This is a genomic window from Planomonospora antibiotica, assembly GCF_014647955.1.
Taxonomy (GTDB): domain Bacteria; phylum Actinomycetota; class Actinomycetes; order Streptosporangiales; family Streptosporangiaceae; genus Planomonospora; species Planomonospora parontospora.
The window spans coordinates 114,043-171,347 of the sequence record NZ_BMQE01000003.1 but is presented as its reverse complement, the minus strand read 5'-3'; the positions used below and the strand labels follow the sequence as shown (position 1 = coordinate 171,347).

The window sequence follows — 57,305 nt, the reverse complement described above, 5'->3', positions numbered from 1 at the left end:
CTGCGTCTTCCAGGACTTCCGGCTCCTGCCGAACAAGAACGTGTACGAGAACGTCGCGTTCGCGCTGGAGGTCATCGGCAAGCCGCGGCGGTTCATCCGCAAGGTCGTGCCCGAGGTCGTCGAGCTCGTCGGCCTGGAGGGCAAGGCCCACCGGATGCCCGACGAGCTGTCCGGCGGCGAGCAGCAGCGGGTCGCGATGGCCCGCGCGTTCGTCAACCGGCCGATGATCCTCCTGGCCGACGAGCCGACCGGGAACATCGACCCGGCGACGAGCATCGGCATCATGAAGGTCCTCGACCGGATCAACCGGACGGGCACCACGGTCGTCATGGCCACGCACGACGCGGCCATCGTCGACTCCATGCGCAAACGCGTGGTGGAACTGGAGGACGGCAAGATCGTCCGTGACCAGTCGCGTGGCGTGTACGGCCAGGCGTACTGAGTCCCAGGACGTCCCGGAACCCGGAAAGCGACAGCGACAGGAAGAGCATGCGGGCAAACTTCATCTTCTCCGAGGTCTGGATCGGCCTCCGCCGCAACCTCACGATGACCATCGCGGTCATCGTGACCGTGGCGATCGGCATGGCGCTGCTGGGCGTCGGTCTGATGATCAACTCCCAGATCTCCGGCATGAAGGACTCCTGGTTCGACAAGGTCGAGGTCTCGGTCTTCCTGTGCAAGAAGAACGACCCCTTCCCCCAGTGCAAGGGCAGCGGCGGCGTCGACGCGCAGGAGCAGGCGGCGCTGAAGGCGACGATCGAGGCCATGCCGCAGGTCGAGCGCGTCGAGTTCGAGGACGCCGCCAAGGCCTACGAGAACTTCAAGGCGCAGAACGCCAGCAACAACGTGCTGATCTCGGCGATCCAGGTCGAGGACATGCCCGAGTCCTTCCGGGTCAAGCTCAAGAACCCCGAGGAGTACGGCGCGGTGATCGAGGGGCTGCAGGGCGCCCCCGGGGTCTCCAACGTGATCAACCAGAAGGAGATCCTGGAGAAGTTCTTCGGCCTGCTGGAGAAGCTCCGCTGGGCGGCGCTGACGATCGCGATCACCCTGGTCTTCGCGGCCGCCCTGCTGATCGGCAACACCGTCCGGCTGTCGGCCTACAACCGCCGCCGTGAGACGGGCATCATGCGGCTGGTCGGCGCCTCGAACCTCTACATCCAGCTCCCGTTCGTCATGGAGGGCGTCATCGCCGGCCTGATCGGCGGCGTGATCGCGGCGGTCCTGCTGATCGTCAGCAAGGTGTTCCTCTTCGACAGCGTGCAGCTCTACCTCGGCGGGACCGCCCAGCTCTCCTGGGAGACCGTCGCCTCGGCGATCAGCCTCACGATGATCATCGGCGTGCTCATCTGTGTCTTCGCCTCCTTCGTCACGCTCCGCCGTTACCTCCGTGTGTAAGGCATCCCGGTAGGCTCCAGGCATGCCACGTGAGACCGGGCGGAAGGTCATCGCCCAGAACAAGCGTGCCCGGCACGACTACCACATCGAGGACACCTACGAGGCCGGCCTCGTGCTGCAGGGCACCGAAGTGAAGTCGCTGCGACTGGGCCGCGCCTCCCTCGTCGACGGATACGCCACCGTCAAGGACGGCGAGGCGTGGCTGATCAACATCCACATCCCGGAGTACACCATGGGGACGTGGACCAACCACGCGGCGCGGCGCACCCGCAAGCTGCTGCTGCACCGCAAGGAGATCGACAAGCTGGTCGCCAAGACGAAGGAGGGCGGCCTGACCCTGGTCCCGCTCTCCCTCTACTTCAAGGACGGCCGGGCCAAGGTCGAGCTGGGTCTCGCGCGCGGCAAGAAGGACTGGGACAAGCGGCAGACGCTGGCCGAGAAGCAGGCCAAGCGGGAGATGGCCCGCGCGGTCAGGCACCGGAACCGGTGACCGTGACGGGGAGGGCTCGCAGGGCCGTGACGGCGGCGCTCACGCTGGCGGTGACGGCCCCCATGCTGTCCGGGTGCTTCGAGGAGCCGTCGGCCCACGACGCGGTCCGCGACTTCCTGGTCGGCTGGCAGACCGGCGACTACGCGATGGCCGCCCGCCGTACCGACGGCGACGAGAAGAAGGTGCGCCAGGCGCTGGAGGACGTCCGGATCCAGCTCGACGCGGCCTCCTTCCGCTTCGGGCTCAAGGGGGTCCGCCGGACCGGGGACGAGGCCGAGGCGGCCTTCGAGGCCGAGGTGGACCTGGGGGAGAACAACCCCCTGTGGGAGTACGACGGCAGGCTCCCGCTCCGCCTGGTGGACGGCCGGTGGAAGGTGCGCTGGTCGCCGGCCGTGCTCCACCCCGAGCTGCGCGAGGGCCAGCGTTTCGCGGTGGACACCGATCCGGAGGACCGCCAGCCGATCGTGGACCGCAACAACGACCCGCTGCAGCAGCCCGCCAACCTGCACGTGGCCAGCGTCACCCCGGCCAGGCTGCAGGACGCGGCCGGGCTCTGCGAGCGGCTGGCCGAGGTGACCGGCTTCCCCCAGGACCGGTTGCTCAGCCGGATCCGCTCGGCCCCGCCCAGCGAGGAGCTGCCGCTGGTCACCTTCGGCCGGCTCCGCTTCGCCCAGCTCCGCTCGGAGCTGGAGGCCATCGAGGGCCTGAAGTTCTCCGTGCGCGAGGCGTCCGTCGCGCCGGACGCGCCCACGCAGATCGTCGGCACCGTCACCGCGGTCACGCCGGAGACCGAGCAGCAGCTCGGCGGCCCGCAGCGCGCCGGGGACACCGTCGGCAGGAGCGGGCTGCAGAAGGCCTACCAGGAGCACCTGACCGGCTCGACGGAGACCAGCGTCATCACCGTGGACCTCAAGACGCTGGAGCCCGTCGCCGAGCTCGCCAAGTGGCGGCCCGGCCGTACGGCCTCGCCGGTGCGCACCACGCTCGACCGGAAGACCCAGACCGCCGCCGACACCGCGCTGGCCGCGACCGGCCCGGGCATGCTGGTCGCGGTCCAGGGTTCGACCGGCGAGGTGCTGGCCGTGGGGAGCACCAAGGAGTACCACCAGGAGAAGCACGCCTTCGCCGGGGAGTTCCCCGCGGGGACCGCGTTCTCCGTCATGGCCGTGGAGGGGCTGCTCAAGTCCCGGGTCGACCTGGAGCAGAAACTCGACTGCCCCGCCGAGCGGACCGTGGGCGGGATCCGCTTCCGGCAGGCTGGCGCGCCCGCCGGCGGCACCCCGACGATCCAGGCCAGCTTCGCCGGCGGGTGCGTCACGGCCCTGGCCTCGCTCGCCCGCAGGGTGGACGGCACCGCGCTGACGGCCGCCGCCGCGAAGTTCGGCATCGGCGTGCCGTGGACGCTCCCGCTGAAGTCCTTCAGCGGGAAGGTGCAGCCGCTGAAGAGCGACGCGGCCACGGCCAGGGCCCTGGCCGGGCAGAACGTCTCGGTCAGCCCGCTGTCCATGGCGCTGGTCGCGGGGGCGATGGCCTCCGGCACCTGGCATCCGCCGGTCCTGGTCAAGGAGCCGGCGACGCAGGACCCGTCCGACGAGACCGAGGCGCCCCGGCCGGTCCCCCCGATCGACCTCGACGAGGAGACGGCCGCCACCCTCCGCTCCCTCATGCGCGCCGGCGTGACCTCGGGGTCCGCCCGCGCGGCCGCGGCGCCGGGTGACCCGGTCCACGGCGTCACCGCCGCCGCGTCCGCCGACGGCAAGCAGCTGTCGTGGTTCGTCGGCTGGCAGGGGGACGTGGCCGTGGCGGCGCTCGTGCAGAGCTCGGACTCCACGGCCGGGGCGGTCGCCGCCGGCCGGTTCTTCCGGAACCTGCGCGCCGGGATGTGAGCCCCGACCGGGATGCGGGTCCCGACCGGGATGCGGGCCGAGGGAGAACCGGGAAGAAGATTCGTCACCGCGAGCAACCATCCGGGGCTCCGCGTGCGTCCTCCCCAGTGACTGAGCACCGCTCGGGGGGTTGCGGACTCAGTCGCCGTGATGAGATCAGGGCTTCGTCTCGGGGGAGGCCCTGCCGTCATGACCGGCTCGACCCTGCCGGTCGGCCCCGGGGGCGCGTGCGACACGCCGCGCCTCCGGGGCCTCGCCGTTCCCCCGTCCTGGAGGGACGCGGTGGGAATGCGGCGGGTGCGGGAGGCGTTGTACCCGACGGCTTCCGAAGACGTCCCGGACGAAGGTCCGTCCGGCCGGAGGGAATCCGGTTGGCGCGGACGGTGTTGTAACCGGTATCTTCGGATGGTCCGCCCCTCCTCGTGGGGAGCGGGTTGACAACTCAACAGGGGGGTGACTGGTTTCGACTTTGGCTTTGCAAGTCAGGAGAAGCGGGTCGAGGACTGCGGACATAACCTCGTTAATCCTGTGACCGCGACGAATAAGTGCCAATAAGACGCACTCCGAAGTCAAGAGCCAGGGCAACCTGGCCCTCGCCGCCTAAGCAGCGAGTGGCTTCTGTCGGCCCGGGAGCGCCTCCGGCCCGGAGCCGGCATCGCTAGGAGGCTCAACCGCGAGACCCGGCCACGGGGTCGAGCGGGAAATCTAACAGTGGCTGAGCCCGTCGGCGTCTTGCCTGCGTGATCGCCGGGGCTGAGAAAAGCACAGCAGGCTGCACCCGGAGAAGCCCTGTCTTGGAGTTGAAGGACGCGGGTTCGATTCCCGCCACCTCCACCCCCGCTCCGCATTCGAAACGTGCGGAGCAGATCGCCGAAGGGCGGTCGGCCGGCGACCTCGCCGACCGGCCGCCCTTCGGCTTTCCCGGACGCGGTACGGCTGCGCACCGCCGTCTCTCCGCAGGCCGGGCGATGTGGCATCCCGTCACGCGGGTTCACTTCTCGGGCGGGTCACGGGAACCACGGTGAGGAGATGGTCGAGGCCTTTGAAATCTCCAGGATTGCAGGTGTAGAGCGGCAACCGGTTCGCGATGGCGACGCAGGCGATCATCAGGTCCGCGGTCCGAGGGCGAGGTTTGCGGCCCGAGGCGACGACGGAGATCCAGAGCTGGCCGTACTCGCGGGCGGCGGTGTCGTCGAACGGCAGAGGATCGAACTCGGCTTCGGCACCCTGCAGGATCTTCATCCGCTGGGCGAGTTCCTGTGGTCCGTCGGCCACCAGCACCCCGACGGAGAGCTCCGCCGTCGTTATCGCACTGATCATCATCTCGTCGGGCAGTTCGTCGGGGTCGATGTCCGCCCGCAGGATGAGGATGTTGGTGTCGAGCAGTCCCAGCGGATGGGTCACCGCTGCTCCTCGGAGAACTCGCTCCTGCCGTAGGCGCGATCGTAGGGGTCGTAGAGGTCGTCGTTGACGTGACGGTCCATGTCCGCGCGGAACTTCCGGTCGTCGAGGCGCGGCATGCCCCGTGACATGGCGGCGAACTCGGCGCGGGAGACGGCGCGTCGCCGTCGGCGGATGGGAACCAGGTCGCCGATGTGATGACCGTTCCGGGTCACGGCGAACCGCTCGCCGCGTTCAAGGGCGTCCATGATCTCCGCTGAACGATTACGCAGGTCGCGCTGCGATATCTCAGATGCGCTGCTGGGTTCCGGCATGCTCATGCACCGACTCTACGCCTTATGTGCTACATGGTGCTATCAGGTGGCACTCTTTTTCGGGAGTGGGGGTGGGGCGGAGGAACACTCCATGCGCCGTCGCCGCGTCCGCGTGACCGTGCGCTTCTCGGACCGGAACGCTGAGAGGCGTGGTGGCGCGGCCGGTGGCCTCGTAGAGGGCGGCGGAACGAAACCGGACGCCCGACGGAAGCCGGAGGTGCGGGGGCGGTGATCGGCCGGGGGTGCGCCGGCTCTAGGGTGCGAGGCGGAGGGCCGGGACGCGCCGTTCCCGCCGGATCCGGAAGGGGCCGCAGGATGACCAAGACAGCGACGAACTGGGCGGGCAACATCGCCTTCCGCGCCGGACGGGTCCACCGCCCGTCCTCCGTCCCGGAACTGCGGGCCCTGGTCGCGCGGAGCGCGCGGATCCGCGCCCTGGGCACGGGGCACTCGTTCAACGACATCGCCGACTCGCCCGGCGACCTGGTCTCGCTCGCCGGCCTGCCGCCCGAGGTGGAGACGGACGCCGGGACCGGGACGGTGCGGGTCGCCGCGAGCGTGCGCTACGCCGAGCTGGGCCGCCGCCTGCACGAGGCGGGGTACGCCCTGCCCAACCTCGCCTCCCTGCCGCACATCTCCGTCGCCGGCTCCTGCGCCACGGCGACCCACGGCTCCGGCGACGCCAACGGCAACCTCGCCACGGCGGTCTCCGCGCTCGAGCTGGTCACCGCGGACGGCGATCTCGTGACCCTCTCCCAGGACGTGGACGGCGACCGGTTCCGCGGGGCGGTCGTGGGCCTGGGCGCCCTGGGCGTGGTCGTCGCGATGACGCTGGACGTCGTGCCCGCCTTCGGCGTGCGGCAGTACGTCTACGAGGGACTGCCGTTCGAGGCGCTGGACGACCACTTCGACGCGATCGTCTCCGGCGCGTACAGCGTGAGCCTGTTCACCCGCTGGAGCGGCCCGCTGGTCGACCAGGTGTGGGTCAAGCACCGGATCGCCCCGGAAGACGCGCGAGCCGGGGAAGACCTGCCCGACCTGTACGGCGCGCGGCCCGCGGACGGCCCGCGCCACCCCGTGCCCGGCATGTCCGCCGTCCACTGCACCGAGCAGCTGGGCGTGCCGGGACCGTGGTTCGAGCGCCTGCCGCACTTCCGGCCGGACTTCACCCCGAGCAGCGGGGAGGAGCTGCAGTCGGAGTACCTGCTGCCCCGGCGGCACGCCGTCGCGGCACTGCGCGCGCTGGACCGGGTCCGCGACCGGATCGCCCCGGTCCTGCAGGTCTCGGAGATCCGCACCGTCGCCGCCGACGAGCTGTGGATGAGCCCGTCCTACCGGCGGGACACGGTCGCGGTGCACTTCACCTGGGTCAAGGACACCCCTGCGGTGCTCCCGGTGATCGGGCTGCTGGAGGAGGTCCTGGAGCCCTTCGAGGCCAGGCCCCACTGGGGGAAGCTCTTCGCCACCCCGCCCGCCGTCCTGCGGTCCCGCTACGAGCGGCTGCCGGACTTCCTGAACCTGGTGCGCGGGTACGACCCGGCCGGGAAGTTCTCCGGCGACTTCCTGGAGCGGCACCTCCTGCGGGACCGCTGAGACGGCCTCGCCGGGCCCGGCGGTACGGGAGGCACCGGCGGGCCCGGTGCCGTGGTGCTCCGCGGGGCCGTGGAAGGCACAGGAAGGCCCGTGCCGTGGCGGCCGCCGGGCGTGTCCGGAAGCCGCAGGATCACACTGGTTTACTGATGACCATGATGAATCTTCGCGACAAGGCCGACCTTTTCCACTCGCTGCACACTCGGGACGGCCGCCCGCTGGTCCTCGCCAACGCCTGGGACGTCGCCAGCGCCCTGCTCGTGGAGGAGGCGGGTGCGGAGGCGGTCGCCACCACCAGCGCCGGGGTGGCGTGGAGCCTCGGCGCCCCCGACGGCGACCGGCTCGACCGGGACCGCGCCCTCGACCTCGTCGCGCGGATCGCCGCCGCGGTGCGGGTGCCCGTCACCGCCGACATCGAGAGCGGGTTCGGCGAGACGCCCGAGGCGCTCGCCGAGACCGTCCGAGGCGTGATCGAGGCGGGCGCGGTGGGGGTCAACATCGAGGACACGGTCCGGGACGGGGTCGCCCCGGTGCTGCGGCCGGCCGGGGAGCAGGCCGCCCGGATCGCCGCGGCCCGCGCGGCGGCCGACGCCGCGGGCGTGCCCTTCTACATCAACGCCCGGGTGGACGTCTATCTGCGCGGCGCCGGAGAGCCGGAGGCACGCCTGGCGGAGACGCTGGAGCGCGCCGCCGCCTACCGGGACGCCGGGGCCAGCGGGATCTTCGTCATCGGCGCGCCCGACTCCGGCACGATCGCCGCCCTGGTCAAGGGGGTGGGCCTGCCGCTGAACGTCCCCTGCGGACCGGGCGCGCCGCCCGTCGGAGAGCTGGCCGCCCTCGGCGTCGCGCGGGTCAGCGCGGGCGCGGACCTCGCCGCGGCCGCCTACGGCCTCGCCCGGCGGGCGGCGCGGGAGCTGTACGAGGAGGGCACCTGCACGGCGCTGGCCGGAGGGGTCGAGTTCGGCGAGCTCAACGGCCTCCTGGCCCGCCGGGAGGGCTGAGGCTCCGCTGTCCTCCTGCTCCGCTGTCCTCCTGCTTCGGCGGCGGTGGCTCCGGGACCGGCACCCTCCCGGTCGGCAGGCACGGGTGAGGGGTCATTCCTCGGAGAGCTCGCCCAGGGTGACGGCGACGGTCGGGGTGGAGCCGTCGGGGCGCAGGAGTCCCACCTTCGCCTCGTCACCCGGCTTGAGGGTGGCGAGCACCTCGGAGAGCGCCTGCGTGGTCGGGGTCTCGGTGCCGTTGACCGAGACGATCACGTCGCCCGGCTCGATGCCGGCCCGCTCGGCGCCGCCGCCCTCGGTCACCCGCATGACGCCGACGCCCACCGCGCCGCCCCGGCCGCCGACCACGGTCTGCACCGAGACGCCGAGCGCGGCCCGGCGGGTGTTGACGACCTTGCCGCCCTTGATGATCTGACCGGCGATGTCGGTCACGGTGTTGGACGGGATCGCGAAGCCGATGCCCGGGGCCGCGCCGCCGCCGAGTTCGGGGTTGGTGGCGGCGAGGGTGGGGATGCCGATGACCTCGCCCGCCAGGTTGACCAGGGCGCCGCCGCTGTTGCCCGGGTTGATCGCGGCGGAGGTCTGGACGGCGTTGGTGATCGTGGCGCCGGGCGAGCCCTGCGTCTGGGGTTCGCTGACCGTGCGGCCCAGCGCGGAGACGATGCCGTTGGTCACGCTGCCGGACAGGCCGAGCGGGTTGCCCATCGCCAGCACGATCTGGCCGACCCGGAGTTTCCCGGAGTCGCCGAACTTCGCCGGGGTGAGACCGGTGGGGTCGTCCACCTTGATCACGGCCAGGTCGCCGAGTTCGAAGGCCTCGACCAGCCGGGCGGGCCGGGGGGCGCCGCCGCTGGCCAGGGTGACCTCGAACTGCTCGGCCTCACCGATCACGTGGGCGTTGGTGACGATGTGGCCCGCGGTGTCGTAGACGACACCTGAGCCCAGCCCGGTCCTCGTGTTGATCTGCACGATGGACGGGAGCACGTCGCCGATGACCTTCTCGTAGGCGGCCTCCAGTGCCGCGGGCTCGCCCCCGGGGGCGGCGGGGGAAACGGGGGAGGCGGTGGCGGCTGGGTTTGCGGGGCTTCCGGCGGGCCGGGCGCCGATGTCCGCGCTGCAGCCGCCGAGCGTCACCGCGACGGCGGCGAGCAGTGCGAGATGCGCGAGTCTCTCCATGCGGGCTTACCTTCCCGGACCATGGGAAAAGATTACGATCCCGTCGCCGGTCGGGCCGCGGTCCCGTCGCCGGTCGGGCCGCGGTCCCGTCGCCCGTCGGGCGGGGAGACCCGGAAGGCCCGGAGGGCCGGTCAGGACGACAGGTACGCCTCGCGCACGCCGGTGCGGCTGAGCTTGCCGGTGGGCGTGCGGGGGAGCCGCTCGCGATACTCGATCAGCCGCGGGTGCTTGAGCCTGGCGAGCCGGCCGGCGCAGTGGGCCAGCAGGCCGGCGGTCAGGTCCGGGCCGGGCTCGGCGCCGGGCGCGGGCTGGACGAGGGCGACGACCTTGTGCCCCCACTCCGGGTCCGGCACGCCGATCACCGCGACGTCCGCCACCGCGGGGTGCTCCAGGAGCACCGCCTCCACCTCGGCGGGGTAGATGTTCACCCCGCCCGAGATGATCAGGTCGGTCCGCCGGTCGCAGAGGAACAGGTAACCGTCGGAGTCGAGGTAGCCGATGTCGCCGGCGGTGTAGAGGCGGCCGAGCATCGACGAGGCGGTCTTGGCCGGGTCCCGGTGGTACTCGAACCGGTTGATGCCGCCGATGTAGACGAGGCCGGGTTCTCCGGGGGGCAGCTCCTCGCCGTCCTCGCCGACGATGGAGAACCGCATGCCCTCGACCGCCCGGCCGACCGTGCCCGGCCTGGCCAGCCACTCCGCGGAGGAGACCATGGTGACCGCGGCGGCCTCGGTCGAGCCGTAGTACTCCCAGAGCACCGGGCCGAGCCAGTCGATCATCGCCTGCTTGGTGGCGGGCGGGCAGGGGGCGGCCCCGTGGTAGAGGTGCGTCAGGGACGACAGGTCGTACTTCCCCCGGACCTCGGCGGGCAGGGCCAGGAGCCGGTGGAACATGGTCGGCACCATGAACGTGTTCGTCACCCGGTGCCGCTCGACCAGCTCCAGGACCTCCTCGGCGTCGAACCGCTCCGTCAGCACGAGCGAGTGGCCGTACTGCAGCGCCATCATGGCCTGGCCGTACGGGGCGGAGTGGTAGAGCTGCGACAGGACCAGGTGGACGCCGTCGGGCGGCAGCCGGAAGTGGCGCCAGCTCTTGCGGACCAGGATGGGGAAGAGCTCCTCGGGGGTGACCTCGATCAGCCGCTTGCGCACGCCCTTGGGCCTGCCGGTGGTGCCCGAGGTGTAGAGCATCATCGACCCGGCCCGGCGCTCGGCGGGCGGGGTGGCGGGACGATCGGCGGCGAGCGCGGCGACCTCCTCGTAGCCGCCGGGTACGGCGTCGGCGTGCCGCTCGCAGCCGACCACGACGCGGGCCGCGCAGTCGGTGATGATGTAGCCGATCTCCTCGGCGGTGTAGTGCCAGTTCACCGGGACGAGGTAGGCGCCGATCTGGTAGGTCGCGAGCATCATCGTGATCGCGTCGACGCCGTTGGGCAGGACCGTCACCACGGTGTCGCCGGGGGTGACGCCGCGGGCGAGCAGCCCGTGGGAGACGCGGTTGACCCGGTCGTGCAGGTCGCCGTACGTCACCGGCGCGGCGTCGCGGCCGGGAGCGGTGCTTCCCAGGACGGCGGCGCGGGCGGGGTCGGCGGCGGCGATCTCGTAGAAGCCCCTCATGAGCGCGACCATACAGAACTAGATTCTGGTGTTGGAAGAGGGGGTGGCCGCCTCCGGTGAGGCGTGTGCTCGCGGCACAAGCGTGGCCGGAAACGGTGTGTCGGCCACCCAGCCGACGTAATCTGGCGGCCATGGCGGACGCTGACGGCACCTCCTCCGGACGCCCTCGGGACAGGCGGATTCCGTCCTACGAGGCGCCCACCACGCCCATGCCCGTCGTCCGCCCGGACGGGGACCCGGTCGTCACCCCGCGCGTGCCCCGGCGGCCGCGGGAGAGGGCGGACGTCCAGGTGTCCGGTCCCGGCCGGTCGGGACCGGATCCCGCCGGACCCGCGAAGGCCGCGTCCGGTGGTGGCGAATCCGGTGACGCGAGTGGTTCCGGTGACGGCGCCCGGCGGTTCCGCGTCGGGGCTCCGCCCGGCGGACGGGTCCTCCGGCGCGGGCTGTGGGCGCGGATCGCCGACATCCCGATCAGGCTGGTCTACAGCGCCGGGGCCGCCGTCGTGACGGTCCTGGCGATCCTCTCGGTCTTCGCCCTGTTCTCCGGCGACGAGCCCGCAGACCCGGTGCCGCTGCGCCGGCCCGTCCCGGGCGCGGCGCCGACGGCCGCGTCCGCCCCGCCGAGCGCGTCCCCCGCGACGGTCCCGCCGAGGCTCCCGGTCCCGCCGAGGTCCAAGCCCCTGGCGGCGCTGCCCGGCAGGGCGAGCCCGGTGGTCGGCGCGGTCGTCGACCAGGAGAGCGGGATCACCTACGTCAGGCTGGGGCAGCCGTGGGCGGACGGGCCGGTGCCGCCGTTCACCGCGGGCCGGCGGGTGGGCGGGGCGCGCCTGCCGCGCACGATGGCCGTCTCGCTCCCGCTGCCCGGCAGGACGCCGTGGACCGGGCCGCGGACCGACGCCGGTTTCCGCGCCGCGGCGCTGGGCGCGGTGCGGTGGGCCCTGCGCAACCACTATCCGCCGGGCGCCCGGGTCGAGTGGACCGCCTCGCAGCGGCCCGCCGCGGGCCGGGGCTGGGTGCTCGGCTACCGCGTCGACTACGAGCTCGGCGGCGCCCGGCGCAGCTCGCAGGCGGCGCTCGCGCTGCTGGAGACCCGCCGGGCCGAGCCGGCCGTGCTCCTGGTGACCGTACCCGACGGTCGCAAGCGGCTGTGGGCGGACATCGCGCCTCTGGTGAGGAGCGCCCGCGCGTTGTGATGGAAGCACCTTCTAGAATATGGTTCTGCTACTGAACCGTTTCTGGAGGCTGTCATGGCGATCGGGTTGAGTGAGGAGCACGAGGCGCTCCACGAGTCGGTGCGCGGCTGGGCCGAGCGGAACATCCCGTCCGAGGTCGTACGGGCCGCCATCGCGGCCGAGAGCGAGGCGCGTCCCGCCTTCTGGTCCGGCCTGGCCGACCAGGGCCTGCTGGGACTGCACATCCCCGAGGAGCACGGCGGCAGCGGGTACGGCCTGCTGGAGACGGCCGTGGCGGTCGAGGCCCTGGGCGAGCGGGTCGCCCCCGGCCCCTACGTCCCGACGGTGCTCGCCAGCGCCGCGATCCTCGCCGCCGAGGGCAAGGCCGCCGCCGAGCTGCTGCCCGGCCTCGCCGACGGCACGCTGACCGGCGCGGTCGCGCTGCGGGGCTCGATCTCCGGCGGGCAGGGCGCGGACGGCGCGCTGACCGTCGGCGGCACCGCCGAGTTCGTCCTCGGCGGGGCGCTCGCCGACGTCCTGGTGCTCCCGGTGCACACCGACCGGGGCGAGGTGTGGGTGGCGGTGGACGCCTCCGCGGCGACCGTGACGCCGGTCGGGTCCCTGGACCTCACCCGCGGCGTGGCCACGGTCGAGCTCGACGACGTCGCCGTGCCCGCCGACCGGGTGCTGGACGGGCTGAAGGGCTCGGCCGTCCTGAACCTGGCCGCGATCCTGCTGGGCGCCGAGGCCGCGGGCGTCGCGTCGTGGTGCGTGACCTCCGCCGCCGAGTACGCCAAGGTACGGGTGCAGTTCGGCCGTCCGATCGGCCAGTTCCAGGGCGTGAAGCACAAGGCCTCCCGGATGCTCGTCGCACTGGAGCAGGCCCGCGCCACCGTCTGGGACGCCGCCCGCGCGGCCGCGGGCACGGAACGGCGGGCGGACGCGGCGAGCGGAGCGGGTGCGACCACGGGCGCGGGCGACGAGCCGGCCTACGCCGCCGCGATCGCGGGCGTGACCGCCCCCGACGCCGCCGTGCAGTGCGCCAAGGACGCCGTCCAGATCTTCGGCGGCATCGGCTACACCTACGAGCACGACGTCCACCTCTACTACCGCCGCGCGCTCACCCTGCGCGCCCTGCTCGGCCCGAGCTCGGAGTGGGCCGAGTCGGTCGCCGAGCTCGCGCTGAACGGCGTCTCCCGCGAGATGGAGATCGAGCTCCCCGAGGACGCGGCCGCGCTGCGCGAGTCGATCCGCGCCGAGATCGTCGAGATCGCGCGGCTGGAGGGCAGGGAGCAGAAGCGGGCGCTGGCCGACGGCGGGTTCGTCATGCCGCACCTGCCCCGGCCGTGGGGGCGCGGCGCGAGCCCGCTGGAGCAGGTGCTGATCTTCCAGGAGCTCAGGGCCGCCAGGGTCAAGCTCCCGCAGATGATCATCGGCGCCTGGGTGGTGCCGTCGATCGCCGCGTACGGCACGCGCGAGCAGCAGGAGCGCTTCCTGCCCAAGACGCTCGCCGGAGAGATGATCTGGTGCCAGCTCTTCTCCGAGCCGGGCGCCGGGTCCGACCTGGCCGCGCTGCAGATGAAGGCGGAGAAGGTCGAGGGCGGCTGGAGGCTCAACGGCCAGAAGATCTGGACGTCGGTGGCGCACTTCGCCGAGTGGGGCATCTGCATCGCCCGCAACTCCTCCGAGGGCTCCAAGCACGAGGGCATCACCTACTTCCTGGTCGACATGAAGGCGCCCGGCGTCACCGTCCGGCCGCTCACCGAGATGACCGGTGAGAACCTGTTCAACGAGGTCTTCCTCGACGACGTCTTCGTCCCGGACGACCTGGTCGTCGGTGAGGTCGGCGAGGGCTGGAAGGTCGCCCGCAACACCCTGTCCAACGAGCGGGTCTCGCTCTCGTCGGGTTCGGGCGGCACCGGCGCCTCCGTCCCCGACCTGCTCGGCCTGGCCGGGCGGCTGGGCCGGGAGCTGAACCCGGCCGAGCGGCAGGAGCTGGCCCGGGTGGTCTGCGAGGGGCACTCGATCAACGCCCTCAGCCTGCGGGTGACGATGAAGCAGCTCGCCGGGGCCGAGCCGGGCGCCGACGCCTCGGTCCGCAAGCTGCTGTCGACCTCGCACGCGCAGCACGTCTCGGAGTGCGCGGTGGGGCTGCTGGGCGCCTCGGCGGCGCTGGCGGCCGACGTCAAGCTCGGCGACCCGGGCTTCTGGAACCGGGCCGTGCTCGCGACCCGCGCCATGACGATCTACGGCGGCACCACGGAGGTGCAGCTGAACATCATCGCCGAGCGCATGCTCGGCCTGCCCCGCGATCCGGAGCCGGGCAAGTAGCCCCACCGCCGCGGCCACCGCCACCACCCCGCCGGACACCACCGCCACCGCCGGACACCGCATCGTCGCCGGCCCCGGTACCACCACCGGGGCCGGTGATGCCCGGTGGCGGTGGCCGCGGTCGTGCCTGTGGTGGCGGCACGGAGGTTCCCGGGGCTGCCGTAGGGTCTGGCGATATGCGGACAGATCGGGCTAAAGCGGTGGCGCCCGCACTGCTCGGGCTGCTGCTCGGGCTGCTGGCGCTGGGGCCCGCCCTCGGCCCGGGGTTCGTGCTCCGCTACGACATGGTGTTCGTCCCGGATCCGCCGCTCGTCCTTCCGGGGCAGGGCTTCCCCCGGGCCGTACCCAGCGACCTGGTGGTCGCGCTGCTGTCGGCGGTGCTGCCCGAGCAGGCGGTGCAGAAGGCGCTCCTGCTCGGGATCTTCGTGCTGGCCGCGTCGGGGGCGGCGGCGCTCGTGCCCTCCGGGCGGCTCGGGCCGCGCCTGGCCGCCGCGGCCTTCTACGCCTGGAACGCCTATCTCGCCCAGCGGCTGCTGCTCGGCCAGTGGGCGCTGCTGCTGGGCGTGGCCGGGCTGCCCTGGGCGGTGCGGGCGGTGGTGCTCGGCGGGCGGCTGCGGCTCGCGGCCGCCCTGCTCCCCGCGGCCGTCGGAGGTTTCCAGGCCATGCTGGTCTCGGCTCTGACCGTCCTCGCCACCGCCGTGGCGCTGCCCGGCGGGGTGGCCGCCCCGGGGCGCGGTGGCCGCGCAGCGGGCGGTCCGCCGTCCCCGCGGCCGCTGCCCGGAGCGATGGCGCGGGCCCGCAGGGCGGGGGAGGCGGCGCTCGTCCTGGGCGTGCTGAGCCTGCCGTGGCTGGTGCCCGCACTGCTCAGCGGGGCCACGACCGATCCCGCCGGGGTGGACGCGTTCGCGGCCCGCGCGGACGGCCCGCTCGGCGTGGTGGGCAGCCTGCTCGGGCTGGGCGGGATCTGGAACGCGCACGCGGTGGTGCCCGGCCAGGAGTCCTGGTGGTCGGCGGGCGTGCGGCTGGTGCTGGCCGGGGTCGCCGTCTGGGGCTTCGTACGGCTCCGCGGTGACGGACCGCCGATCTCCGCCGCCGGAGTGCCCGCGTCCGGGCCGGGAGAGCCTCCGGCCGGGAGCCCCCCCTCCGGATCGGCGGGCCGCGGGGCTCCGCCGTACCGGGCGGGGCTGGCCGGGGCGGCGGTGGCCGGGCTGGGCGTCGCCTGCCTGGGGGCCTTCGCGCCCGGGGTGCTGAAGGCGCTGGTCGGCTGGTGGCCGGGGTTCGGGCCGCTCCGCGACGGGCAGCTCCACCTGGCCCCGTTCGCCCTGCTGCAGGCCCTCGGCCTGGCGTCGGCCGTACGGCTGCTCGCCTCCCGGGCCGCCGCCGTCGTCGCGGTGGCGGTGCCGGTGCTGGTGCTGCCCACCTTCGCGCTGGGGGCGTTCGGCCGGCTGGAGGCCGCCGGCTATCCGGAGGAGTGGCGGCGGGTCCAGGCGATCGTGAACGCCGACCCGGCTCCGGGAGCGCTGCTCTCGCTGCCCTGGGGGGCGCACCGGGCCTTCGCCTGGAACGGCGGGCGGGTGGTCCTGGATCCGGCGACCAAGCTGTTCGCGCGGCGGGTGGTCTGGAACGACGAGCTGCTGGTGGGACTGCCCGGCGGCGGCCGGATCCGGGTGGCGGCGGAGGACCCGCTGGCCGTCCGGGTCGCGGCGGTGCTGCGCGGTGACCCGGAGCGACGGGCCTCGGCCCTGGCGGGGCTCGGGGTGCGATATGTTCTCGAACACTCTTCCGAGAACGTGTTCCAGGACGGCGTGACCGTCTTCCGAGGTCGGGAGCTCAATCTCCTCCGCCTCGACTACCCGTCCTGACCTGGGACTATGCGGACCCTCAGGGCATACCGGAGGGTAACTTGCTTTGTCACGGTTTTACTAAGCCTATGGCTTATGAGATGAATCACGTTCTACTCTCGGCACACTGTCCGAATCTGTGAGGGAGAGCCCAGTGATACGCGTGCTCGCAGCACTGGCCGTCGGAGCGGTCCTTGCGGTCGGTGCCTCCGTGGCAGTAGTCAACGTGGCCGCGCCCACGCCGGAGCCGCCCAACAGGCCGTTGTACAACTACGGCGACAAGTGAACTCGGGGGCCGTCCGGCGGCCCCCGAGGGCACCTCTTCACCGGCCAGGCGGGGCCGGACATCGGTGATCAGCATGGGGCCTGACCTCGTCATGCCCTGATCAGCTAGGGGCGTGGCTTCGCCATGCCCTGATCCGGCCGTGCGCGCAGCACGCAGTGGAGGAGAGATCGTGGTCCTATCCCGTGGGAAGGCGGCCGCCGCGCCGCGCACATCGGCCGTGCCGTCCTCACCGCCCGCGCCGACAGCGCCGCTCGCACCGTCCTCACCGCCCGCGCCGACAGCGCCGCTCGCACCGTCCTCACCGCCCGCGCCGTACCCGCCGGCCGCGCCGCGGCCCCGGCTGAGTCTCGAGGCCGGGAGGCGGGAGGCCGGGGACGAGGCGGGGGAGGCCGCCGCGGGCCCGCTGGACGGCGTCAGGGTGGCGGTGCTGAACTTCCGGGAGCCGCGGCAGTCGGTGGCGGGCGGCGCGGAGGAGTACGCCTGGCAGGTCAGCCGCCACCTGGCCGCCCAGGGCGCGACGGTGCACTTCGCCACCAGCCGGGAGCCCGGCCAGGCCGGGAGCGAGCAGCTCGACGGCATCACGCTGCACCGGATGGGCAACCGTTACCTGGTCTACCTGCTCGTCCCGCTCTGGCTGCTGCTGCGCCGCCGCTCCTTCGACGTGGTCATCGACTCGATGAACGGCATCCCGTTCTTCTCCCCGCTCGTCGTGCGCCGCCGCACCTCGGTCATCTGCCTGGTGCACCACGTCCACGACCGGCAGTTCTACGCGTTCTTCCCCGCCTGGCTGGCCAGGATCGGCTGCTTCATCGAGGGGCCGGTGGCCCGCCTGCTCTACCGTCGCCGGATGACGGTGACCGTCTCGGAGTCCTCCCGGGACGACCTGCGCACCCGGCTGCGCTGGACGGCCCCGATCCAGGTCGTGCCCAACGGCGGTCCGGCGGTCCGGCCCGTCACGCGGCTGGCCGTCCCGGGCGATCCGGCCGTGGTCTACCTGGGCCGGCTGGTCGGCCAAAAGCGCGTCGAGCGCGTGGTCGGCCTCGCCGCCGAACTCGGGGAGCGCCGTCCCGGCCTGCACGTGCACGTCGTCGGGCGGGGGCCGGAGTCCGGCGCACTGGCCGCGTTCGCCGCCGAGCGGGGCGTCGCCGACCGCGTCCACCTGCACGGCTTCCTCTCCGAGCCGGACAAGAACGCCGTGCTGAGCTCGGCCCTGCTGAACGTGACGGCCTCGGAGTTCGAGGGCTGGGGCCTGACGGTGATCGAGGCGGCGGCCTTCGGCGTGCCCACGGTCGCCTACGACGTCGCGGGTCTGCGCGACTCGGTCCGCGACGGGGAGACCGGCTGGCTGGTCCGGGACGGGGAGACGCTGGCCGCCGCGGTCGAGCGGGCGATCGGCGAGCTGTCCGACCCGGCGCGGCGGGCGGAGATCCAGCGGGCGTGCCGGGCCTGGGCAGGGGAGTTCACCTGGGGGCGGACTGGCGCTACGATGACCAGACTTATCACCACAGATCTCTGTATATCTGACCGTCGACGCCGGTCCGCGGGCGCGGGCCGCCCGTCGGCCGGAGCCCCGACCTCCGTCTCGCCGTAAGTGAGACCGACCCTGCGTGAGCCCCGCGGTGACCTCCCGATGACCCCTGACAGCACGGCCGCCGCCTCCGTCCGGATGCGGCACCGGCTGCGCCTGCTGGCGGGCTGCCTGCTGCTGGGTGCCGTCGCGTTCAACACCTCGCCCGGCCGGATCATCTCCGAGACCAAGCTCGACATGGCGCTCAACCCGCTGGGCTTCCTGTCGAGGGCGGTGCACCTGTGGGACGGGGCCTTCTTCGGCCACCTGCAGAACCAGGCGCACGGCTACTTCTTCCCGATGGGCCCGTTCTACGCCCTCTTCGAGGCGCTGGACATGCCGCCGTGGAACATCCAGCGCCTGTGGATGACCGCGGTGCTGTGCGCCGCCTTCCTCGGCGTGGAACGGCTGGCCCGGGCGATGGGCATCGGCACGCCCGCGACCCGGATCCTGGCCGGCCTCGCCTACGCGCTGGCCCCGCACGCCGTCACGCTGATCGGGATCAACTCCTCGGAGTTCCAGCCGAGCGCCGTACTGCCGTGGATCATGCTGCCGCTGGTGCGCGCCGCCTCGGGGGACGTGAGCCCGCGCCGGGCGGCGGCCCTGTCGGCGCTGGCGTTCCTGTTCGCCGGCGGGGTCAACGCGGTGGCCGAGCTGGCCGTGCTGGCCGTCCCGCTGCTGTACCTGCTCACCCGCCGCGGGGGGCCGCGCAGGCGCAGGCTGCTGGCCTGGTGGCTCGCGTGCGTCGGCGCGGTGTCGATGTGGTGGCTGGTCCCGCTGCTGGTGATGGGGCAGTACATCTTCTCCTTCCTGCCCTTCATCGAGACGGCCTCCGCGACCACCGGCGTCACCTCGCTGCTCAACATCCTGCGCGGCACCTCGGGCTGGATCTCGTTCCTGGCGGTGGACGGCAACGCCTGGCTGCCCGCAGCCTTCGAGCAGGCCACCGCGCCCTGGCTGATCGCGGCCACCGCGCTCGCCGCCGGGCTCGGCGTCGCGGGGATCACCGCCCGGGGCACTCCGGAGCGGTCGTTCCTCACCGTCACCGCGCTGGCGGGGATCGCGATCCTCTCCTTCGGACACGCGGACGCGCTGGTCCACCCCTGGACCGAGGAGGTGCGGGCGCTGCTGGACGGCCCGCTCGCGCCCTTCCGCAACCTGCACAAGTTCGACGCCCTGGTACGGCTTCCGCTCGCGCTCGGCCTGGCCGCGCTCCCGCTGGCCGTCCCCGCCCGCCTGCGCGACCCCGCCCTCCTCCTCGCCTCGGGAACGCTCGCCCTGACCGTCGCACCCGTCGCCTTCGCGGGCGTCACCCCCGCCGGGGCGTTCAGCGAGATCCCCGCCTACTGGCGGGACGCCGCCGCCTGGCTCAACAAGCACACCGGGGACGGGATGGTGCTCGCCGCTCCCGGCTCGCGCCGGGGCGAGTACGTGTGGGGGCGTCCGATGGACGAGCCCGTGCAGTCGCTGCTGACCGTGCGCTGGGCCACCCACACGAACGTGCCCTGGGGATCGCCCGGCCTGGCCCGGCTGCTCCAGGCGGTCGACGAGCGCTTCGCCACGGGCGAGGGCTCGCCCGGCCTGACCTCCGCGCTGCGCCGGATCGGCGTCACCTACCTGCTCGTCCGCAACGACCTCGCCCGGGAGACGCTCGGTACCGCCTGGCCCGCGCGGGTCCACGAGACCATCGCCGAGTCCGGCGGCCTGGAACGGGTCGCCGCCTTCGGGCCGGAGATCGGGAACGCCTCCGGTTCCACCGCCTCCGGCTGGTTCGACCAGCCGTACCCCGCCCTGGAGGTCTACGCGGTGCCCGACCCGGCGCCACGGGCCGCCACCGTGCCCCGCGAGGGCGCGCTCCGGGCGACCGGAGCGCCGGAGGCCGCGCTCGCCCTGGCGGAGGAGGGACTGCTCACCGACGACCGCCCCCTGCTGCTGGGCGACGACCCGGGGGCGGGCACCGTGCCGCCGGGCGACACGGTGGCGACCGACACGCTGCGCCGCCGAGAGATCGTCTTCGGCGACGTGCGCCGGATCGGCACGGCGACGCTCACCGAGGAGCAGCCCCTGCGGCGGGGGACGGTCTCCGACCTGACGGATCCGGCGTGGCAGGGCGCCACCGCATCGGCCGCCTACTCCGGCATCGAGGACGTGCTCGCCTCCTCCGCGGAGTCGGACGTCACCGCCGTGGGAGAACGGCGCGATCCGGGACGGCAGCCGTACGCGGCGATCGACGGCGACCTCCGGACGAGCTGGCGCTCCGACGGGTGGGACGGCGCGGTCGGGCAGTGGCTGGAGGTGCGCCTCGTCGAGGACATGGAGATACCGCGGATCACGGTGGCGTTCGAGCAGTCGGTCGGACCACCGGTGGCGGAGATCGCCGTGGAGACGGCCGCAGGGACGCGCCGGGTCCCGGTGCGCCAGACGGCCGGCCCCCAGCCCGTCGTGCCGCCGGCCGGCCGGAGCTCCTGGCTGAGGATCCGGGTGACCCGGCTGGCGCACGACCCGAAGACCACCTTCGGCAACCGGGTCGGGATCGCCGAGGTGGCCGTCCCAGGGGTGAGGGCGGGCCGCAGGATCGTGGTCCCGCCGGCGGCCGGGCAGGACCCCGGCGCGGTCCTGCTCACCCGGCAGGGCGACGCGCCGGCCTGCATGCGGGGTTCCAGCACGTGGACCTGCTCGCCGCATCTGGAGATCCTGGGCGAGGACGGCTTCGGGTTCGACCGCGGGTTCACCGTCCGGGCGGGCGGGTCGCGGGTCGTCACCGGGCGGACCGTGCTGACCGATCCCGTCGCGGCCCGGCGGCTCACCGGCCTGCCCGGCGTCTTCCCGAAGGTGACCGCCTCCTCCACGGTCACCGACCACCCGGCGGTGCTCGGCCGCTCGGCCATGGACGGCGACCTGGGCACCCTCTGGTACGCCCACGGCGCCGACCGCGAACCGGCCCTGACCGTCGAACTCGGCAGGGAGACGACGGTCTCGCAGCTCCGGGTGCTCCTGCCGGACTCCTACCTGGGGCGGCCGCCGGTCAAGGTGACCGTGCAGGGAGGAGGGCGGACCGTGCAGGGCTGGATCGACTCCGACGACCTGGTCGCCTTCGCCCCGTTGCGCACCGACCGGCTGGTGATCCGGTTCTCGGCCTCCGCCGCGCGGCCGATCGAGGTGGCGGAGATCGCGATCCCGGGGGTCGCGCCCCTGGGATCACTGGACTCCTTCCCCCTCCGCCTGCCCTGCGGCGCCGGTCCGGCGCTCACCGTGAACGGCAACCCGGTGGCCACCGAGATCGTGGCGGGCACCCTGGGCGACGTGGTGAACGGCCGACCGCTCGGTTACCGCTCCTGCGAGCCGGTCGAGCTGGCGGCCGGGCCGGTACGGGTGGCCGCCGGCTCCGCCGACGCGTTCCGGATCGAGTCGATGCTCCTGCGCCCGTCCGCCGCCGCGCCGGAGAAGGCCGCCGGGACGGACGCGGTCCCGGTCAGCACCGAGGTCTGGGGACCGGGGGAGCGGCGCGTGCGCGTCTCCGCCGCCGAACCGTCCTATCTGGTGATCAACGAGAACTTCAACCGGGGGTGGCAGGCCCACCTGGACGGCGAGCCGCTCACCCCGGTCCGGCTGGACGGCTGGCGGCAGGCGTGGGAGGTGCCCCCCGGAGGGGGGATCGTGACCATGCGGTACGGACCTGACGCGGTCTACCGGGCGACGCTGTTCGGCGGGCTGGCCCTGGTGCTCCTGGTGGCCGCGGCGGCCTGCGTGCCCGCTCGCCGTACCGCGCGGCACCCGGCGGGTACGGGGCCCGCCGCCGTCCGCGCCGCCTGGATCTGGCCGCTCGCTCCGCTCGCGGGACTGTGGACCGGCGGCTTCGCCGGAGCCGCCGTCGTGTGCGCGGCGCTGGTCCTCCACGCCTGGCTGGGGACGGTGGCCGGGGCCCGGCACGCGCGCGGCGGACCGCTGCCCGGCATCGCGGGCGCGGTGACGGAGCCGTGGGCGTCCGCGATCCCGCTCGGCCTGGCCGGGGCGGTGCTGGCCGCCGGCAGGGCATCCGGTGGCGCCGCGGGAGCCGGGACCGCCGAACTCGTCGCGCAGGCGCTCTGCCTCGTCACGGTCGCCCTGCTGATGGCGGCGGCCGCCGTCCGCCGGAGCGCGCGGCCGGAGGCGCCGGACCCGGGACCGCCCGCCGTCGTGCGCCGGCCGGAGAAGCAGGCGGTGGACGCGTGACCTCGCGGCCGATCCCCTGGACGGCGGTGCTGGCCGCCGGCGCCTTCCTCGTCACCCTCGCGGCGCTGATGCGCTTCCACGTCTACGAGAGCGCCCTGCTCCTGCCGCGGGAGCAGGACAGGACCTACCGCCTGGCCACGGCGGACGGCGCCTACTTCGACCCGGGGACGCTCACCTCCCGGACGGGGGTCGTGCTCGTGGCGAAGGTGACGCTGAAGGGCGACACCACCGCGGGGGACGAGCGGACCGGGGTGTGGACGGAGTTCACCTCGATCGAGACCGGCGAGGGCCGGCGGATCGACTACCACGAGCGCCGGTCCGCCTTCGACCGCAGGACGGCGGCGGCGGTCGACTGCTGCGGGGGGTACGTCGACTCCGACGCCGGGGCGCGGCAGTCGGGGCTGGCGTTCCGGCTCCCCTTCCGCGCGGAGCCGCGTTCCTACCCGATGTACGACACGGTGCTGCGCCGGGCGGTCCCCCTGCGCTTCGAGCGGGAGGAGGACGTCCAGGGGGTGCGGACCTACCGCTACAGCTACACCGCGGGACCGGTCGAGGTCGAGGCGAGGGCCGGCGAGTTCCCGGGCCGGGCCATGGGCCTGCCGGGCCGGCGCGCGGTCGGCGTCTCCCGCTACGCCGAGGTGGCGCGGACGCTCTGGGTCGAGCCGGAGAGCGGCCTGACGGTGAAGGCCGAGGAGAGCCACCGGCAGGCCCTGCGCACGGTCGACGGGGCCGAGCGCAGGCTGGGCCTCCAGGCCCGGCTGACCATGGTCCCCGAGGACGTCGCGGCCCGGGCCGCGGAGGCGCGGGCCTTCGCCCGCCGGGTCCTCCTCGTCCGGGACGTGCTGCCGGCCGGGTTCCTCGTCGGAGGAGCCGCGCTGGGACTGCTCGCCGTACGGCTGCGCCGGCCGAGGCCTCCCGCGGAGCGGGAGGCACCCAGAACCGAGATGGAGACCGTGTGAGCGGTGGGACGGGCGCGCCGGTCGCGTTCGAGGTACGGCTGCCCCGGTGGGCCGGGCACCCCGCGGTCAGGCGGCACGCCGTGCCCGCCGCGGGACTGCTGCTGACGGCTCTGGTCACGGCCCTGAAGGCCGTCGCCCTGGGCGGCTCCTACTTCTTCGAGGACGACCTGGTGTTCGTGGCCCTCGCCGCGGAGGCGCCCTTGGACCGGGACTTCCTCACCCGGGTGCACATCGGGCACCTGATGCCCGGCGGGTACGCCCTGGTGTGGGTGATCACGAAGATCCACGCCCACGACTGGGCGCTGGCGTCGGCCATGATCCTGGTGCTCCACGCGGGCGCGGGGCTGGCCTTCCTCCGGTTGCTGCTGCTGCTGTTCGGCCGCCGCTGGATGGTGCTCGTCCCGCTGGTCGTGGCGCTCCTGGCCCCGGCGACGGTCCAGACGGTCACCTGGATGGCGGCGGCGGTCAACATCGTCCCGCTGCAGATCGCCCTCTGCCTGGCCCTGTGCTCCATGGTGCGGCTGGCGCGCGGCGGAGGGGCCCGGCACGGGGCGGCGACCCTCGCCTGGACCCTGGCGGGCCTGGTCTTCTTCGAGAAGGCCGTGGTCATCCCGGCCGTGCTCTTCGCGGTGACGGCCTGGTTCCTGGTCGACGGCGGCTGGGCGGCGGGCATGGGAGAGGCGCTGCGCCGCTTCCGGTGGCTCTGGGCGGGGCATCTCGCCCTGCTCGGCGGCTACAGCGCGTTCTACCTGTCGCTGCTGCAGGCGTCGGGCTCGACCGGGCTCGGGCCGCCCGAGCCGTCGGTGGCGGCCGACTACGCGCTGTGGTTCCTCGTCCAGACCGCTCCTCTGCTGGTCACCGGCGCTCCGGTCGGCTGGGCCGCGGGTGAGCCGATCGGGCCCGTCGTGGCCCCGTCGTTCGTCACGGTGGTCCTCGCCTGGGCGGTCCTCGCCGCGGTGGTCGCGGTGACGGTCCGCCACCGGCGGCGGGCCTGGCGGGCCTGGGTGCTCGCCGCCGGGTTCGTGGTGGCCGCCGACGGGCTGATCACCCTGCTGGCCCGGGCGAGATTCCACCCCGAGCACGCCTTCGAGAGCCGGTACATCGCCGACTCGGTCCCGGTCACGGCCCTGTGCCTGGCGCTGGCCCTCATCCCGCTGCGCGGGGAGGGCAGGCCGTGGCGGCTTCCGCCGTTCGCCGGGCACCAGGCGGTCGCCGCGGCCGCCGCGCTCTGCTACGCGGTCTCCGCCACCGTCTCGGCCGCCGGCTTCGTCGACCTGGTCCGGGAGGAGATCCCCCGCGGCTACTTCGCGAACGCCCGTACGGAGACGGCACGCCTGGAGGCCGGTGTCCAGATCTACCCGACCCTGGTCCCGGAGGAGGTCCTGTTCCCCTGGCACGGTGCGGACAGCCGGCTCAGTTCCTTCCTGGTGCCGCCCGCGCTGGCGGAGCCGGACCGGGAGAGGGTCCGCAGACCCGGCCCGGCCCACCGGGGCGTCACCTTCGACGAGCGGGGGCGGCTGCGCCCGGTCAGGATATTCGGCGGGATCGCCGTGCCGGAGGACCGGGACGGCGGGCGGCGCCGCTGCTTCCCGCTGGGAGCCGACCGCACGCTCACCGTCGGCCTGCGCGCGGAGTACCCCGGGCACGTCGCGAGGATCGACTACGAGACGCGCGGGCCCGTCGGCGTCACGGTGCACGCCGGTGCGGTGGCCACCCGGTTCCTGCTGCTCCCCGAGCACCGGCAGGCGTTCTTCCCCCTGCCCGTGCACCGGGAGGATCTGCGGATCACGGTGGATCGGGAGGGCGCCGCGCCGTGCCTGCGGGCCGTCGCGGTCGGGGCGGCGCTGCCGGAGGAGGTCAGCGGCGGCGCAGGATGAGCAGGAGGTTCCAGCTCACGATCTCGCGCAGCCCCGGCACGCGGACGACCGGCGTGGCCCACCCGGGGTGGTAGCGCGGCAGGGCGTCCAGGACTCGGACGTCCGGCTGCCGCCGCGCCCATCGCAGGGCGGCGCCCACCGAGACGGGGTAGAGGCCGGCGCCGTACACGTTCTTGGGCGGGCGGCCGTACCGGCGGGTGTAGCGGGCGGCGGCGCGGTGGCCGCCGAGGTAGTGCCACGGGGAGGTCTCGTGGCCGCCCCACGGGGAGAGCCAGTTGGTGAAGGACAGGTAGACCACCCCGCCCGGCCTGGTGACGCGGACCATCTCGTCGGCCATCCGCCACGGGTCCGGCACGTGCTCCAGCACGTTGGAGGAGAAGCAGACGTCCACCGAGCCGGTCGCGAGCGGGATGTCCAGGGCGCTGCCGAGCACCGCGCCCTCCGGGGCCGCACCCTGCCGGGCCATCATCTCCCCGGCGTCGCAGTCCACGCACACGGGCCGGGCGCCCGAGGCCCGCAGCACGTCGGTGAAGTAACCGGGGCCGCCGCCGATGTCCGCGACGAGCGCGCCGTCCAGGTCGGTGTAGGACGCCAGCTGGGCGACGGTGTCCCGGGCGAGCATGCCGTAGAAGAAGTCCGGGTCGCTCTGCTCCCTGCGGAAGGCGCGGAGCAGCCGGACCGACCGGCCGAGGGTGGCCCGGAACGGTGCCTGCGGAGTCTGCAATGCTGCTCCTCACCGCGGTGAACGAATCGGGTGCGCCGGAGCATAACAGCATGTATTGCCGGTGTCCTGACAGGACCATAGGGTGCTTGCGCGCCGTGGGACGAAGGAGGACGCAGGTGGGGGTCACGCAGACCGAGCGACCGCAGCCGCCGACGCTGCGGATCACCTTGCCCGGCTGGGCCGCGGGGCTGCGCGAGCCGGTGCTGCTGGGGGCGGTCTCGCTCATCGCGATCTCGCTCGTGCTGCGCGCGCTGATCCTGAAGGACTCCTATTTCGTGGAGGACGACCTGCTCTTCGTGGGCAACGCCTACGAGAGCGGTCTGACCCCCGATTTCGTGACGCGCGTCCACAAGGGCCACTTCATGCCCGGCGCCCTCGCGCTGACCTGGGTGCTCTCGCGGATCGCGCCGTACGACTGGCTGCTGGTGGCCACCGTCACCTTCCTCGCCCAGGGGCTGCTCGGCGTGCTGGCGCTGCGGTTGCTGCGGTCGCTGTTCGGCACCCGCCCGGCGGTGCTGCTGCCGCTGGCGGTGCTGCTGCTCTGCCCGCTGACGGTGCCGCCGCTCGGCTGGTGGGCGTCCGCGCTCAACGCGGTCCCGCTCCAGCTCGCGATGGTGCTCGCGCTGACCGCGCAGGTGCGTTTCGCGCGGGGCGAGGGAGCCCGGTACGGCCGGCACGCGATGGCCTGGACCGTGATGGGCATGGCCTTCAGCACCAAGGGCGTCTTCGTCGCCTTCCTGCTCTTCGCCGTGACCACCGCGTTCCTGCGCGACCGGGAGGCCGGCTGGATCCGGTCCATGCTCGCCGAGCTCGGGCGGCACCGCCGCCTGTGGGGCGCGTACGCGGTGCTGCTGGCCGCCTACACCGCGCTCTACCTCGCCCGCCGGGACACCGCACCGGGGGAGGGCGCGTCGACGCCCAGACTCGACGTCGCGGTGGACCTGGTCGGGCTCATGCTGGGCCGTACCTTCCCCAGCGGGGCGGTCGGCGGCCCGTTCACCTGGAGCCCGGTCACCCCGGCCGGGGGGATGGCGGGTCCGTCGGACGTCGTGGTCGCGGTCTCCTGGCTGGTGCTGGCCGCCCTGGTGGCGGTCACGGTCGCCTACCGGCGGCGGGCGCTGCGGGTGTGGGTGATCCTGGCGGGCTATCTGGTGCTCGCCGACGCGGTCCCCACGGTCATCGCCCGGGGCGGCCACGTGGCGCTGGTCGGAGCGGAGGCCCGCTACGTGGCGGACGCCGTGGTCGTGTTCGCGGTCGGCCTGGGACTGGCGCTGCTGCCGCTGAGGGGGGAGACGGACGCGTACCGCCGTCCGCTGCCCGGCAGGTCCGCGCTGTCCCTGGCGGCCGGGCTGGCCGCCGGGGCCTATCTGGTGGCGTCGGTGGTCTCGACCGAGGCGTACCGGGCGACGCTCAGCGGCGACCGGGTCCGGGCCTATCTGGAGACCGTCGCCGCGGAGCTCGCCCGGGTGCCGGACGACGTCGTGATCTATCCGGCACCGGTGCCCGACGACATCGTGCTGCCGCTGAACGGGGACCGGCGGCTCAGCGACCGCCTGCTCGCCCCGCTGGCCCGTCCCGCGATCCGGACCAGGATGGCCCATCCCGAGCCCAGCCACGAGGCCGTGGTCTTCGGGAAGGACGGGCGGCTGGCGAGGATGAGCATCTTCGGCTTCTTCCGGACCCCGGCACAGGGGGAGGGCTGCCTGCGCTCGGTGGACGGCGCCGTGGTCCTGCCCGAGGCGGTCTCGGAGAACCGGCGGGGCTTCGCGGGCGCGCTGTCCTACGCCGCCGACCGGCCGCTCTCGGCGACCGTCGAGATCGGCGGGGAGCAGATCGTGCTCAACCTCAGGCGGACGCCGGGTGACCGCGTCCACTTCCCGGTGAGCGGGTCCGGCCGGGGGATGCGGGTGGTGATGGACGATCCGGCCGCGCAGGTCTGCGTGACCGGCGTGGCGCTGGGCGTCCCGAAGGCCGAGGGCGAGTAGCCCTCCCTCAACGCCTCACCAGGGCGTTCAGCCGCTGGGAGGGCCGCTCCACGAGCAGGTAGGTCAGCGTGGCCAGGCCCACCGTGAGGGCGGTGACGGGCACCAGGTTGGCGAGCAGGTCGCCGGTGAAGGGCTGCTGCCCGGTGAACCCGTACCACGCGTAGATCGCCACGAACTGCCAGAGGAAGACGCCGTAGGAGATGCGGCCGAGGAAGCGCATCACCGGATTGCCCAGCAGGCGCCTGACGGGGGAGTCGCCCGGAGGCAGCAGCGCGGCCGGGGCGAGCAGGCAGAAGGCGACGACGGTGTAGAGGACCAGTTCGGACAGGCCCGACCAGACGCCCTCGACGCCGAGGAACCGGTCACCGGTCACCGGAGAGGCCGCGACGGCGTAGGCGAGGGCCGCGACCAGCCACCAGGAGCCGGGGGAGGCGGCGACCCCCCGGCTGAAGCGCCCGGCCGGGCCGTCCGGCCGGGCCTGCGCCCAGGCCAGGGCGACGGCCAGCGCCATGCCCGCGGTGAAGTAGACGGCCGAACGGGGCGGCCAGATGGACAGCTGCGGCCGGTACTGCGGGTAGTGGGTCAGCAGCGTCCAGACGAAGGACGTCGCCGCCAGTGCGCCCAGGCAGGCCAGGAGCCGCCGTGCCCGCCGGTCGGCGTCGGCGGACCCGCGCCGGGCGAACGCCGCCGCTCCGGCCGCGATCAGGGGCAGCGCGACGTAGAACGCCGCCTCCACCGACAGGCTCCACATCTGCGCCAGGCCCTTGGGGCCCAGACCGTGCCACCACGGCTCGGCGCTGTAGTTCTGGTTCAAGGTGAGGAGCTTGAACCAGCTCCATGCGTCGGTCAGGTGATCACGTGACCACAGGAGGAGGGCGGCCGCGACCACCAGCCAGTAGGCGGGCAGGATGCGCACGGCCCGCCGCCAGAGATAGGCGCGGGTGCGCGGGGCCGGCCGCCCGCCCAGCGCCGCGGCGGCGAAGGGGCGGTAGAGCAGCAGACCCGAGAGCGCGAAGAAGATCGGCACGGCCACGTCGCCGCGCGACAGCAGCGCCCCGGTGAACCCCTCCCGCAGCGCGGCGCCGGTCTCGTTCGCCACGTGGTAGACGAGCACGGTGAACGAGGCCACCGCGCGCACCCCGTCGAGGGCGTCCAGACGGCCGCCGGCGCCGGCCGCCTCCTGGCGGACGACGGGGCCGACGGCGGGGCGGACGGGGGGCACCGACCTAGAACTTGTTTCGGTCACTTTTCCGCATCCCTGGTGACGTGGGTGATCGGCGTCACTAACATACTGGCCAGTAGCTCGTGATTTAAGTACATTTCACCCCCCATGACCACCTGCCCATCCAGGGACCCCCCAGGAGGATCAATGCGCCGAATAGTCGGGATCGTTCTCTTAGCCCTGGGAGCTTTTCTCATCGTCCTGGCACCGCTGGTGCGGTTCCAGGTGGCCGGCAGCCTGGTCGCCGCGCCCGCCGCGCAGTACGGGATCAGCAAGCTGGAGGCCGAGGGCGCGCAGTACTTCAGCGCCAGGGACCTCAAGGTCATGACCGCCCAGCTGGGCGTCACGGTCACCACCCGCGGCGACGTGAGCCAGGCCAAGGGCGACACGGTCGTCTGGGACGAGTTCACCGCGGTCAACGACGTGACGAACAGCAACCCCAACATCACGATCACCGAGCGGCGCAGCGCCTTCAACAAGTACACCGGCGAGGGCGTCACCTGCTGCTCGGTGAACATCGACGACAGGCCGGTCACGATGGAGGGCCAGATCTACAAGTGGCCCTTCGACGTGGAGCAGAAGACCTACAAGGTCTTCAACTCCGTCGCGGGCAGGGCGTTCGACGCCAGGTTCGTCGGCGAGGAGCAGGTCAACGGCCTGACCGCCTACAAGTTCGAGCAGGACGTGCCGGAGACCAAGACCGAGACGCGCAGCGTGCCCGCCTCCGTCATGGGCGTCACCGACGTCACCGGCGACGTCCAGGTGGACCGGGTCTACAAGGGCAGGAACACGTTCTGGATCGAGCCGGTGACCGGCTCGCCGGTCAAGCAGGAGCAGCGGCGCGACGAGGTGCTGCGCACCCAGGACGGCGCGCACAGCGTCACCGCCCTCGCCGCCACGATCCGGATGACCCCCGAGACGGTCAACGACCTGGTGTCCAACGCCACCGAGAGCAAGAACCAGATCTCCATGATCAAGGTGACGATCCCGCTGATCCTGCTCCTGCTGGGGCTGGTCCTGCTGGTCACCGGGTTCTTCGTGGCGCGCGGCGCAGACGGCAAGGCGTGACCGGCGAGGAGAGAACGGCCGTGCGGCCGCCGGCGGACCCGCCGGCGGCCGTCCGCGCGCACCGGGGGTTCTCCCCGGTCGCGCTGCTGCGGGCCTGCCGCCCGCGCCAGTGGCTGAAGAACGCGCTGGTCTTCGCCGCCCCCGCGGCGGCCGGGGTGCTGGGCACCGCCGCGGGACTGCGGGGCGCGCTGGTCGCCTTCGCAGCCTTCTGCCTGGCCGCCAGCGGCGCCTACCTCCTCAACGACGCCGCCGACGTCGAGGCCGACCGGCGCCACCCCCGCAAGCGCTTCCGCCCGGTCGCCGCGGGCCTGGTCCCGGTCGCGCTCGCCCGGGCCGCCGGGATCCTGCTGGTGCTGCTGGCCCCGGCGGTCGCCGCGCTGCCCGGCGACTGGCGGCTGCCCGCGGTCGTGGCCGGCTATCTGGCGCTGACGTTCTCCTACACCTTCTGGCTCAAGCACCAGCCCGTGGTCGACCTGGTCGCGGTCGCGGGGTGCCACGTCATCCGGGCCTTCGCCGGCGCGATCGCGGTGGACGTGCCGGTGACGAGCTGGTTCCTGGTGGTGGTCTCGCTCGGCTCGCTGCAGCTCGTGGCGGGCAAGCGCGAGGCCGAGGTGCGCGCCGCGGCGGAGAACGCCACCGGGAACGCCACCCGGGCCATCCTCGCCGCCTACACCCCCTCCTACCTCGCGCAGGTCCGCACCATGTCGTCGGGCGCGATGATCGTCACCTACTGCCTGTGGGCGCTGAACGACCACCCCGGCGGGCCGTTCTACGCGATGAGCATCGTGCCCTTCGTGCTCATCGTGCTGCGGCACAATCTCCTGGTGGACCGGGGCATCGGGGAGGAGCCGGAGGAGCTCGCCCTGCGCGACCGGCCCATCCAGCTGTTCATCGCGGCCCTCGTGGCCCTCCTGACGATCGGTATATACCTGACATGAGCTCCGCCGCGCCGCCCGGGACGACCTTCCTGACCGGCTGGGGCCGCACCTCGCCGACGCCCGCGCGGCTGGTCCGGCCCACCACCGCCGAGCAGGTCGCCGAGACCGTGCGCCGGGCGCCGGAGCGGGGCGTCGCCGCCCGGGGGCTCGGCCGCGCGTACGGCGACGCCGCCCAGAACGCCGGCGGGCTGGTCGTCGACTGCACCGCGCTGACCTCCTGGTCCCTGGACGAGGCCACCGGCCTGGTCACCGCCGGTGCCGGGCTGAGCCTGCACGACCTGATGGCGGCCCTGGTGCCCCGCGGCTGGTTCGTCCCGGTGACCCCCGGCACCCGGCACGTGACGGTCGGCGGGGCCGTCGCGGCCGACGTGCACGGCAAGAACCACCACGTGGACTCCTCCTTCGGCGCGCACCTGCGCTCGCTGACCCTGGTCACCGCCGGCGGCGGGATCCGGAGGCTGACCCCGGCCGACGACCTGTTCTGGGCCACGGTCGGCGGGATGGGCCTGACCGGGGTGGTCGTCGAGGCCGTCTTCCGGTGCGTGCCGATCGAGACCTCCCGGGTCCGGGTGGACACCGAGCGGACCCGGGACCTGGACCACACGCTGGAGACGATGGCCGCCACCGACGACCGCTACCGCTACACGGTCGCCTGGATCGACCTGCTCGCCCGGGGCGGCCGGATGGGCCGCAGCGTGCTCACCCGCGGCGACCACGCCGCGCGCGAGGAGCTGCCGCGCGGCGCCGACCCGCTGGAGTTCGCCCCCCGCTCCCTGGTCAAGGCCCCGCCGTGGGCGCCGGACGGCCTGCTGAACCCGCTGACCGTCCGGGCCTTCAACGAGGCCTGGTACCTCAAGTCCCGGCCCGGGACCTCCGTCCAGGGCCTGGCGCCGTTCTTCCACCCGCTGGACTTCGTGGACGGCTGGAACCGCATGTACGGCCCGCGCGGCTTCGTGCAGTACCAGTTCGCGGTGCCGTTCGGCCAGGAGGCGACGCTGCGGCGGATCGTCGCGCGGCTCTCGGCCGAGGGCGTGGTCTCGTTCCTGACGGTGCTCAAGCGCTTCGGCCCCGGCACGCCGGGGATGCTCTCGTTCCCGATGCCCGGCTGGACCCTGGCGCTGGACATCCCCGCCGGGCAGCGCGGCCTGGCCGGGCTGCTGCGCACCTTCGACGCGCAGGTGGCCGAGGCCGGGGGGCGGATCTACCTGGCGAAGGACTCCCGGATGACGGCCGCGACGATGGCCGCGACGTACCCCCGGCTCGCCGAGTGGCGTAAGGTCCGCGACGAGGCGGACCCCGGCGGGGTGTTCCGCACCGATCTGGCCAGGAGGCTCGGACTGTGAGGCCGGGTGCGGATCCCGGTCCCCGGCGGCCGGGCGTGGAGAGGGGAACGGTCTCGTGAGGAACGCGCTGGGTTCGGTGGACACGGTGCTGCTGCTGGGCGGCCGGAGCGAGATCGGGCTGGCGATCGTCGAGCGGCTGGTCCGCGACGGCGCCCGCCGGGTCGTGCTCGCCGCCCGCGGTGCGGCCGGCGGCGAGCCGCCGGTGATCGGGGACGCGGAGGTCCACCTGCTGGACTTCGACGCCTCCCGCCCCGAGACGCACGGCGAGGTGATCGAGGCCGCCGCGAAGCTGGTCGGCGACCTGGACGTGGTGATCCCCGCGTTCGGCGTGCTGGGCCGCCAGGCGGACTACGACGCCGACCCGGTGGCCGCCGCCGAGGCGGTCGCGGTCAACTACGGCGGGCACGTGTCGGCCGGGCTGTACGCCGCCCGGCGGCTGCGCGAGCAGGGCCACGGCACGCTCGTGGTGCTCTCCTCGGTGGCCGGGATCCGGGTGCGCCGGGCCAACTTCGTGTACGGCTCGGCCAAGGCGGGCCTGGACGGGTTCGCGCAGGGGCTCGGCGACGCGCTGCACGGCTCGGGGGCCCGGGTGATGGTGGTCCGGCCGGGCTTCGTGGTGGGGCGGATGACCGAGGGCATGACCCCCGCGCCGCTGTCCTCCACCCCGGGCCAGGTCGCCGACGCGGTGGTGGCGGGCCTGCGGTCGGGGGCCGAGATCGTGTGGGTGCCGGGCGCGCTGCGGCTGATGTTCGCGGTGCTGCGGGTGCTGCCGCGGGCGGTCTGGCGCAGAATGCCACGCTGAAACCTGTTCTGGTCGTTATCGCCATTCAGTACGGCTGAAATTTTTACCGGAAGATTCTGCACTAGAACACGTTGCAGTTACCGGCTCGCCGGTCGTACCGTGGGCGCATGCGGACACGTGTCACGGACATGCTCGGGATCGAGTTCCCGATCTTCGCGTTCAGCCACTGCCGGGACGTCGTCGCCGCGGTCAGCCGCGCCGGCGGGATGGGCGTGCTCGGCGCCCTCTACTTCACCCCGGAAGAGCTCGAGATGGAGCTCAAGTGGATCGACGACCACGTCGACGGCAGGCCGTACGGCGTCGACGTGGTCATGCCCGCCTCCTACGCGGGGGCCGACCTCGGCGTCGACTCCCCCGAGGACCTGGTGGGGCGCCTGGCCGGGATGATCCCCGAAGGCCACCGGAGGTTCGTCGACGACCTGCTGGCCGCGCACGACGTGCCGCCGCTGGCGGAGGGGAGCGACGCGGGCCGGGTCCTGCTCGGCTGGACCGACGCCACCGCCCGGCCGCAGGTCGAGGTCGCGCTCCGGCACCCCATCGCGCTGCTGGCCAACGCGCTCGGCCCGCCCCCCGCCGACATCGTCGAGCTCGCCCACGCCCGCGGGGTCAAGGTCGCGGCGCTCGCCTCCACCCCCCGGCACGCGGTCAAGCAGGTCGAGGTCGGCGTGGACATCGTCGTCGCCCAGGGCACCGAGGCCGGAGGGCACACCGGTGAGATCTCCACGATGGTGCTCGTCCCGCAGGTCGTGGACGCGGTGGACGTGCCCGTGCTGGCCGCCGGGGGCATCGGCGACGGCCGCCAGATGGCGGCGGGCATGGCCCTCGGCGCCGAGGGCGTGTGGACCGGGTCCATCTGGCTGACCGTGGAGGAGGCCGACACCCCCGAACTGGCCCGGCGGCGCATCCTTTCGGCCACCTCCCGCGACACGGTCCGCTCCCGCTCGTGGACCGGCAAGCCCGCCCGGCTGCTGAGGAACGAGTGGACCGAGGCCTGGGAGTCGGCCGAGTCCCCCGGCACGCTCCCGATGCCGCTGCAGTTCATGCTGGTCTCCGACGCGCTGCGCCGGATCGGCCGCTCCGACGCCGCGGAGCTGGCCACCTTCCCGGCCGGCCAGATCATCGGGACCATGAACCAGGTGAGGTCGGCGCGCGACGTGGTCTTCGGCATGGTCGAGCAGTACGTCGAGGCCATGGACCGCCTGGAGGGCCTGACACGGGACTGACCTCCGGTGCCGCGTCCCGGCGGGTCACCCGGGCGGGGGAGGCCGGATCATCCGTACGGCGGGCGCGACCAGGCGGAACGCGCACTACCGTTGCCTGCGCGCGGCCCGGAGTCGTCCGGGCCGTGAGTGAGCGCGGAGGAGAACGCGGTGAAGTGGATGTCGTGGCTCGGGGCCGGGCTGCTGGTGGTCGGCCTGGTCGCCGCGGGGCTGAGCGCGTTCGCGTTCTCCCGGGCCGGTGAGACCGCGGCGCGGATCGACGCGAGCCTCCAGGCGGCGGAGGACCTGCTCCGCGAGGCCGAGTCCGTCAAGGAGAGCGACCCGGCCCGCTACGAGCAGCTGACGGGCGAGGCCGGGCAGCGCGCCCAGTTCGCCCAGTTCGACCAGGAGGAGTACGACTCCCAGACGCAGGGCGCGCAGCTCCTGTCCGCCGGCGCGGTCGCCGGTCTCGCCGGAGGCGCCGGGCTGCTCGTCATCGGCCGCCGCAGGGCTCGCGTGTGACGAGCCTGCCGGGGCGTGGGCCGTCCGCCGTGGACGGGCGTGACGGTCGCCGGAGAGGCGCCGCACCGGACGCGGGCGCCCGGAAGGTCAGTGGGCGCCGGCGAGGTTGAGCACGATCACGCCGCCGATGATCAGGGCGATTCCCGCGATCTTGGCGGCGTTGAGGCTCTCGCCGAGGAAGAGCACCCCGATGGTGGCGACGGCGGCGGTCCCTGCCCCGGCCCACACGGCGTAGGCGGTGCCGACCTCCAGCTGCAGCTTCAGTGCCTGGGCGAGCAGGAAGAACGCCGTGCCGTACCCGGCGACCACGAGCAGCGACCAGCCCTTGTGGGCGAAGCCGTCGCTGAGCTTGAGCACCATGGTGGCCAGGACCTCCGCGATGATCGCTCCCGCCAGCATCAACCAGGCCATGTGTGAGCTCCCCCCCCGAACTGCGCCGTACCGGCGTCCTCCCGGCGGGAGTGTATCGCCGGGAAGCGCCTTCCCCAGGGGCGGCGATCACTCTGCGAGAGGTTTCTCCGTCCCGCCGCCGTGCTCCAGCCGGTCGATGGCGGCCAGCAGGCGGTGGATGTCCTCCGGACTCCTGTCGTGTGGGAGCCGGTTGCCGGGTGGCGACTGGTCGCGGATGAGCTCCAGCAACGCGGTGTGCGTCTCCCGGTCGGCCGCCACGACGAGTCCGCCCTTGCCGGTGTGCAACGGCTGACCGTCGATCCCGGTCACCACGCATCCGGCGGCCCGGCACAGGGCGATCCCGGCGGCGAAGTGCACGCTGTCCCGCAGGTGGCCGTCGGTGACGTACGCGGCGCGCCGACCTGCGGCGACCCACGCCACCGCCAGGGTGGTGGAGACGACACGCGGGTGGAAACGCCCGGCGAACCCCGGATCGGCCAGGAGTCGGGCGGCCTGGAAGACAGGGCCGTTCGGAAACGGCGGATCCAGGTTGACGTCCACCAGCCGCGAGCCGGACGACGGCGCGAGCCGCTCGTCCACGCCGCTCCGGCGAACGTACGCATGGGTGCCGTCGGTCCAGAACACCTCTCCGGCGAACGGATCGGCGCAGGCCGCCACCGTGGTGTCTGAGCCCACGCGCAGGGCGACGTTCACCGCGACGAGCATGCTGCGCGCGGCGTAGTTGAGCGTGCCGCACAAGGGATCGATCAGCCACCTGCGCTCCGCGCCGTCCGGGCCGGTGCTCCCGCTCTCCTCGGCCGTCACGGCATCGTCCGGCCGAGCCGTGCGGATGACGTCGAGGGTGGCCTTCTCCGCCTCGATGTCCGCGGCCGTGGCGAAGTCGCCCGCGGACTTCTCCAGGCGTGTCAGCGACGCGCCGTACATGGCCTGCACGACGGCGGCCCCCGCCTGCGCCGCCGTCAGGGCCAGCTCCTCATCGGTGATCACCATGTGCGCAGGATAGATCGAGGCACTTTCCCGCTGAACATGGGCTGTACGGCCGGCGGCTCGCAGGCGGCGGTCTCCGGGGCCTTGTGCGAGACCTGGCGTGTCAGGAATCCGTGAGGAGCTCGGCGGCGGCCTTCGGATCCATGATGTTGGACCAAGCTTGTTCGGCTGGGAGGAGGTGGCGTTCGGGCAGTGTGTACTCGGGGAACCATCCGTCCGCCTCACAGCCGGGAACACGACTGAGGATCATCGCGGTCAGATCGGATGGGACGGAGCCGGTGATGCGGATAGCCACGTAGGTCTCGTTGCCGTCGTCGGCTCGGATCTGGACGCCGAGGCGGAAGCCGGGGAAGTCGGAGGCGTGCTCGTGACCGTCGTGCAGGGAGCCACGGGCGAGGGCACAGATCGTGGAGTTGAGCCGGAGGGTGAACCTGGTGGCGGCTTCGAGCCGGTAGCGATCGTGATCATCGTGGTTGGGCAGAAGGTGCGCAGTGTAGGTGTCGGTGGTCAGCGACTGGTCGTGTTCGACGTTGTACCGGGCGCGGGCCGTCTTTCCGCTGGTTTCCAGGGCGGCGTAGAAGTCGTCGCTGGAGCCGTCCTCACGGGTGCCCGCCGCGACCAGCCACGTCCGGATCTCGGCGTCGGGATCGTCGGTCCACACGGCTCCGCGCCATCGCTGCACTTTCACCTTGAACAGCACCACATCGTCGATGGCACGTATGCGCTCGTGCGCCGTTCCAGGATCGGTGAACCGCTCGGAAGCCTTGTCCAATAGCGGATGGCTGATCGTTTCGAGGGGAACCCGCGCGGAGGGAATCGGCAGCTTCAGATCGTCACGAAGAGCGCGGAGCGTGGGGCGGACGCGGTGCACGGGGATGTCACTCCTCCCAGTCGCCGGTGCCGCCGAGTTCGTTGATGCGTTCAGGCGACAGACCGGTGAGCAGGGAGACGCTGGAACTCAGGGAGCCGTCCAGAACCTTCATCGACTCGATCATCCCGCGGCGGATGTGCTCACGTTGCTGTTCCATGTAGACGCGGACCGCGGTGGCGACCAGGTCTTTCTTGGTCATCCCGAGGAAATGGGCACCTTGGGAGATCAGCTCGTCGGTCGCCGGGTCGACCTTCAGCGGCGACTGTCGTTTGGCCGAGTTAGGCATCATGGCGTCCTCCTGAGCTCATGGTACCTAGGTACCTCACATTAGGAGGTGGTGCTTCGAGTAAACCTAGAGCTGTCGGGCGTGGCTTGCCGTCAGCGATGCCGGTATCACCGATGATCGATGGCGCGATCGTACGGCGCGGCCCGCACTCGGCCTCGGCTCGGCAGCATGTGGCGTGCATCATGGATCAGTCGTTGTGCGCGCTGGGCTTCCTGCCGTCCTGGCGGGTGAGGGTCGTGGCAAGGCGACTCCGTGAGGTTTCCAGCCGCGGAAGGCCCGGATCAATGCGGGCATCGTGACCAGCAGGGCGATCCCTCGCAGCACGCCCGCGACGGGGTACGGCGCACGCAGTCCGAACGCGTGCGCCACCAGTCCACCGGCCAGTGCTCCGAGCGGGATCAGGCCCCAGCCGATCATCCTGTAGACGCTGCCCACCCGGCCGAGCAGCCGCGGTGGCACGAGTTGCTGACGGAGGCCGATGGTCACGACGTTCCAGAGCACGATGGTGAAGCCGTTGGCGGCCAGCAGGACGCCGAGCACGGTCGCGTTCGGGCTCAACCCGATCCCGACGAAGACGACGACGTTCACCGCAAGCCCGGCCAACAGCGTTGGAAGCGTCCCGATCGCGTTGATGACGCGCGCGCCGGTCAGGCCGCCGAGCACGCTGCCGAGCGCGGCGCCGGCCAGTAGCAGGCCGTAGCCGCGCGCGTCCAGGCCCAGGGTCTGAGTGGCCAGCAGGACAAGGGTGGCGTTGCCGAGCTGGCCGCAGAAGGTGTTGACGCCGAGCAGGACGGCCAGGGTGCGCAGCAGCCGGTGGCGGGCCAGCCAGCGCAGGCCGTCGGTGATCGCCGTGCGCATCGGCGGATGCTCGACCGGATGGTGCCTGCGCCGGGGCAGGGTCGCCAGCAGCGCGGCGGACAGGGCGAACGAGGCGGTGTCCATCCCCAACGGCGCCGCTATGGCGACCGCGAACAGCAGGCCGCCGGTCGGTGGTCCCAGGAACTGGGAGCCGAGCGTGGCGATCGTCTGCTGGTGGCCGTTCGCCCGGTGTAGCAGGGGCGTGGCGACGAGGTCCGGCACGATCGCCTGGGCGGCGTTGGCCGAGACGACCGCGCAGGCACCCAGGCCGAAGGCCGTGACCGCCAGCGTTGGGATGCCCAAGTGGCCGGACGCGGCGAGGGCCGTGGTGACGGCGGCGATCGCAGCCTGAACCGCCTGGAAGCGCCACATGAGGCCGACGCGGTCGTAGCGGTCGACGAGCACGCCGGCGGGCAGCGACAGCAGCAGCCAGGGCAGGTACGCCGCCGCGGAGACGACCGACACCAGCCGTGGATCGCGTGTGATCGTGGCGGCCAGCAGCGGGGCCGCCGCGGCGAACGCGCCGTCACCGGCGGCGTTGATGCCCGTCGCCCACCACAATCGCCAGTAGGCCTTCGGCAGGCGCGGTTCGGCGGCCGGTGTCATATCTGATGTCATGCCGGGATCCTCTGGTCCCGGCCATCGCCGTGACAGCTTTTAGCCCGCTGCTACATAGTCGGTCCATGGCTTTGACGGTCGATCTCGGCGTGACCGAGCTGGCGGCGACGCGGTTGGCGATCTCACCGCTGTCGGAGACGGTGGCCGGCCTGCAGCAGCTGAGCGGCCGCTACCGCAACCCGCTCCACCTGCGGTGGCTGCGGTGGGCGTCCGACGAGCTCGCCACGCGCCCCCTCGAGTTGCCGCGTACCTGGCCGCTGTTGGTGAACGACCGGCCGAGCTGGCCGGAGTTCCTCGTCCCCGCTCCACTCGGCGCGGCGGCGTCGATCGACGACGACCTGGCCGCGCTGCAGGCGACGACGCCACGTCAGGTACGGGCCAGCCTCCGGCGTGTGTTCGGGGAGGAACTTCCCGACGCCGCCGCCGCGCTCGCCATGCACCCGGCGGCGGGCCTACGGGTTATCGCCGCGGAACTGCGCGTGGCGCACGAGCGGCTCATCGCACCGCACTGGCCGCGGATCCGGGCCGTCCTGGACGCGGACGTCATCCATCGCGCTCAGCAGCTGGCGGCGGGCGGCGCCGAGAAGCTCTTCGCCGGCCTGCACCCGGACCTGCGGTGGTGCGATGGCCGGCTGCTGCTGCAGGGAGCACACTGGCGGGCCGGGCACATGGTCGATCGCGGCCCGGGCGGGCTGGTCCTGCTGCCCGTCGTTCTCGGCCCACCTCACGTGATGATCAAAAAGAGTACGTCCACGCAGACCACCGTGCGCTATCCCGCGCGGGGCGTCGGCGCGTTGTGGACTGCGGGAACGCAGCCACCGGCGGGGAGTGCGGTTCGGCTGCTCGGCCGGGCGCGGGCCGAACTGCTGGAGGCGCTGCGCTCTCCCTCCACGACGACGGAGCTGGCTCGTGCGCTGGGTGTAACGCCCAGCGCGGTGTCGCAGCATCTCGGGGTGCTGCACGGCAGTGGGCTGGTCGCGCGCGAGCGATCCGGGCGCACCGTCGTGTACAGGACGACCACTCTCGGCGCTTCCCTGATCGGGGACCGCCCGAACCTCTCTCCGGCCGGACGGCCGGCGGGGAGGGACCACCGGGACGAGCCGGCGGAACAGGTCTGCATTCGTCAGCCGGGAGGACATCACCGGCCCCGGTAGACCGGCGGGCGCTTCTCGCGGAAGGCCAGTGAGCCCTCCTTGGCGTCCTCGGAGCCGATGACCGGCCAGCCGATGGCGTCGGAGACCTTCAGGGCCTCGGGCTCGGGCAGGCCCTCGGTCTCGCGGCAGGCGCGCAGGACGGCCTGTACGGCCAGCGGCCCGCAGGCGGCGATCTGCGCGGCGGTCTCCAGGGCGGACTCCAGCGCGGTGCCGTCCGGGACGACCCGGTTGACCAGGCCCATGGCCAGGGCCTCCTGCGCGGTGACGGCCCGGCCGGTCAGCAGGATGTCCATGGCGAAGGCGTAGGGGATCTGCCGGGGGAGCCGGACCGCGGAGCCGCCCATCGGGAACAGCGCGCGGCGGGCCTCGAACAGGCCGAGGACGGCCGACTCGGCGACCACGCGCAGGTCGGTGCCGACGAGCAGCTCGGTGCCCCCGGCCACGGCGTGGCCCTCGACCGCGCAGACGACGGGCTTGGTGGGCAGCGCGCCGGAGTCGCGCAGCAGGCCCTTCCAGTGGTAGTCGGGGATCTGCGCGGCCCGCTCGGCGACGCGCGGATCGGACGACGGGCGGCCCATGGCCTTGAGGTCGGCGCCCGCGCAGAAGGTGCCGTTCGCGCCGGTCAGCACGGCGACCCGGACCTCCGGCTCGTCGGAGACGTAGGCCCAGGCGTCGGCCAGGCCGACCAGCATGTCCGTGGAGAGGGCGTTCTTCGCCTCGGGCCGGTCCATGGTCACGACGACGACGTGGCCGTCGCGCTCGACCCGGCAGTGCGGCGTGCTGATCGGCAGCGGTTCCACGGACGACCTCCGTTGTTGACCCAAGCGCTTGTTAGGCGATCCTAGATCGGCCGCCGCCCGTGCCGCCAGAAGGCCGGGCGTGTCAGGGGTGCGCAGGGCCGTTCCCGGGAGCCGCGGGGCTCCCGGCGCCCTCAGGAGGTCAGGGGAGCGCGAGGGGGCGGGGAGCCCGCCGTACGGAGGGCGCGGAGGTCAGGCCTTCAGGTGGGCGTAGACGATGATGTTGTCCTCGTAGTGCCCGGTCGCCGGGTCGAAGGCGCCGCCGCAGGTGATCAGCCGGAGTTCGGGCGCGGCGGTCTCGCCGTACACCCGGTCGGTGGGGAAGGCGTCCTTGTCCACCCGCTCCAGCTCGTCCACCGTGAAGACGGCGGTCCTGCCGTCGGCGCGCTTGACCTTGACGGTGTCGCCGGGCTTGAGGGTATGCGTCCGGGCGAAGACCGCGGGCTTGCCGTAGGCGTCCACGTGCCCGAGCAGTACGGCGGGGCCCGCCTCACCGGGCGTCGGGCGGTGCTTGTACCAGCCGACGAGCTCCGGGCGGTCCAGCGCGGGGACCTCGACGGTCTGGTCGGTGTTCAGGCCGACCGGGTCGATCGGCGCGTCCTTCACCCCGATCACCGGGATGTCCAGGCTGACCGGCTCGGACCCGGTCATCGCCTCGGCGGCGGTGAACGCCGGCTTGCCCGCGGCGCCGGATGACTTCTCGGACTTCTTGGATTTCCCGGACTCCGAAGTCTTCCCGGAGTCGCCCGAGCCCTCGGAGCCGCCGGACTCCGGCGACCCGGATCCGGCGGAGCCCTCCTGGACCGAATCCTGGGCCGGGAGCGGAAGGGCGGAGGGCGGGTCGGTCGCCAGGGCGGCTCCGGTGACGAGTACGCCGCAGAAGATCGCCAGGGCCGCTCCCGTGGTGACGGCGATGCGGCGCTTGGACGGAGTGGGGCCGGACATGGCCGGGACACCTGCCTCAGGTCGGGACGGTCGGATCGGGGCGGGGCGCGGACCCGGGGATCGGGTCCGCGCCCTCGATGAAGCGTCGGCTCCGTGGAGCACCGGCTCCTATGAGGCCTCAGTCTCAGCCCCGGTGGAGCCTCAGCTCTGGCGGCCGAAGCGGCCGAACAGGGCCGCGCCGGAGCCGCCGGCGATCAGCGTGCCGCCGAGCGCCAGCGCGGCGAGGGGGGAGGCGCCGGTGCCGGTGGTGTTCGCGGCGAGGTTCTGCTCGATGCGGCCGCCGCCGGTCTGCGCGCCGCCCCGGGGGGTGTAGGTGTAGGAGTAGATCTTCGTGTAGACGTTCGTCTGCGTGTGCACGTGCGTGTGCGCGCCGGTGCGCGCCTGCGGGCTCTTGACCGTCAGCCGGGCCGAGGACTTCTGGCCGGTGGGCAGCTTGGCGGTGAACCAGTAGGAGCCCGCGTCGGTGCTGGACGGGACGTGGAACCGCTTGATGGCGGCGCCGTTCCGGTCGAGCCTGAGGGTGAACCTGCGGCCGGCCGGGTCGACCAGGGTGACCCGGGTGCCGGGGGCCACGTACGTGGTCGCGATCAGCGCGGTGAACTTGCCGCCCGCGGTGACCGTGTCCGGGGTCAGGTCCAGGGCGATCCGGCCCGCGGGGAGCGGCGTCCTGACGACGGTCAGGGCGGCGGAGTCGCGGGCGCCGTCCGGCAGCGAGGCCGAGACCGTGTAGCGGCCGGGCCTGGTGCCCTTGGGCACGGTCAGGGTGATCCGCGCGCAGCCGTGCGCGTCGAGCTTCGCCCGGTGGAGGCGGCCGGCCAGGTCCTTGACGGTGACCACGGTGCCGGGCTTGGCCCGCTTCGTGTTGACGACGGCCTGGTAGGTCTGCCCGGCCCGGACGCTGCCCGGGCTGGTGCGCAGGTCCAGCGAGGCGGCCGGTGCGGCCTTGACGACCGCCCAGGTCTCGACCGGCTCGGCGCGGGTGACGCTGACGCGCAGGGTGTGCTCGCCGAGGCGGGCGTCGGCCGGGACGGTCATCCCGATGACGGCCCGGCCCGAGCGGATGATGCCCGCGGCGCTCCTGCCGCCGATGCCCCGGATGAAGACGCGGGCGCCGTTCGGCACCTCCAGGGTGCGGACCGTCACGGTGTAGGCGCCACCGCGCACGACGGCGCCGGGGGTGACGACGGCCGAGTCGATGACCGGCCGCTTGACCTCCACGACGTCGCCGGGCCGGGGCGCCGGACCCGATCCGGGGGCGGGCTCCTCCGCCGGCGGCGCCGGGACGGGGTCCTGGGCGGGCGCGGGCTTCTCGACGGGCTGCTCGGCGGGGGCCGCGGCGGGCTCCTCGGCCGGGACCGGGTCGGCCTCGAACGCGGGGGCGGGCTCCGCGGCGGGCGCCTCGGCCTCCGCCTCCGGGGCGGCGGCCTCCGGGGCGGCGGCGGGCGCGGCCTCGGGGGTCACCCCCTCGGAGGCGGTGACGTCGAGGTCGCCCCGCGCCTCGGTCAGATCGACGACGGAACCGGCCGGGACGCCGTCGATGTCGTCGGCGAACGCCGGGGAAGCGGTCAGTACGGCGAGGCCGAGAGCACCGGCGGCCGCCAGGGACTTGTTGAAACGCATGATCTCCCCATCGCGGAGACGGCGGGTGGTCAACATGAGCCCAGCTCGGGGACGCCGCCTCTCGCCTAGCCATATTGACCGAGCAAAGTTCCCATAAGGGACAAATAAGCAGTTTCATCCATGAACTTGACTTTCTTCTTACCTTTCATGAGCTATGCGTGACGGCGGCGGTGCCGATGGTGATGGGAGGGTAAAGGGGCCGCCGGGCTCCGCCTTTGAATCAAACGCTTGTTAGGCGGGCCCGGCCGGGTTAGTCTGCCCCTGCGAACAAGAACACGTTCTCGTTCGAGACCTCCCGCGCCGCCAGCGCCGTGCCGCGATCCGGGGACGCGCACCGCTCCGGCGGCTCGGGTGCCTTCCGACCAGAGGGGGACCCGCGATGGGCACGCTCGGCTTCTGGAGACTGGCGCAGGCGGATCCGGAATGGATCGCGGCCGTGGACCCGGACGGCACCGAACACCGCGCGGGAGACCTGCTGGCCCGGGCGAACCGCCTCGTGCACGGCCTGCGGGAGCTGGGCCTGGAGCCCGGCGACGGGATCTGCGGCCTGGTCCCCAACGGCGCCGACGGCCTGGTGCTCTACCTGGCCGCGCTGCAGGCCGGGTGGTACTACACGCCGGTCAACTGGCACCTCACCGGCCCCGAGATCGGCTACATCATCGACGACAGCGAGGCCAGGGCCTTCTTCGTGCACGAGCGCCACGCCGCCGAGGGCATGCGCGCCGCCGCAGGGTCGGGCCTGCCCGCCGACCGCGTCTTCGCCTTCGGCCGGGTGGACGGCGCCCGGCCCGCGGCGGAGCTGACCGACGGCCGCCCGGACACCGCCCCCGCAGGCCGTACGGCGGGCGCCACCATGCACTACACCTCCGGCACCACGGGCCGGCCCAAGGGCGTGCGCCGGCCTCTCAACGGCCTGGACCCGGACGACTCGGCCGAGCTGATGACCTTCCTGCTCGCCATGTTCGGCATCACCCCCGGCGAGGGGAACGTCCACCTGGTCACCTCGCCCGGCTACCACACCGCCGTCACCCAGTTCGGCGGCACGGCCCTGCACATGGGCCACACGCTCGTCTACATGGACCGGTGGGACGCCGAGGAGATGCTCCGGCTCTGCGAGCGGTACCGCGTCACCAACTCGCACCTGGTCCCCACCCACTTCAAGCGCCTGCTCGCGCTGCCCGAGGAGACCCGGCGGGCCTACGACCTGTCCTCGCTCAGATGGATGATCCATGCCGCCGCCCCCTGTCCCGTCCCCGTCAAATGGGCGATGCTCGAGTGGTGGGGCGACTGCGTCTACGAGTACTACGCGGCGACCGAGGGCGGCGGCACGATCGCCACCCCCGAGGGCTGGCGCAAGCACCCCGGCACCGTCGGCACCGCCTGGCCGATCAGCGAGCTGCTCATCGTGGACGAGGACCTGGAGCCGGTCCCCACCGGCACCCCCGGCACCGTCTACATGAAGATGATGGGCGCCTCCTTCGAGTACAAGGGCGACCCGGCCAAGACCGAGGCCAACCGGCTGCGCGACTTCTTCACCGTCGGCGACATCGGCTACCTGAACGACGAGGGCTTCCTCTTCCTCTGCGACCGCAAGGCCGACCTGATCATCTCCGGCGGGGCCAACATCTACCCGGCCGAGATCGAGAACGAGCTGACGGTCCACCCCAAGGTCGCCGACGTGGCCGTGTTCGGCGTCCCCGACGAGGAGTGGGGCGAGCAGATCAAGGCCGTGATCGAGCCCGCGCCCGGCGTGGAGCCCTCCCCGGAGCTCGCCGCGGAGATCCTCTCCTCCCTGGAGGGCCGCCTGTCCAGGATGAAGTGGCCGAAGAGCGTCGACTTCATCGAGGAGATGCCGCGCGAGCCCAACGGCAAGCTCCTCAAACGCCGGCTGCGCGACCCCTACTGGGAGGGACATGACCGTGCCATCTGAGGCGCCGTCCGGGGCGGCCGCGTCGCCGGGAGGCGCCGTCGCGGATCCCGGCGGAGCCGTCGCGGGCCCCGGCGGGGCTCCCGCCGGAGACCCCGTCGTCGACCACGTCCTGGAGTTCCCCGGCGGCTACACGCGCACGACCGGGCCGGTGATCGGGCGCTTCCTCACCGAGCTGCGGGACGCCCGGATCGTCGGGGTACGCACCGCCGACGGCCGGGTCCTGGTGCCGCCGCTGGAGTACGACCCCGCCACCGGCGAGGACGTCACCGGCGAGTTCGCCGAGGTCGGCCCGGCCGGGAGCGTGCAGAGCTGGGCCTGGGTGGGCGCCCCCCGCCCGGAGCACCCCCTTCCCCGCCCGTTCGCCTGGGCGCTGATCCGCCTGGACGGCGCGGACACGGCACTGGTCCACGCGGTGGACGCCGGCGACGCCCGCGCCATGCGCCCCGGCCTGCGGGTCCGCCCCCGCTGGCGGGCCGAGCGCACCGGGCACATCACCGACATCGAGAGCTTCGTGCCCGAGGTCGTGAAGATCACCTCTCCGGTCCGCGCGGAGTACCGCCTGCGGCCCGGCCGGGCGCTGACCCGCTTCCTGGAGGGCGTGGCCCGGGGCGTGCTTCTGGGCTGCCGCTGCGGTTCCTGCGGCAAGGTCTACGTGCCCTACCGCCTGTCCTGCCCCGAGTGCGGCGTCGCGGTCACCGAGGAGCGGGAGCTGCCGGACACCGGCACGGTCACCACCTTCGCGATCAACAACCTGCCCGACCCCCGAGCCCCCCAGGTGCCGTTCGTCTCGGCCTACATCCTGCTCGACGGCGCGGACGTACCGCTGATCGCGCTGGTCGGCGACGTCCCGGCGCACGAGGTGCGGCAGGGCATGCGGGTGCGGGCGGTCTGGGCCCCGCGGCAGGAGTGGGCGCCGGCCCCGCTGTCGATGCCGAACATCAAGTGGTTCGCCCCCACCGGCGAACCCGACGCCGAGCTGTAGGGGGACGCGGATGCGTGAGGTGGCGGTCGTGGCGTTCGCCCAGACCCGGCACAGCGCGGTCGACGAGGGATTGAGCGAACCGGAGCTGATCCTGCCGGTGATCGAGGAGGTGCGGCGCGCGTCGGGCCTGCGGACGTTCGGCTTCACCTGCTCGGGCAGCTGCGACTATCTCGCGGGCGCGCCGTTCTCGTTCGTCTCCGCGCTCGACGCGGTCGGCGCCTGGCCGCCGATCTCCGAGAGCCACGTGGAGATGGACGCGGCCTGGGCGCTGTACGAGGCGTGGGTCCGGCTCCAGCACGGCGACGTCGACTCGGCGCTGGTCTACGGCTTCGGCAAGCCCTCCCAGGGCGACCTGCACCAGATCATGACCCTCCAGCTGGACCCGTACTACCTGGCCCCGCTCGGCCTGGACCACGTCTCCTACGCCGCCCTGCAGGCCTCGGCGCGCGGGGTGGACCGGGCCGAACTCGACGAGATCGTACGGCGCAGCCGCGCCGCCGGGCGGGCCAACCCCTTCGCCCTCGACCTGCCCGACCCGGAAGGGGACTCCTTCGAGGTCGAGCCGCTGCGGCCGTACGACGTCGCGGCCCCCGCCGACGGCGCCGCCGCGGTGGTGCTGGCGGCCGGGGACCTCGCCCGGAGCGTGTGCGAGCGTCCCGCCTGGATCACGGGCATCGCCCATTGCATGGATTCCCATTACCTGGGAATGAGAGACCTCGCCAGGTCGGCCTCCGCCGCCGAAGCCGCACGCGCGGCGGGGGCCGGCAAGGCTCAGGTCGACGTGGCCGAGCTGCACGTCCGGTTCAGCCACGAAGAACCCATCCTCCGCGAGGCCCTCGGCCTGTCCGCCGCCACCGAGGTCAACCCCAGCGGCGGCCCGCTGGCCGCCGACCCCGTCATGGCCACCGGCCTGATCCGGATCGGCGAGGCGGCCCGGCGCGTCATCGGCGGCACCGCCGGCCGCACCCTCGGGCACGCCGCGAGCGGCCCCTGCCTGCAGCACAACCTCGTCGCCGTGCTGGAGGGCTGAGCCATGGGGGCGGAGCGGATCCGGCGCGGTGAGCGGAGCGAGCGAGGAGTGGTGAGCGACCATGAGCGGTAACCGCTGCGCGGTCATCGGGGTGGGGCAGACCGAGTACCGCACCAAGAGGCGGGACGTCTCGATCGCCGGGCTGGTCCGCGAGGCCGCCGCCCGGGCGCTCGCCGACGCGGAGCTGACCTGGCGGGACATCGACGCCGTCGTCCTGGGCAAGGCCCCCGACCTGTTCGAGGGCGTGATGATGCCCGAGGCGTACCTCGCCGACGCGCTCGGCGCGGCCGGCAAGCCGATCATGCGCGTGCACACCGCGGGCTCGGTCGGCGGCTCCACCGCCCTGGTCGGCGCGTCCCTCGTCCAGGGCGGGGTGCACGACCGGGTGCTGGTGGTGGCCTTCGAGAAGCAGTCGGAGTCCAACGCCACCTGGGCGCTGTCCACGCACCCGCCGTTCAACGCCTCGCTGGTGGTCGGCGCCGGCGGCTACTTCGCCCCGCACATCCGCGAGTACATGCGCAGGTCCGGGGCGCCCGACCACATCGGCACGCTGGTCGCGGTCAAGGACCGGCGCAACGCGCTGAAGAACCCCTACGCCCACCTGAAGATCCCCGGCATCGACCGGGCCATGGTCGAGTCGACCCCGATGCTCTGGGAGCCGATCCGCTACCTGGAGACCTGCCCGTCCAGCGACGGCGCGTGCGCCCTGGTCCTGGCCTCGGAGAAGGCCGTCACCGGCACCCCCGCCTGGGTACTCGGCACGGCCATGCGCTCCGAGCCGATCTTCCGGGCCGGCCGCGACACCGTGGACCCGCGGGCGGGCCGGGACTGCGCCGCCGACGTGTACCGGCAGGCCGGGATCACCGACCCGCGCCGGGAGATCGACGTGGCCGAGGTCTACGTGCCCTTCTCCTGGTACGAGCCGATGTGGCTGGAGAACCTCGGCTTCGCCGCCGAGGGGGAGGGCTGGAAGCTCACCGAGTCGGGGGCCACCGCCCTGGACGGCGACATCCCGTGGAACGCCTCCGGCGGGGTGCTGTCGAGCAACCCGATCGGCGCCTCCGGGCTGATCCGGTTCGCCGAGGCGGCGCTGCAGGTCCGCGGGATGGCGGGCGAGCACCAGGTGGACGGGGCCCGGCGGGCCCTCGGGCACGCCTACGGGGGAGGCGCGCAGTTCTTCGCGATGTGGATGGTCGGCAGAGACAGACCCTAGAGCCCTCAGAGCAGGGCCGGACCCTGGCAGCGGTCGAAGGAGCGCCCCCGATGGAGTTCAACCACGCAGATCTGTTCGAAGGGCTCGCGGACGCGATCGGGGAGCGCGTCGCCGTCGTCTGCGACGGCCGCCGCCTGACCTACGCGGAGCTGGACGCGCACGCCAACCGGCTCGCGCACCACCTGGCCGCGCACGGCGTCGGGGCGGGGCGGCACGTCGGCATCCACCTCTACAACGGCGTCGAGTACATCGCCGCGATGCTGGCGGCGCTGAAGCTGCGGGCCGTGCCGGTCAACGTCAACTACCGCTACGTCGAGGACGAGCTGCTCTACCTCTATCAGGACGCCGAGCTGGCGGCGCTCCTGTTCGACGTGGAGTTCGACGACCGGGTGGCGGCCGTCGCGCCCCGGGTCCCCACGCTCACCCACCTGGTCGCGGTGGGCGGCCCGTCGAAGGTCGCCGGGGCGGTGCCGTACGAGACGGCGCTGGAAGGGATGCCGGAGACGCGCGGCTTCCCCGCCCGTTCCGGGGACGACCTCTACATCGTCTACACCGGCGGCACGACCGGCATGCCCAAGGGCGTGCTGTGGCGGACCGAGGACCTGTTCTTCGCCTTCGGCGGCGGGAACCCGTACGGTGACCCGCTGGGCAGCCCGCAGGCCGTGGTGGAGCAGGCGCGCGCCTCCGGGCCGCTGGTCATGCTGACGGCCGCGCCGCTGATGCACGGCGCGGCCCAGATGGCCACCTTCATCACCTGGTGGATGGGCGGCACCATGGTCTACGTCCGCCGGTTCGACCCCGTCGCGGTGCTGCGCGCGATCGAGCGGGAGAAGGCCTTCACGCTCGGCATCACCGGCGACGCGATGGCCCGGCCGCTCGCCGAGGAGCTCGCCGCGGGCTCCTACGACCTGTCGTCGCTGGGCGTGCTCAGCTCCACCGGGGCGATCCTGACCGGGGCGGTCCGCGACCGGCTCCAGGAGCTGATCCCGCACGTGATGATCATCGACAGCTTCGGCTCCACCGAGTCCGGCTACACCGCCTCGGCGGCCCCCGGCTCCTCCCCGGAGACCGGGCTGCGCTTCCAGCCGAACGCCACCGTCGGCCTGACCGTGCTCGACGCGTCCCTGCAGCCGGTCGGACCCGGCTCCGGAGAGGTCGGCACGGTCGCCAGGAGCGGCCGCATCCCGCTCGGCTACCACCGGGACGAGGAGAAGACCCGCCGCACCTTCGTCACCGACGCGGCGGGGGTGCGCTGGCTGCTCACCGGCGACCTGGCCACGGTCGAGGAGGACGGCACGGTCGCGTTCCTCGGCCGGGGCTCGGGCTGCATCAACACCGGCGGGGAGAAGGTCTTCCCGGAGGAGGTCGAGGCGGTGCTCAAGGGCCACCCGGCGGTCTTCGACGCGGTCGTCACCGGGGTGCCGGACGAGCGCTGGGGGAGCAGGGTCGCCGCGGTGGTGGAGCCCCGCCCCGGCACGGCCCCGACGGCCGAGGAGCTCGGCGCGCACTGCCGGAGGAGGCTCTCCGGCTACAAGGTCCCCCGGATCTTCGCCTTCGTCGACGAGATGGTCCGCTCCCCGGCGGGCAAGGCCGACTATCGCTGGGCCCGCGAGACCGCCGCGGCCGCCTCGGCGTAGACCTCCCGGTGCGGGTTCCCCGATGAGGGGCGCCTGATCACGCCGCCGGGCGACGGCCCGGCGGCGCGGATCCTCAGTCCTTGAAGTAGACCGACTGGTGGGCGGTGGCCAGCAGGGTGCCGGCGCGGCTCCACAGGTGGGCGGTCTGGTCGAAGTACCCGCGGGAGAAGCGGTGGGTGCGCGCGGTGCCCAGGACGTGGTCCTCGCCGCAGGCCTCGAGCTCCGCGGCGTCGGCGTGGAAGTACACGGTGAGGGAGACGGTGCCGGCCGCCATGTACCGGCCCTGCCGGAGGAACACCCGGGGATAGAACACGTCGCACATCGACGTCAGCGCCGGGAAGTCGAGGGGGCGGGACGGGGCGTCGCGCACCCACAGGGTCGAGGTCGAGTCCGGGTGCTCACCGGCGTCCTGCTCCGGCACGGCGCCGGTGACGAACCGCATCTCGTAGTTGCGGGCCCAGGCGATGAAGTCAGGGAACCCGTGCACGGGGACGGCGTCCGGCGGCGGCACGGACGGCATGGCGAGCTCGGTGTCCGACCAGGTGTCCCGGCGGAGGCCGAAGACCGCGGTGGCGGTGGTCGTGACGACGCCGTCCTGGGTCAGCTCGATCACCCAGTGCTGGTTGGTCCGGTTGGTGCGCACGGGCCGCGCGGCGATGTCGAAATCGCCGTCGGCGACGGGGCCCGCGTAGTTGACGGTGAGGGAGAGCGGGTCACCGAGCCGGTCGGGGTGCTGCTGGACGGCCTGCACGAGGGCGGCGGCGGTGACGCCGCCGAAGGGACCGACCATGTTCGCGTACTCCGGCCGGGTCCGGCCCCGCAGGCGGCCGTCGGCCACGGGGGTGAGGGCGACGGCCGCGGTGAAGGGATGCGGCGGGGCGTCGATCTCGGTCACGCTGTCTCCTCGGAGCGGGATGGGTGTTCCGTGGGATGGATGATCCGCGGGATGGATGTTCCGGCGCACACCGGATATATGTATGACAACTTACATAGGAATCGGCGGCGATGGGAAAGCAGGTCGCATGGCGAGACGACAGGACCCGGCGGGGCCCCGGGCGGCGATGATCCGCAGCGCGATCGGGCTGATCCGCCGACGCGGCGTCGCCGCCACCTCGTTCGCGGACGTGCTGGCCGACAGCGGCGCGCCGCGCGGCTCGGTCTACCACCACTTTCCGCAGGGCAAATCCCAGCTCGTCGAGGAGGCGACCCGCAGTGCCGCCGACCAGCTGAGCGCCGGGGTGGCCCGGGTGCTGGAGGCGGCGGACACGCCGGGCGCCCTGCGCGAGCTGGCCGAGCTGTGGCGTCGCGGTCTCGAGGCCGGCGACTACGCCGTCGGCTGTCCGATCGTCGCGGCGGCGCTGGGCACCGAACGGGCCGCCCGCGACGTGGCGGGGGCGGCGTTCGAGCACTGGTGCGATCTGCTCGCCGCCAGGCTCGTCGCGGACGGAGCCGACCGGGAGCGGGCGCGGTCCGTGGCGGTGCTCGTCGTCGGCGCGCTGGAGGGCGCGCTCGTCCTCGCCCAGGCGCAGCGGACCCCCGCCCCCCTCGACGCCGTGGTCGGCGAGCTGGGCGCGCTGTGCCGGTCGGTGGTCGGCGCCGGGCGCCCGGCGCGGCGGCCGTGACCGGGTGACCCGGGCCGGCGGGACCCCCGGGCCGCGCCGGAGCGCCGGAGATCCGCCGGTGCCGCCCCCTTCGTGCGGGGCCGGGCACGCCCGGGTGGCGCTCCGTTCGGAAAGCGCTTACCTTAGGAGGTGGCCGGTGCCCGAGCGCCGCGGCCGACCCGGTGACGAAAGGCTTTTCGATGATCCACTCATATGACCCCCGGACCGGCGAGACCGTCGGCGAGCCCTTCCCCGCGAACTCCGCGGCGGAGGCGGACGCCATCGTCCGCGCGGCCCACGCCGCCGGCCGGGTCTGGCGGGAGACGCCCGCCACCGAACGCGCCCGCGAGCTGTCCGGCGGCTCCGGCGAGACCCGCGCCCAGGTGCTGGAGGCCGTGGCCGAGGCGCTGGAGAAGAACGTCGAGGAGCTGTGGCGGGTCGCCGACGCCGAGACCGCGCTGGGGGAGGCCCGGCTCCGCGGCGAGGTGGCCCGCGCCGCCGGGCAGTTCCGCCTCTTCGCCAAGGTGCTGCGTGACGGCGGCCACGCCGAGGCGGTCATCGACCACGCGAGCGCCGAGCCGCCCGTCCCCGACCTGCGCCGGATGAACCGCCCGCTGCCCGGCGTGGTCGGCGTCTACGCGGCCAGCAACTTCCCCTTCGCCTTCTCCGTCATCGGCGGCGACACCGCCTCGGCGCTGGCCGCCGGGTGCGCCGTGGTGGTCAAGGCCCACGACGGCCACCCCCGCACCTCCGAGCTGTCCGCCGAGGTCATCCGGGGCGCCCTGCCCGACCCGGCCCTGCTCGGCCTGGTCCGGGGGCGGGAGGCCGGCGGGTGCGTGGTCCGTCACCCCCACGTGGTGGGGGTCGGCTTCACCGGCTCCATCCCCGGCGGCAAGGCGATCCAGGCCATGATCGACGAGCGGCCCGACCCCATTCCCTTCTACGGCGAGCTGGGCAGCGTCAACCCGGTGGTCGTGCTTCCCTCGGCCCGCCGCGAGGGCCTCGCCGAGGGGTTCGCCGCCTCGCTCACCCTCGGCGTCGGCCAGTTCTGCACCAACCCCGGCCTGCTGTTCGTGCCGGAGGACGCCGGGCTGCTCGTCTCCCTCGCCGAGGCGGTCTCCGCCACCACCGGCGGGCCGATGCTGACCGCGCGCATGCGGGAGGGCTTCCTGCACGAGCTGGAGCGGCTGTCGGAGCTCGACCGGCTGGCCGAGGGCCGGGCCGGCGAGGGCGCCTACGCGGTGACCCCCCAGCTCTTCACCGTCGGGCTCGAGGCGTTCGCCGCCGCCCTGCCGGGGGTGGCCGAGGAGTGCTTCGGCCCGGCGGGGATCGTGGTGACCTACCGCGACCCGGCCGAGCTGCCCGCCGTACTGGAGCGGCTGGACGGCTCGCTCACCGCGACCGTGCACGCGACCGACCCGGCCGAGGCCGAGGAGATCGCCGAGGTGCTGACCCGCAAGGCGGGCCGGGTCATCTGGAACGGCTGGCCGACCGGCGTCGCCGTGCGCTGGGCCATGCACCACGGCGGCCCGTGGCCCTCCAGCACCGCCCCCGCGCACACCTCGGTCGGCGCCGCGGCCATCCGGCGCTGGCTGGTGCCCACCTCCTACCAGGACTGGCCCGCCGAGCTGCTCCCGCCGGAGCTGCGCGACGACAACCCGCTCGGCGTCCCCCGCCGCGTCGACGGGACGCTCACCCTCTGATCCCCGGCCGGCGGCACCGGGAACCGGCCCCGGTGCCGCCGCCCGGTCCACGCGGCGGCCGGCCGAGGAGCGGGGCGATGCGCTCCCTCCTGCACCGGTCAGCGGTCTCCGGGCACGGCGGCCTCGGCCCCCTCCAGGTCCGCCGCCGGCGCCTCCGGACCGGCGGCGGGGACGACATCCCGGAACAGGACCGCGCACAGGACCACCGCGATCGCCACTACGGCCGCCCCGGTCGCGGCAGCCACCTGCATGCCGCCGGTGAAGGCTTCGCGGACGCTGCCGAGCAGCGCAGAGGCGAGTTCGTCCGGGAGCCCTCCCGCCGCCGTCACCGCTCCGCCGAGGGTGTCCCGGGCGGCTTCCGCGGTCTGCGCGGGCGTGCCCTCGGGCACCGTCACCCGTGCCCGGTAGACGGCGGTGGCGATGCTCCCGAAGACCGCCAGGCCGAGTGCGCCGCCGAACTCCTGGGCGGTCTCCGACAGCGCCGAGGCGGCTCCGGCCCGCTCGGGCGGCGCGGAACCGACGATCATGTCGGTGCCCAGGACCAGGAGCGGAGAGCAACCGAAGAAGAAAAGGGTCTGACCGGTCACGACGAGGATCAGCGCGGCAGACCCCTCCGCCTGGGTGAGCAGCGCGATCCCCGCCGCGCTCACCGCGAGCCCGCCGGACATGATCACGTGCGGACGGACGCGGCGGGCGAGCAAGGGGGCGAGCGTGAACCCGGCGATGACCGCCGCGGCCTGCGGCAGGGTCCACAGGCCGGCCTGCAGGGGCGTCAATCCGAGTACGAGCTGCAGGTACTGCGCGGTGAGCAGGCCCACACCGGGCCCGACGAGGATGACGAGCACCAGTGTGCCCAACGACGTGCTGAACCTGCGGTCGGCGAAGAGCCGGAGGTCGAGCAGGGGGTCGGCGAGCGCGTGCTGCCGCCGGACGAACACGACGGTGAGGACCAGGCCCGCCAGGACGGCCAGGAGGGGCACGGCACCGAACCCGTGGGTGGCGATCTCCTTCAGACCGTAGATCGTCGTGATGACGGCGGTGAGCGACAGCACCACGCTGGCCGGATCGATGCGGCCGGGCGAGGGGTCGCGGTACTCGGGCAGCAGCATCGGGCCGGCCAGGACCAGCACCGCCATCACCGGCACGCCGAGCAGGAAGGCCGTCTCCCAGGAGAAGTTCTCCAGCAGTGCCCCGCCGACCAGGGGGCCGATCACCATGCCGCCGGTGAACCCGGTCATCCACAGGCTGATGGCCGTCGTACGCTGCACCGGGTCGTGGAACATGACGCGGATGAGCGAGAGCGTGGAGGGCATCAGCGTCGCTCCCGCGACACCGAGCAGCGCCCGGGCGGCGATCAGCGATTCGGCGCTGGACGCGAAGGCGGCCAGCACCGAGGCCGCGCCGAACGCGGTCCCGCCGATCAGCAGCAGCCGCCTGCGGCCGATCCGGTCTCCGAGCACCCCCATCGGGATCAGGAAACCGGCGATCATGAAGCCGTAGATGTCGCTGATCCACAGCAGCTGGGAGCCGCTCGGTTTCAGGTCCGCGCTGAGCGCGGGCACGGCCAGATGCAGCACGGTCATGTCGATGGAGAGCAGCAGCGTCGGCAGGACGAGGACGGCGAGGCCGGCCCACTCCCGCCGACCCGCACGGAGTGGGGCGTCGTGGTTCATGCCTCGACGGTAGAACCTCAACCAATGTTAAGATCAACTGCTTTTCGTCCGGCCTTTTCGTCCGGGCCGCCCGGTGCTCAGGCCTGGGTGAGCCGGGTGCCGCGCTCGGTGCGCAGGTGCAGGGCCGTACGGCCGTCGCGGCGGGTCGTCACCGGCCCCGCCTCCCTGAGTGCGCCCGCGGGCCGGGTAGCGCAGGGACCCGGCGGCCAGGGGTTCCATGGCGAAGAGGTGCTCTGCTGGCGTGCTCCGGTTGCCGCATGTCTGGATGACTTCTCGGTTTCCCGGCCCCGGCAGGAGAAATCAGATAATCTGATTCCATGAAGGTCATGAGTGCCACCGAGGCCTCCCGAAGCTTCGCGGCGGTTCTGGACGAAGCCGAAAGAGGGGAGACGATCGTGGTCACCCGGGGAGGCCGGCGGATCGCGGTGATAGGACCGGCGCCCACCGCGCCCGGCCGGATGGTCAAAGCCCTGCTGAACCGGCACCGTGAGGCGCTCGACGCGGGGTTCGAGGCCGATGTCGCCGCAGTCCGGGAGTCGTCCGGCGATGAGATGAGGGCCACGTGGCCAGACGCCTGATCCTCGACACGGGGGTGCTCATCGCCGCGGAGCGGGGGAGCGGCTCCGTGGACGATGTGATCGGGGACGCCGACGACGTGGCGATCTCCGCCGTCACCGTCGCGGAGCTGCTGACGGGCGTGGAGATGGCGGACGCGGCCCGCCGTCCTGCCCGGCAGGCGTTCGTCGACGAGGTGCTGGCGTTGATACCGGTGGAGGAGTACACCACGGACGTCGCCAGAGTCCATGCCCGCCTGATGGCGCACGTGCGGCGGCAGGGCAAGACCCGGGGAGCGTACGACCTGATGATCGCCGCCACCGCGGCGGCCACCGCGCGGCTCATCGTGACGATGGACTCGTCCGCGGCCTTCGACGACCTGCCGGGAGTCCGGGCTCAGGTGGTCGCGCGCTGACCTCGTCGCATCGACGGGGTGCCGCGTACCGGCTCCGGGCCTCCGGAACGGCCCCGGTGCTCAGGCCTGGGTGAGCCGGGTGCCGCGCTCGGTGCGCAGGTGCAGGGCCGTACGGCCGTCGCGGCGGGTCGTCACCAGCCCCGCCTCCCTGAGCGCGCCCACGTGCTGGGAGACGGCGCTGGCCGTGATGCCCAGGCGCCGGGCCAGCTCCCCGGTGGGGCACGGCTCGCCGAGGGCCTCCAGCAGCGCCGCCTTCGTACGGCCCAGCACCGCCGCCAGCCCTTCGGGCACCGGCCCCGCGGGTTCCCACAGCGTGCCGAGCCCGCGTGCCGGGTACCGCAGGGACCCGGCGGCCAGGGGCTCCATGTCGATGCAGATGTACGGCCAGCAGAAGATCGTCGGGAACAGCACGAGCCCGTGACCGCCCAGGTCGACGGTGAAGGAGCCGGGCGTGCGCCGCCCGCTCACCACGAGGTCCCCCTCCCGCCAGGTGACGTTCTCGTGCAGGGCGGCGAAGAGGCCCTCCACGCCGTAGGCGGCCAGCGTCCGCGCCCGGTGCTCGACGTCGGCGAGCAGGATCGCCCGCATCCGCCCCCAGTGCGGGGCGATCAGCCGGTCGTGGTGGCGCCGCAGCGCGCCGGCCAGCCGCTCCAGGGCCGCCGCCGGGTCGGCGCGCAGCTCCGGACGCCCGGCCGGGCCGAAGATCCGGTCGAGCTCGGTGCGGAAGTGGTCGTGCGGGGTGCGCCGCACCCGTTCCAGCTCGTCGGCGAAGGCCGGTTCCGGGCCGGAGGGCGGCGGCAGCAGGAAGGCCGGCACGCAGCCGGACGTCAGGTCGGCCAGGAGCGGCAGGTCGGGATCGCCGGCCACCGCCTTCCCGGCCTGCCGGACCCAGCGGTGGTGCACCGCGTTCGCGCCGTCGCGGAACAGGAGCTTGACGGCGAAGACGGTCTCGGCGAGCGGCGAGTAGGCGAACCGGACGCGGGCCGTCTCCGTCCGGGACAGCGTGATCGTGACCGCCATCCGAGCCTCCGATGTTGTAGAACCGGCTAAACGATAACGCCGCCCGCCCGCTGCGGCGCACCCTGTCCGGCATGACCAT

At 73.4% G+C, this 57,305-nt stretch carries 48 protein-coding genes and 1 other RNA gene (2 of these 49 only partly in view); 32 read left to right on the top strand and 17 right to left on the bottom strand.

All coding sequences use genetic code 11. The features are described from left to right. From ftsE to ssrA, 5 genes are all read left to right on the top strand, one after another. Positions 1-442 carry the 3' portion of a cell division ATP-binding protein FtsE gene (gene ftsE / locus IEZ06_RS04045; RefSeq protein WP_043620538.1) on the top strand. Its footprint begins 248 nt before the window's first position, so 442 of the gene's 690 nt are visible here — the last part of the coding sequence; the start codon falls outside the window, past its left edge; it ends in the stop codon at positions 440-442. Positions 443-489: 47 nt separating this feature from the next. Next, on the top strand, positions 490-1,398 hold the full coding sequence (ftsX, locus tag IEZ06_RS04040) for a permease-like cell division protein FtsX (RefSeq protein WP_189235275.1): 909 nt from the start codon (positions 490-492) through the stop codon (positions 1,396-1,398). Positions 1,399-1,420: 22 nt separating this feature from the next. Then, on the top strand, positions 1,421-1,888 hold the full coding sequence (smpB, locus tag IEZ06_RS04035) for an SsrA-binding protein SmpB (protein ID WP_068894618.1): 468 nt from the start codon (positions 1,421-1,423) through the stop codon (positions 1,886-1,888). Positions 1,889-1,914: 26 nt separating this feature from the next. Next, positions 1,915-3,774, top strand: a complete 1,860-nt coding sequence (locus IEZ06_RS04030) for a penicillin-binding transpeptidase domain-containing protein (protein WP_229797761.1) — start codon at positions 1,915-1,917, stop codon at positions 3,772-3,774. Between the two features lie 449 nt (positions 3,775-4,223). Next, positions 4,224-4,611, top strand: a transfer-messenger RNA (tmRNA) gene (gene ssrA, locus IEZ06_RS04025). 144 nt (positions 4,612-4,755) lie between these two features. On the opposite strand, the gene IEZ06_RS04020 is transcribed toward ssrA, so the two are convergent. After that, a complete protein-coding gene (locus IEZ06_RS04020; protein WP_189235274.1) occupies positions 4,756-5,178 on the bottom strand; it encodes a type II toxin-antitoxin system VapC family toxin in 423 nt (140 codons plus the stop codon). Beyond that, positions 5,175-5,495: a type II toxin-antitoxin system Phd/YefM family antitoxin gene (locus IEZ06_RS04015; protein WP_203871800.1), complete on the bottom strand. Its 321-nt coding sequence runs from the start codon at positions 5,493-5,495 to the stop codon at positions 5,175-5,177. Before IEZ06_RS04015 ends, IEZ06_RS04020 begins: the two co-directional genes overlap by 4 nt. 309 nt (positions 5,496-5,804) lie before the next feature. Here IEZ06_RS04015 and IEZ06_RS04010 point away from each other — a divergent pair, with 309 nt between their 5' ends. Next, a complete protein-coding gene (locus tag IEZ06_RS04010) occupies positions 5,805-7,082 on the top strand; it encodes a D-arabinono-1,4-lactone oxidase (RefSeq protein ID WP_189235273.1) in 1,278 nt (425 codons plus the stop codon). 152 nt (positions 7,083-7,234) lie between these two features. Beyond that, positions 7,235-8,080 carry an isocitrate lyase/PEP mutase family protein gene (locus IEZ06_RS04005; RefSeq protein ID WP_189235272.1) on the top strand — a complete coding sequence of 282 codons (846 nt, stop codon included), beginning with the start codon at positions 7,235-7,237 and terminating at the stop codon, positions 8,078-8,080. 93 nt (positions 8,081-8,173) lie between these two features. Here the strand turns inward: IEZ06_RS04005 and IEZ06_RS04000 are convergent, their stop codons facing one another. Together IEZ06_RS04000 and IEZ06_RS03995 are read right to left on the bottom strand one after the other, a co-directional pair. Then, positions 8,174-9,256, bottom strand: coding sequence for a S1C family serine protease (locus IEZ06_RS04000; protein WP_189235271.1), 1,083 nt, complete (start codon positions 9,254-9,256; stop codon positions 8,174-8,176). A 131-nt stretch (positions 9,257-9,387) separates the two neighbouring features. Further along, positions 9,388-10,872 carry an AMP-binding protein gene (locus IEZ06_RS03995; protein ID WP_189235270.1) on the bottom strand — a complete coding sequence of 495 codons (1,485 nt, stop codon included), beginning with the start codon at positions 10,870-10,872 and terminating at the stop codon, positions 9,388-9,390. Positions 10,873-11,003: 131 nt separating this feature from the next. Here IEZ06_RS03995 and IEZ06_RS03990 point away from each other — a divergent pair, with 131 nt between their 5' ends. From IEZ06_RS03990 to IEZ06_RS03960, 7 genes are all read left to right on the top strand, one after another. After that, complete coding sequence (locus IEZ06_RS03990; protein ID WP_189235269.1) at positions 11,004-12,065, top strand: hypothetical protein; 1,062 nt, start codon at positions 11,004-11,006, stop codon at positions 12,063-12,065. 54 nt (positions 12,066-12,119) lie between these two features. Further along, positions 12,120-14,375 carry an acyl-CoA dehydrogenase family protein gene (locus tag IEZ06_RS03985; protein WP_189235268.1) on the top strand — a complete coding sequence of 752 codons (2,256 nt, stop codon included), beginning with the start codon at positions 12,120-12,122 and terminating at the stop codon, positions 14,373-14,375. A 200-nt stretch (positions 14,376-14,575) separates the two neighbouring features. After that, positions 14,576-16,237 carry a hypothetical protein gene (locus IEZ06_RS03980; RefSeq protein ID WP_189235267.1) on the top strand — a complete coding sequence of 554 codons (1,662 nt, stop codon included), beginning with the start codon at positions 14,576-14,578 and terminating at the stop codon, positions 16,235-16,237. 482 nt (positions 16,238-16,719) lie between these two features. Continuing rightward, entirely contained in the window at positions 16,720-18,093 is a 1,374-nt protein-coding gene (locus IEZ06_RS03975) for a glycosyltransferase family 4 protein (protein ID WP_373293797.1), read from the top strand. Between the two features lie 39 nt (positions 18,094-18,132). Further along, a complete protein-coding gene (locus tag IEZ06_RS03970; protein ID WP_189235266.1) occupies positions 18,133-22,281 on the top strand; it encodes an alpha-(1->3)-arabinofuranosyltransferase domain-containing protein in 4,149 nt (1,382 codons plus the stop codon). After that, positions 22,278-23,240 carry a cell envelope lipid trafficking protein PgfA gene (gene pgfA, locus IEZ06_RS03965; RefSeq protein ID WP_189235265.1) on the top strand — a complete coding sequence of 321 codons (963 nt, stop codon included), beginning with the start codon at positions 22,278-22,280 and terminating at the stop codon, positions 23,238-23,240. The genes IEZ06_RS03970 and pgfA (IEZ06_RS03965) overlap by 4 nt, the downstream gene beginning before the upstream one ends. Next, entirely contained in the window at positions 23,237-25,117 is a 1,881-nt protein-coding gene (locus tag IEZ06_RS03960; protein ID WP_189235264.1) for a hypothetical protein, read from the top strand. Before pgfA (IEZ06_RS03965) ends, IEZ06_RS03960 begins: the two co-directional genes overlap by 4 nt. Here IEZ06_RS03960 and IEZ06_RS03955 read toward each other — a convergent pair. Next, positions 25,098-25,841, bottom strand: coding sequence for a class I SAM-dependent methyltransferase (locus IEZ06_RS03955; protein WP_229797760.1), 744 nt, complete (start codon positions 25,839-25,841; stop codon positions 25,098-25,100). The genes IEZ06_RS03960 and IEZ06_RS03955 overlap by 20 nt on opposite strands. A 116-nt stretch (positions 25,842-25,957) precedes the next feature. Between IEZ06_RS03955 and IEZ06_RS03950 the strand changes: the two genes are divergently transcribed. Then, entirely contained in the window at positions 25,958-27,826 is a 1,869-nt protein-coding gene (locus IEZ06_RS03950) for a hypothetical protein (protein WP_189235263.1), read from the top strand. Positions 27,827-27,833: 7 nt separating this feature from the next. On the opposite strand, the gene IEZ06_RS03945 is transcribed toward IEZ06_RS03950, so the two are convergent. Further along, positions 27,834-29,048, bottom strand: a complete 1,215-nt coding sequence (locus IEZ06_RS03945; protein ID WP_189235262.1) for an acyltransferase family protein — start codon at positions 29,046-29,048, stop codon at positions 27,834-27,836. Positions 29,049-29,195: 147 nt separating this feature from the next. On the opposite strand from IEZ06_RS03945, the gene pgfA (IEZ06_RS03940) reads away from it, so the two are divergent. The 6 genes from pgfA (IEZ06_RS03940) to IEZ06_RS03915 all read left to right on the top strand — a co-directional run bounded on the left by pgfA (IEZ06_RS03940) (position 29,196) and on the right by IEZ06_RS03915 (position 34,920). After that, on the top strand, positions 29,196-30,116 hold the full coding sequence (gene pgfA / locus IEZ06_RS03940; protein ID WP_189235261.1) for a cell envelope lipid trafficking protein PgfA: 921 nt from the start codon (positions 29,196-29,198) through the stop codon (positions 30,114-30,116). 20 nt (positions 30,117-30,136) lie between these two features. Then, positions 30,137-31,054 (top strand): decaprenyl-phosphate phosphoribosyltransferase, encoded by a 918-nt coding sequence (locus IEZ06_RS03935; RefSeq protein WP_189235260.1) that lies wholly within the window; start codon positions 30,137-30,139, stop codon positions 31,052-31,054. Next, positions 31,051-32,397: an FAD-binding oxidoreductase gene (gene dprE1 / locus IEZ06_RS03930; protein ID WP_189235259.1), complete on the top strand. Its 1,347-nt coding sequence runs from the start codon at positions 31,051-31,053 to the stop codon at positions 32,395-32,397. Before IEZ06_RS03935 ends, dprE1 begins: the two co-directional genes overlap by 4 nt. 55 nt (positions 32,398-32,452) lie before the next feature. Then, the gene (gene dprE2 / locus IEZ06_RS03925) at positions 32,453-33,199 is read left to right on the top strand and encodes a decaprenylphospho-beta-D-erythro-pentofuranosid-2-ulose 2-reductase (RefSeq protein ID WP_189235258.1); all 747 of its coding nucleotides are present in this window, start codon (positions 32,453-32,455) and stop codon (positions 33,197-33,199) included. 107 nt (positions 33,200-33,306) lie between these two features. After that, entirely contained in the window at positions 33,307-34,422 is a 1,116-nt protein-coding gene (locus tag IEZ06_RS03920) for an NAD(P)H-dependent flavin oxidoreductase (protein WP_189235257.1), read from the top strand. Positions 34,423-34,569: 147 nt separating this feature from the next. Then, the gene (locus tag IEZ06_RS03915) at positions 34,570-34,920 is read left to right on the top strand and encodes a hypothetical protein (protein WP_189235256.1); all 351 of its coding nucleotides are present in this window, start codon (positions 34,570-34,572) and stop codon (positions 34,918-34,920) included. An 87-nt stretch (positions 34,921-35,007) separates the two neighbouring features. Here the strand turns inward: IEZ06_RS03915 and IEZ06_RS03910 are convergent, their stop codons facing one another. The 5 genes from IEZ06_RS03910 to IEZ06_RS03890 form a co-directional block, all read right to left on the bottom strand. Next, positions 35,008-35,331 (bottom strand): DMT family transporter, encoded by a 324-nt coding sequence (locus IEZ06_RS03910; RefSeq protein WP_189235255.1) that lies wholly within the window; start codon positions 35,329-35,331, stop codon positions 35,008-35,010. 87 nt (positions 35,332-35,418) lie between these two features. Further along, positions 35,419-36,321: an inositol monophosphatase family protein gene (locus IEZ06_RS03905; protein ID WP_189235254.1), complete on the bottom strand. Its 903-nt coding sequence runs from the start codon at positions 36,319-36,321 to the stop codon at positions 35,419-35,421. Between the two features lie 100 nt (positions 36,322-36,421). After that, positions 36,422-37,189, bottom strand: a complete 768-nt coding sequence (locus IEZ06_RS03900; RefSeq protein WP_189235253.1) for a hypothetical protein — start codon at positions 37,187-37,189, stop codon at positions 36,422-36,424. Between the two features lie 7 nt (positions 37,190-37,196). Then, the gene (locus IEZ06_RS03895; protein ID WP_203871801.1) at positions 37,197-37,478 is read right to left on the bottom strand and encodes a hypothetical protein; all 282 of its coding nucleotides are present in this window, start codon (positions 37,476-37,478) and stop codon (positions 37,197-37,199) included. A 177-nt stretch (positions 37,479-37,655) separates the two neighbouring features. Continuing rightward, positions 37,656-38,951 (bottom strand): MFS transporter, encoded by a 1,296-nt coding sequence (locus IEZ06_RS03890; protein ID WP_189235252.1) that lies wholly within the window; start codon positions 38,949-38,951, stop codon positions 37,656-37,658. 65 nt (positions 38,952-39,016) lie between these two features. On the opposite strand from IEZ06_RS03890, the gene IEZ06_RS03885 reads away from it, so the two are divergent. Continuing rightward, positions 39,017-40,105, top strand: a complete 1,089-nt coding sequence (locus IEZ06_RS03885) for an ArsR/SmtB family transcription factor (RefSeq protein WP_189235251.1) — start codon at positions 39,017-39,019, stop codon at positions 40,103-40,105. On the opposite strand, the gene IEZ06_RS03880 is transcribed toward IEZ06_RS03885, so the two are convergent. The 3 genes from IEZ06_RS03880 to IEZ06_RS03870 form a co-directional block, all read right to left on the bottom strand. Further along, complete coding sequence (locus IEZ06_RS03880; protein WP_189235250.1) at positions 40,090-40,905, bottom strand: crotonase/enoyl-CoA hydratase family protein; 816 nt, start codon at positions 40,903-40,905, stop codon at positions 40,090-40,092. The genes IEZ06_RS03885 and IEZ06_RS03880 overlap by 16 nt on opposite strands. A 189-nt stretch (positions 40,906-41,094) precedes the next feature. Next, entirely contained in the window at positions 41,095-41,847 is a 753-nt protein-coding gene (locus IEZ06_RS36090) for a class F sortase (protein ID WP_203871802.1), read from the bottom strand. A 141-nt stretch (positions 41,848-41,988) separates the two neighbouring features. Next, complete coding sequence (locus IEZ06_RS03870) at positions 41,989-43,467, bottom strand: hypothetical protein (protein ID WP_189235249.1); 1,479 nt, start codon at positions 43,465-43,467, stop codon at positions 41,989-41,991. Between the two features lie 379 nt (positions 43,468-43,846). Between IEZ06_RS03870 and IEZ06_RS03865 the strand changes: the two genes are divergently transcribed. The 5 genes from IEZ06_RS03865 to IEZ06_RS03845 all read left to right on the top strand — a co-directional run bounded on the left by IEZ06_RS03865 (position 43,847) and on the right by IEZ06_RS03845 (position 50,259). Next, positions 43,847-45,397, top strand: a complete 1,551-nt coding sequence (locus IEZ06_RS03865; RefSeq protein WP_189235248.1) for an acyl-CoA synthetase — start codon at positions 43,847-43,849, stop codon at positions 45,395-45,397. Continuing rightward, positions 45,381-46,379, top strand: coding sequence for a Zn-ribbon domain-containing OB-fold protein (locus IEZ06_RS03860; RefSeq protein WP_189235247.1), 999 nt, complete (start codon positions 45,381-45,383; stop codon positions 46,377-46,379). Before IEZ06_RS03865 ends, IEZ06_RS03860 begins: the two co-directional genes overlap by 17 nt. Positions 46,380-46,389: 10 nt before the next feature. Then, positions 46,390-47,409 carry a thiolase family protein gene (locus IEZ06_RS03855; protein ID WP_189235246.1) on the top strand — a complete coding sequence of 340 codons (1,020 nt, stop codon included), beginning with the start codon at positions 46,390-46,392 and terminating at the stop codon, positions 47,407-47,409. Between the two features lie 61 nt (positions 47,410-47,470). Beyond that, the gene (locus IEZ06_RS03850; RefSeq protein ID WP_189235245.1) at positions 47,471-48,622 is read left to right on the top strand and encodes a thiolase family protein; all 1,152 of its coding nucleotides are present in this window, start codon (positions 47,471-47,473) and stop codon (positions 48,620-48,622) included. A 50-nt stretch (positions 48,623-48,672) separates the two neighbouring features. Then, on the top strand, positions 48,673-50,259 hold the full coding sequence (locus IEZ06_RS03845; RefSeq protein ID WP_189235244.1) for an acyl-CoA synthetase: 1,587 nt from the start codon (positions 48,673-48,675) through the stop codon (positions 50,257-50,259). A 73-nt stretch (positions 50,260-50,332) separates the two neighbouring features. On the opposite strand, the gene IEZ06_RS03840 is transcribed toward IEZ06_RS03845, so the two are convergent. Continuing rightward, positions 50,333-51,154, bottom strand: a complete 822-nt coding sequence (locus IEZ06_RS03840; RefSeq protein ID WP_189235243.1) for an acyl-CoA thioesterase — start codon at positions 51,152-51,154, stop codon at positions 50,333-50,335. Positions 51,155-51,281: 127 nt separating this feature from the next. Between IEZ06_RS03840 and IEZ06_RS03835 the strand changes: the two genes are divergently transcribed. Continuing rightward, entirely contained in the window at positions 51,282-51,881 is a 600-nt protein-coding gene (locus IEZ06_RS03835) for a TetR/AcrR family transcriptional regulator (protein WP_189235242.1), read from the top strand. Between the two features lie 179 nt (positions 51,882-52,060). Further along, entirely contained in the window at positions 52,061-53,563 is a 1,503-nt protein-coding gene (locus tag IEZ06_RS03830) for an aldehyde dehydrogenase (NADP(+)) (protein WP_189235241.1), read from the top strand. 98 nt (positions 53,564-53,661) lie between these two features. Here the strand turns inward: IEZ06_RS03830 and IEZ06_RS03825 are convergent, their stop codons facing one another. Next, positions 53,662-55,236 (bottom strand): MFS transporter, encoded by a 1,575-nt coding sequence (locus IEZ06_RS03825; RefSeq protein ID WP_189235240.1) that lies wholly within the window; start codon positions 55,234-55,236, stop codon positions 53,662-53,664. Between the two features lie 317 nt (positions 55,237-55,553). Between IEZ06_RS03825 and IEZ06_RS03820 the strand changes: the two genes are divergently transcribed. Further along, entirely contained in the window at positions 55,554-55,814 is a 261-nt protein-coding gene (locus IEZ06_RS03820; protein WP_189235239.1) for a type II toxin-antitoxin system Phd/YefM family antitoxin, read from the top strand. Then, entirely contained in the window at positions 55,799-56,206 is a 408-nt protein-coding gene (locus IEZ06_RS03815) for a PIN domain-containing protein (RefSeq protein WP_189235238.1), read from the top strand. The genes IEZ06_RS03820 and IEZ06_RS03815 overlap by 16 nt, the downstream gene beginning before the upstream one ends. A gap of 60 nt (positions 56,207-56,266) precedes the next feature. Here IEZ06_RS03815 and IEZ06_RS03810 read toward each other — a convergent pair whose 3' ends face one another. Then, positions 56,267-57,226 (bottom strand): ArsR/SmtB family transcription factor, encoded by a 960-nt coding sequence (locus IEZ06_RS03810; RefSeq protein WP_189235237.1) that lies wholly within the window; start codon positions 57,224-57,226, stop codon positions 56,267-56,269. Between the two features lie 71 nt (positions 57,227-57,297). On the opposite strand from IEZ06_RS03810, the gene IEZ06_RS03805 reads away from it, so the two are divergent. After that, positions 57,298-57,305, top strand: partial view of an MFS transporter gene (locus tag IEZ06_RS03805; protein ID WP_189235236.1) — the beginning only. 1,213 nt of this gene lie beyond the right edge of the window; the window shows 8 of its 1,221 coding nt (coding positions 1-8); its start codon is at positions 57,298-57,300; its stop codon lies off the right edge, out of view.

Bases quoted from the DNA above. Each gene is read 5' to 3' on its own strand.
- ftsX (WP_189235275.1), top strand. From the start codon at position 490: ATGCGGGCAAACTTCATCTTCTCCGAGGTCTGGATCGGCCTCCGCCGC.
- smpB (WP_068894618.1), top strand. From the start codon at position 1,421: ATGCCACGTGAGACCGGGCGGAAGGTCATCGCCCAGAACAAGCGTGCC.
- IEZ06_RS04015 (WP_203871800.1), bottom strand. From the start codon at position 5,495: ATGAGCATGCCGGAACCCAGCAGCGCATCTGAGATATCGCAGCGCGAC.
- IEZ06_RS04010 (WP_189235273.1), top strand. From the start codon at position 5,805: ATGACCAAGACAGCGACGAACTGGGCGGGCAACATCGCCTTCCGCGCC.
- IEZ06_RS04005 (WP_189235272.1), top strand. From the start codon at position 7,235: ATGATGAATCTTCGCGACAAGGCCGACCTTTTCCACTCGCTGCACACT.
- IEZ06_RS04000 (WP_189235271.1), bottom strand. From the start codon at position 9,256: ATGGAGAGACTCGCGCATCTCGCACTGCTCGCCGCCGTCGCGGTGACG.
- IEZ06_RS03995 (WP_189235270.1), bottom strand. From the start codon at position 10,872: ATGAGGGGCTTCTACGAGATCGCCGCCGCCGACCCCGCCCGCGCCGCC.
- IEZ06_RS03990 (WP_189235269.1), top strand. From the start codon at position 11,004: ATGGCGGACGCTGACGGCACCTCCTCCGGACGCCCTCGGGACAGGCGG.
- IEZ06_RS03985 (WP_189235268.1), top strand. From the start codon at position 12,120: ATGGCGATCGGGTTGAGTGAGGAGCACGAGGCGCTCCACGAGTCGGTG.
- IEZ06_RS03970 (WP_189235266.1), top strand. From the start codon at position 18,133: ATGACCCCTGACAGCACGGCCGCCGCCTCCGTCCGGATGCGGCACCGG.
- pgfA (WP_189235261.1), top strand. From the start codon at position 29,196: ATGCGCCGAATAGTCGGGATCGTTCTCTTAGCCCTGGGAGCTTTTCTC.
- dprE1 (WP_189235259.1), top strand. From the start codon at position 31,051: ATGAGCTCCGCCGCGCCGCCCGGGACGACCTTCCTGACCGGCTGGGGC.
- IEZ06_RS03920 (WP_189235257.1), top strand. From the start codon at position 33,307: ATGCGGACACGTGTCACGGACATGCTCGGGATCGAGTTCCCGATCTTC.
- IEZ06_RS03910 (WP_189235255.1), bottom strand. From the start codon at position 35,331: ATGGCCTGGTTGATGCTGGCGGGAGCGATCATCGCGGAGGTCCTGGCC.
- IEZ06_RS03905 (WP_189235254.1), bottom strand. From the start codon at position 36,321: ATGGTGATCACCGATGAGGAGCTGGCCCTGACGGCGGCGCAGGCGGGG.
- IEZ06_RS03895 (WP_203871801.1), bottom strand. From the start codon at position 37,478: ATGATGCCTAACTCGGCCAAACGACAGTCGCCGCTGAAGGTCGACCCG.
- IEZ06_RS03890 (WP_189235252.1), bottom strand. From the start codon at position 38,951: ATGACATCAGATATGACACCGGCCGCCGAACCGCGCCTGCCGAAGGCC.
- IEZ06_RS03885 (WP_189235251.1), top strand. From the start codon at position 39,017: ATGGCTTTGACGGTCGATCTCGGCGTGACCGAGCTGGCGGCGACGCGG.
- IEZ06_RS36090 (WP_203871802.1), bottom strand. From the start codon at position 41,847: ATGTCCGGCCCCACTCCGTCCAAGCGCCGCATCGCCGTCACCACGGGA.
- IEZ06_RS03870 (WP_189235249.1), bottom strand. From the start codon at position 43,467: ATGCGTTTCAACAAGTCCCTGGCGGCCGCCGGTGCTCTCGGCCTCGCC.
- IEZ06_RS03865 (WP_189235248.1), top strand. From the start codon at position 43,847: ATGGGCACGCTCGGCTTCTGGAGACTGGCGCAGGCGGATCCGGAATGG.
- IEZ06_RS03860 (WP_189235247.1), top strand. From the start codon at position 45,381: ATGACCGTGCCATCTGAGGCGCCGTCCGGGGCGGCCGCGTCGCCGGGA.
- IEZ06_RS03855 (WP_189235246.1), top strand. From the start codon at position 46,390: ATGCGTGAGGTGGCGGTCGTGGCGTTCGCCCAGACCCGGCACAGCGCG.
- IEZ06_RS03850 (WP_189235245.1), top strand. From the start codon at position 47,471: ATGAGCGGTAACCGCTGCGCGGTCATCGGGGTGGGGCAGACCGAGTAC.
- IEZ06_RS03845 (WP_189235244.1), top strand. From the start codon at position 48,673: ATGGAGTTCAACCACGCAGATCTGTTCGAAGGGCTCGCGGACGCGATC.
- IEZ06_RS03835 (WP_189235242.1), top strand. From the start codon at position 51,282: ATGGCGAGACGACAGGACCCGGCGGGGCCCCGGGCGGCGATGATCCGC.
- IEZ06_RS03830 (WP_189235241.1), top strand. From the start codon at position 52,061: ATGATCCACTCATATGACCCCCGGACCGGCGAGACCGTCGGCGAGCCC.
- IEZ06_RS03825 (WP_189235240.1), bottom strand. From the start codon at position 55,236: ATGAACCACGACGCCCCACTCCGTGCGGGTCGGCGGGAGTGGGCCGGC.
- IEZ06_RS03820 (WP_189235239.1), top strand. From the start codon at position 55,554: ATGAAGGTCATGAGTGCCACCGAGGCCTCCCGAAGCTTCGCGGCGGTT.
- IEZ06_RS03810 (WP_189235237.1), bottom strand. From the start codon at position 57,226: ATGGCGGTCACGATCACGCTGTCCCGGACGGAGACGGCCCGCGTCCGG.